Source organism: Ruegeria alba, assembly GCF_022321465.1.
Classification (GTDB): domain Bacteria; phylum Pseudomonadota; class Alphaproteobacteria; order Rhodobacterales; family Rhodobacteraceae; genus Ruegeria_B; species Ruegeria_B alba.
This window is the reverse complement of the sequence record NZ_JAKOEM010000005.1, coordinates 112,004-167,140: the sequence shown is the minus strand read 5'-3', so window position 1 is coordinate 167,140 and position 55,137 is coordinate 112,004. Positions and strand designations below refer to the sequence as shown.

59 protein-coding genes and 1 tRNA gene (2 of these 60 only partly in view) are annotated in these 55,137 nt (G+C 62.1%); 31 read left to right on the top strand and 29 right to left on the bottom strand.

All coding sequences use genetic code 11. The annotated features are described in order from the left end of the window. The 4 genes from MB818_RS08710 to MB818_RS08695 all read left to right on the top strand — a co-directional run. Positions 1-1,061: the 3' portion of a chloride channel protein gene (locus tag MB818_RS08710; protein WP_238904813.1), read on the top strand. Its footprint begins 625 nt before the window's first position; 1,061 of the gene's 1,686 nt are visible here — the last part of the coding sequence; its start codon lies beyond the left edge, outside the window; it ends in the stop codon at positions 1,059-1,061. 598 nt (positions 1,062-1,659) lie between these two features. Next, entirely contained in the window at positions 1,660-5,070 is a 3,411-nt protein-coding gene (locus tag MB818_RS08705) for a hypothetical protein (RefSeq protein WP_238904811.1), read from the top strand. Positions 5,071-5,672: 602 nt separating this feature from the next. Continuing rightward, entirely contained in the window at positions 5,673-5,846 is a 174-nt protein-coding gene (locus MB818_RS08700; protein WP_238904810.1) for a hypothetical protein, read from the top strand. After that, positions 5,833-6,843, top strand: a complete 1,011-nt coding sequence (locus tag MB818_RS08695; RefSeq protein WP_238904809.1) for a tyrosine-type recombinase/integrase — start codon at positions 5,833-5,835, stop codon at positions 6,841-6,843. Before MB818_RS08700 ends, MB818_RS08695 begins: the two co-directional genes overlap by 14 nt. A 62-nt stretch (positions 6,844-6,905) precedes the next feature. On the opposite strand, the gene MB818_RS08690 is transcribed toward MB818_RS08695, so the two are convergent. Beyond that, positions 6,906-6,979, bottom strand: a tRNA-Cys gene (locus tag MB818_RS08690). Between the two features lie 284 nt (positions 6,980-7,263). Here MB818_RS08690 and MB818_RS08685 point away from each other — a divergent pair. The 3 genes from MB818_RS08685 to MB818_RS08675 all read left to right on the top strand — a co-directional run bounded on the left by MB818_RS08685 (position 7,264) and on the right by MB818_RS08675 (position 10,417). After that, the gene (locus MB818_RS08685; protein WP_234137734.1) at positions 7,264-7,917 is read left to right on the top strand and encodes a protein-L-isoaspartate O-methyltransferase family protein; all 654 of its coding nucleotides are present in this window, start codon (positions 7,264-7,266) and stop codon (positions 7,915-7,917) included. A gap of 97 nt (positions 7,918-8,014) precedes the next feature. After that, complete coding sequence (locus tag MB818_RS08680; RefSeq protein WP_234137735.1) at positions 8,015-9,433, top strand: TolC family outer membrane protein; 1,419 nt, start codon at positions 8,015-8,017, stop codon at positions 9,431-9,433. A 75-nt stretch (positions 9,434-9,508) separates the two neighbouring features. Further along, entirely contained in the window at positions 9,509-10,417 is a 909-nt protein-coding gene (locus MB818_RS08675; protein ID WP_234166988.1) for a hypothetical protein, read from the top strand. On the opposite strand, the gene MB818_RS08670 is transcribed toward MB818_RS08675, so the two are convergent. Both MB818_RS08670 and MB818_RS08665 read right to left on the bottom strand, forming a co-directional pair. Next, entirely contained in the window at positions 10,418-11,875 is a 1,458-nt protein-coding gene (locus MB818_RS08670) for a cobyric acid synthase (protein ID WP_238904807.1), read from the bottom strand. A 177-nt stretch (positions 11,876-12,052) separates the two neighbouring features. Continuing rightward, positions 12,053-12,370: a DUF6280 family protein gene (locus tag MB818_RS08665; protein ID WP_044028028.1), complete on the bottom strand. Its 318-nt coding sequence runs from the start codon at positions 12,368-12,370 to the stop codon at positions 12,053-12,055. A gap of 220 nt (positions 12,371-12,590) precedes the next feature. Here MB818_RS08665 and efp point away from each other — a divergent pair, with 220 nt between their 5' ends. After that, a complete protein-coding gene (gene efp / locus MB818_RS08660) occupies positions 12,591-13,154 on the top strand; it encodes an elongation factor P (RefSeq protein WP_234137738.1) in 564 nt (187 codons plus the stop codon). 60 nt (positions 13,155-13,214) lie between these two features. Here efp and MB818_RS08655 read toward each other — a convergent pair whose 3' ends face one another. Both MB818_RS08655 and ygfZ read right to left on the bottom strand, forming a co-directional pair. Further along, entirely contained in the window at positions 13,215-14,120 is a 906-nt protein-coding gene (locus MB818_RS08655) for an ABC transporter transmembrane domain-containing protein (RefSeq protein ID WP_234137739.1), read from the bottom strand. 55 nt (positions 14,121-14,175) lie between these two features. Next, the gene (gene ygfZ, locus MB818_RS08650; protein ID WP_234219276.1) at positions 14,176-14,910 is read right to left on the bottom strand and encodes a CAF17-like 4Fe-4S cluster assembly/insertion protein YgfZ; all 735 of its coding nucleotides are present in this window, start codon (positions 14,908-14,910) and stop codon (positions 14,176-14,178) included. Positions 14,911-14,989: 79 nt separating this feature from the next. Between ygfZ and MB818_RS08645 the strand changes: the two genes are divergently transcribed. The 5 genes from MB818_RS08645 to MB818_RS08625 are packed head-to-tail and all read left to right on the top strand — an operon-like array spanning position 14,990 to position 19,964. Continuing rightward, entirely contained in the window at positions 14,990-15,670 is a 681-nt protein-coding gene (locus MB818_RS08645) for a TIGR04283 family arsenosugar biosynthesis glycosyltransferase (protein WP_234137741.1), read from the top strand. A gap of 58 nt (positions 15,671-15,728) precedes the next feature. Further along, complete coding sequence (locus tag MB818_RS08640) at positions 15,729-16,397, top strand: paraquat-inducible protein A (RefSeq protein ID WP_234177170.1); 669 nt, start codon at positions 15,729-15,731, stop codon at positions 16,395-16,397. Continuing rightward, positions 16,394-16,996 carry a paraquat-inducible protein A gene (locus MB818_RS08635; RefSeq protein WP_234143384.1) on the top strand — a complete coding sequence of 201 codons (603 nt, stop codon included), beginning with the start codon at positions 16,394-16,396 and terminating at the stop codon, positions 16,994-16,996. Before MB818_RS08640 ends, MB818_RS08635 begins: the two co-directional genes overlap by 4 nt. After that, the gene (locus MB818_RS08630) at positions 16,989-19,403 is read left to right on the top strand and encodes an MlaD family protein (protein ID WP_238904806.1); all 2,415 of its coding nucleotides are present in this window, start codon (positions 16,989-16,991) and stop codon (positions 19,401-19,403) included. Before MB818_RS08635 ends, MB818_RS08630 begins: the two co-directional genes overlap by 8 nt. Positions 19,404-19,406: 3 nt before the next feature. Next, on the top strand, positions 19,407-19,964 hold the full coding sequence (locus tag MB818_RS08625) for a PqiC family protein (RefSeq protein ID WP_238904805.1): 558 nt from the start codon (positions 19,407-19,409) through the stop codon (positions 19,962-19,964). On the opposite strand, the gene MB818_RS08620 is transcribed toward MB818_RS08625, so the two are convergent. Beyond that, positions 19,961-20,704 carry a hypothetical protein gene (locus MB818_RS08620; protein WP_234216281.1) on the bottom strand — a complete coding sequence of 248 codons (744 nt, stop codon included), beginning with the start codon at positions 20,702-20,704 and terminating at the stop codon, positions 19,961-19,963. The genes MB818_RS08625 and MB818_RS08620 overlap by 4 nt on opposite strands. Positions 20,705-20,893: 189 nt before the next feature. Between MB818_RS08620 and MB818_RS08615 the strand changes: the two genes are divergently transcribed. Then, on the top strand, positions 20,894-21,622 hold the full coding sequence (locus MB818_RS08615; RefSeq protein WP_234137747.1) for an FkbM family methyltransferase: 729 nt from the start codon (positions 20,894-20,896) through the stop codon (positions 21,620-21,622). A gap of 106 nt (positions 21,623-21,728) precedes the next feature. On the opposite strand, the gene MB818_RS21975 is transcribed toward MB818_RS08615, so the two are convergent. From MB818_RS21975 to parE, 3 genes are all read right to left on the bottom strand, one after another. Then, complete coding sequence (locus MB818_RS21975; protein WP_255700019.1) at positions 21,729-21,854, bottom strand: hypothetical protein; 126 nt, start codon at positions 21,852-21,854, stop codon at positions 21,729-21,731. 325 nt (positions 21,855-22,179) lie between these two features. Then, complete coding sequence (locus MB818_RS08610) at positions 22,180-22,920, bottom strand: heme biosynthesis HemY N-terminal domain-containing protein (RefSeq protein WP_238904804.1); 741 nt, start codon at positions 22,918-22,920, stop codon at positions 22,180-22,182. Continuing rightward, on the bottom strand, positions 22,913-24,871 hold the full coding sequence (gene parE, locus MB818_RS08605; RefSeq protein ID WP_238904856.1) for a DNA topoisomerase IV subunit B: 1,959 nt from the start codon (positions 24,869-24,871) through the stop codon (positions 22,913-22,915). Before parE ends, MB818_RS08610 begins: the two co-directional genes overlap by 8 nt. Before the next feature lie 151 nt (positions 24,872-25,022). Here parE and MB818_RS08600 point away from each other — a divergent pair, with 151 nt between their 5' ends. Together MB818_RS08600 and ppk2 are read left to right on the top strand one after the other, a co-directional pair. Further along, entirely contained in the window at positions 25,023-25,631 is a 609-nt protein-coding gene (locus tag MB818_RS08600; protein WP_238904803.1) for a peroxidase-related enzyme, read from the top strand. A gap of 345 nt (positions 25,632-25,976) precedes the next feature. After that, entirely contained in the window at positions 25,977-26,873 is an 897-nt protein-coding gene (gene ppk2, locus MB818_RS08595; protein WP_238904854.1) for a polyphosphate kinase 2, read from the top strand. A 27-nt stretch (positions 26,874-26,900) separates the two neighbouring features. On the opposite strand, the gene MB818_RS08590 is transcribed toward ppk2, so the two are convergent. From MB818_RS08590 to MB818_RS08580, 3 genes are read right to left on the bottom strand one after another with little or no spacing between them, the layout of a single operon-like run. After that, positions 26,901-27,512 (bottom strand): glutathione S-transferase family protein, encoded by a 612-nt coding sequence (locus MB818_RS08590; RefSeq protein ID WP_238904802.1) that lies wholly within the window; start codon positions 27,510-27,512, stop codon positions 26,901-26,903. Beyond that, complete coding sequence (locus MB818_RS08585) at positions 27,509-28,408, bottom strand: alpha/beta fold hydrolase (protein ID WP_238904801.1); 900 nt, start codon at positions 28,406-28,408, stop codon at positions 27,509-27,511. Before MB818_RS08585 ends, MB818_RS08590 begins: the two co-directional genes overlap by 4 nt. Beyond that, complete coding sequence (locus MB818_RS08580; protein ID WP_238904799.1) at positions 28,405-29,040, bottom strand: TIGR02453 family protein; 636 nt, start codon at positions 29,038-29,040, stop codon at positions 28,405-28,407. The genes MB818_RS08585 and MB818_RS08580 overlap by 4 nt, the downstream gene beginning before the upstream one ends. A 110-nt stretch (positions 29,041-29,150) precedes the next feature. On the opposite strand from MB818_RS08580, the gene MB818_RS08575 reads away from it, so the two are divergent. After that, positions 29,151-30,503 (top strand): MATE family efflux transporter, encoded by a 1,353-nt coding sequence (locus MB818_RS08575; RefSeq protein ID WP_234137753.1) that lies wholly within the window; start codon positions 29,151-29,153, stop codon positions 30,501-30,503. A 109-nt stretch (positions 30,504-30,612) separates the two neighbouring features. On the opposite strand, the gene MB818_RS08570 is transcribed toward MB818_RS08575, so the two are convergent. Both MB818_RS08570 and MB818_RS08565 read right to left on the bottom strand, forming a co-directional pair. Next, positions 30,613-31,014: a hypothetical protein gene (locus MB818_RS08570; RefSeq protein WP_234166971.1), complete on the bottom strand. Its 402-nt coding sequence runs from the start codon at positions 31,012-31,014 to the stop codon at positions 30,613-30,615. 16 nt (positions 31,015-31,030) lie between these two features. Then, complete coding sequence (locus MB818_RS08565; protein WP_234177181.1) at positions 31,031-32,233, bottom strand: pyridoxal phosphate-dependent aminotransferase; 1,203 nt, start codon at positions 32,231-32,233, stop codon at positions 31,031-31,033. 92 nt (positions 32,234-32,325) lie between these two features. On the opposite strand from MB818_RS08565, the gene MB818_RS08560 reads away from it, so the two are divergent. The 3 genes from MB818_RS08560 (at position 32,326) to MB818_RS08550 (ending at position 33,547) form a co-directional block, all read left to right on the top strand. Next, complete coding sequence (locus MB818_RS08560; protein ID WP_234137756.1) at positions 32,326-32,718, top strand: helix-turn-helix domain-containing protein; 393 nt, start codon at positions 32,326-32,328, stop codon at positions 32,716-32,718. Then, the gene (locus tag MB818_RS08555; RefSeq protein ID WP_234144791.1) at positions 32,715-32,972 is read left to right on the top strand and encodes a succinate dehydrogenase assembly factor 2; all 258 of its coding nucleotides are present in this window, start codon (positions 32,715-32,717) and stop codon (positions 32,970-32,972) included. Before MB818_RS08560 ends, MB818_RS08555 begins: the two co-directional genes overlap by 4 nt. A gap of 83 nt (positions 32,973-33,055) precedes the next feature. Continuing rightward, entirely contained in the window at positions 33,056-33,547 is a 492-nt protein-coding gene (locus MB818_RS08550; protein ID WP_430539070.1) for a MarR family winged helix-turn-helix transcriptional regulator, read from the top strand. Here MB818_RS08550 and MB818_RS08545 read toward each other — a convergent pair. The 5 genes from MB818_RS08545 to MB818_RS08525 form a co-directional block, all read right to left on the bottom strand. Next, complete coding sequence (locus MB818_RS08545) at positions 33,541-34,305, bottom strand: DUF1194 domain-containing protein (RefSeq protein WP_238904796.1); 765 nt, start codon at positions 34,303-34,305, stop codon at positions 33,541-33,543. The two genes, MB818_RS08550 and MB818_RS08545, sit on opposite strands and share 7 nt — an antisense overlap. Further along, on the bottom strand, positions 34,302-34,991 hold the full coding sequence (locus MB818_RS08540; RefSeq protein ID WP_238904793.1) for a DUF1194 domain-containing protein: 690 nt from the start codon (positions 34,989-34,991) through the stop codon (positions 34,302-34,304). The genes MB818_RS08545 and MB818_RS08540 overlap by 4 nt, the downstream gene beginning before the upstream one ends. Beyond that, positions 34,991-35,419 carry a VOC family protein gene (locus tag MB818_RS08535; protein WP_011047011.1) on the bottom strand — a complete coding sequence of 143 codons (429 nt, stop codon included), beginning with the start codon at positions 35,417-35,419 and terminating at the stop codon, positions 34,991-34,993. Before MB818_RS08535 ends, MB818_RS08540 begins: the two co-directional genes overlap by 1 nt. 65 nt (positions 35,420-35,484) lie before the next feature. Continuing rightward, a complete protein-coding gene (locus MB818_RS08530) occupies positions 35,485-36,552 on the bottom strand; it encodes a surface lipoprotein assembly modifier (RefSeq protein ID WP_234137761.1) in 1,068 nt (355 codons plus the stop codon). 341 nt (positions 36,553-36,893) lie between these two features. Then, complete coding sequence (locus tag MB818_RS08525; RefSeq protein WP_234137762.1) at positions 36,894-37,952, bottom strand: hypothetical protein; 1,059 nt, start codon at positions 37,950-37,952, stop codon at positions 36,894-36,896. Positions 37,953-38,148: 196 nt separating this feature from the next. On the opposite strand from MB818_RS08525, the gene thyX reads away from it, so the two are divergent. Beyond that, positions 38,149-39,072: an FAD-dependent thymidylate synthase gene (gene thyX / locus MB818_RS08520; protein WP_234137763.1), complete on the top strand. Its 924-nt coding sequence runs from the start codon at positions 38,149-38,151 to the stop codon at positions 39,070-39,072. Between the two features lie 99 nt (positions 39,073-39,171). On the opposite strand, the gene MB818_RS08515 is transcribed toward thyX, so the two are convergent. After that, on the bottom strand, positions 39,172-39,378 hold the full coding sequence (locus tag MB818_RS08515) for a cold-shock protein (RefSeq protein ID WP_011047016.1): 207 nt from the start codon (positions 39,376-39,378) through the stop codon (positions 39,172-39,174). A gap of 218 nt (positions 39,379-39,596) precedes the next feature. On the opposite strand from MB818_RS08515, the gene MB818_RS08510 reads away from it, so the two are divergent. Next, on the top strand, positions 39,597-39,914 hold the full coding sequence (locus MB818_RS08510) for an ArsC/Spx/MgsR family protein (protein ID WP_238904792.1): 318 nt from the start codon (positions 39,597-39,599) through the stop codon (positions 39,912-39,914). A 48-nt stretch (positions 39,915-39,962) separates the two neighbouring features. Beyond that, entirely contained in the window at positions 39,963-40,331 is a 369-nt protein-coding gene (locus MB818_RS08505) for a hypothetical protein (RefSeq protein WP_234137765.1), read from the top strand. Between the two features lie 40 nt (positions 40,332-40,371). On the opposite strand, the gene MB818_RS08500 is transcribed toward MB818_RS08505, so the two are convergent. From MB818_RS08500 to MB818_RS08470, 7 genes are all read right to left on the bottom strand, one after another. Then, complete coding sequence (locus MB818_RS08500; RefSeq protein WP_234137766.1) at positions 40,372-40,935, bottom strand: DoxX family protein; 564 nt, start codon at positions 40,933-40,935, stop codon at positions 40,372-40,374. Next, a complete protein-coding gene (locus MB818_RS08495; protein WP_234137767.1) occupies positions 40,910-41,692 on the bottom strand; it encodes an HvfC/BufC N-terminal domain-containing protein in 783 nt (260 codons plus the stop codon). The genes MB818_RS08500 and MB818_RS08495 overlap by 26 nt, the downstream gene beginning before the upstream one ends. Continuing rightward, positions 41,689-42,546: an MNIO family bufferin maturase gene (bufB, locus tag MB818_RS08490; protein ID WP_238904791.1), complete on the bottom strand. Its 858-nt coding sequence runs from the start codon at positions 42,544-42,546 to the stop codon at positions 41,689-41,691. Before bufB ends, MB818_RS08495 begins: the two co-directional genes overlap by 4 nt. Positions 42,547-42,641: 95 nt before the next feature. After that, positions 42,642-42,944, bottom strand: coding sequence for a BufA1 family periplasmic bufferin-type metallophore (locus tag MB818_RS08485; protein ID WP_234138090.1), 303 nt, complete (start codon positions 42,942-42,944; stop codon positions 42,642-42,644). A gap of 221 nt (positions 42,945-43,165) precedes the next feature. Further along, a complete protein-coding gene (thrS, locus tag MB818_RS08480) occupies positions 43,166-45,112 on the bottom strand; it encodes a threonine--tRNA ligase (RefSeq protein WP_234184139.1) in 1,947 nt (648 codons plus the stop codon). Positions 45,113-45,270: 158 nt separating this feature from the next. Further along, a complete protein-coding gene (locus tag MB818_RS08475; RefSeq protein ID WP_238904790.1) occupies positions 45,271-45,681 on the bottom strand; it encodes an MAPEG family protein in 411 nt (136 codons plus the stop codon). Continuing rightward, a complete protein-coding gene (locus MB818_RS08470) occupies positions 45,681-46,418 on the bottom strand; it encodes an ArsR/SmtB family transcription factor (protein WP_238904789.1) in 738 nt (245 codons plus the stop codon). Before MB818_RS08470 ends, MB818_RS08475 begins: the two co-directional genes overlap by 1 nt. Positions 46,419-46,538: 120 nt before the next feature. Between MB818_RS08470 and MB818_RS08465 the strand changes: the two genes are divergently transcribed. From MB818_RS08465 to MB818_RS08445, 5 genes are all read left to right on the top strand, one after another. Continuing rightward, positions 46,539-47,282: an alpha/beta hydrolase gene (locus MB818_RS08465; protein WP_234144806.1), complete on the top strand. Its 744-nt coding sequence runs from the start codon at positions 46,539-46,541 to the stop codon at positions 47,280-47,282. Beyond that, positions 47,282-48,274 (top strand): alpha/beta hydrolase, encoded by a 993-nt coding sequence (locus MB818_RS08460; protein WP_238904787.1) that lies wholly within the window; start codon positions 47,282-47,284, stop codon positions 48,272-48,274. The genes MB818_RS08465 and MB818_RS08460 overlap by 1 nt, the downstream gene beginning before the upstream one ends. Next, positions 48,274-48,702, top strand: coding sequence for a VOC family protein (locus MB818_RS08455; protein WP_238904851.1), 429 nt, complete (start codon positions 48,274-48,276; stop codon positions 48,700-48,702). Before MB818_RS08460 ends, MB818_RS08455 begins: the two co-directional genes overlap by 1 nt. 17 nt (positions 48,703-48,719) lie before the next feature. Continuing rightward, the gene (locus MB818_RS08450) at positions 48,720-49,334 is read left to right on the top strand and encodes a hypothetical protein (RefSeq protein WP_238904785.1); all 615 of its coding nucleotides are present in this window, start codon (positions 48,720-48,722) and stop codon (positions 49,332-49,334) included. Between the two features lie 73 nt (positions 49,335-49,407). Continuing rightward, complete coding sequence (locus MB818_RS08445) at positions 49,408-50,112, top strand: alpha/beta fold hydrolase (protein ID WP_234162985.1); 705 nt, start codon at positions 49,408-49,410, stop codon at positions 50,110-50,112. Here MB818_RS08445 and MB818_RS08440 read toward each other — a convergent pair. Together MB818_RS08440 and phaZ are read right to left on the bottom strand one after the other, a co-directional pair. Continuing rightward, positions 50,109-50,687 (bottom strand): DUF6151 family protein, encoded by a 579-nt coding sequence (locus MB818_RS08440; RefSeq protein ID WP_238904783.1) that lies wholly within the window; start codon positions 50,685-50,687, stop codon positions 50,109-50,111. The genes MB818_RS08445 and MB818_RS08440 overlap by 4 nt on opposite strands. Before the next feature lie 2 nt (positions 50,688-50,689). Next, positions 50,690-51,964: a polyhydroxyalkanoate depolymerase gene (gene phaZ, locus MB818_RS08435; RefSeq protein ID WP_234172214.1), complete on the bottom strand. Its 1,275-nt coding sequence runs from the start codon at positions 51,962-51,964 to the stop codon at positions 50,690-50,692. A gap of 111 nt (positions 51,965-52,075) precedes the next feature. On the opposite strand from phaZ, the gene MB818_RS08430 reads away from it, so the two are divergent. The 3 genes from MB818_RS08430 to phaR form a co-directional block, all read left to right on the top strand. Continuing rightward, positions 52,076-53,878, top strand: a complete 1,803-nt coding sequence (locus MB818_RS08430) for a PHA/PHB synthase family protein (RefSeq protein ID WP_238904780.1) — start codon at positions 52,076-52,078, stop codon at positions 53,876-53,878. A 131-nt stretch (positions 53,879-54,009) separates the two neighbouring features. Then, complete coding sequence (locus MB818_RS08425; RefSeq protein WP_234138096.1) at positions 54,010-54,456, top strand: phasin family protein; 447 nt, start codon at positions 54,010-54,012, stop codon at positions 54,454-54,456. Positions 54,457-54,717: 261 nt separating this feature from the next. Then, positions 54,718-55,137: the 5' portion of a polyhydroxyalkanoate synthesis repressor PhaR gene (phaR, locus tag MB818_RS08420; protein ID WP_234138099.1), read on the top strand. Its footprint extends 138 nt past the window's final position; the window shows 420 of its 558 coding nt (coding positions 1-420); the start codon lies at positions 54,718-54,720; its stop codon lies off the right edge, out of view.

Below are 55,137 nucleotides of genomic sequence, written 5' to 3'. Positions count from 1 at the left end.
TGCGCCATTTCGCGGTGCATGCCTTTGCGCCCATCGTCATCGCCTCGGTCGCGGGCACCGTGATCAACCGGCTCGACCGGGGCGATGTAACCGAATTTGCGCTCAACACCCCCGGCGCGCTGCAATTCTACGTGGAATTGCCCGCCTTTCTGTTGCTGGGCCTGGTCTGCGGTCTGGTTTCGCTGTTGCTGATGCGCTCGATCTTTCTGGCCGAGGACCTGGGCACCCATGTGCAGAACAGCCTGCGCATGCCACGCTGGCTGCGCCCGGCGGTATCGGGCGCGCTACTGGGACTGCTTGCGATCTGGTTCCCGCATATTATCGGGGTCGGTTACGAGACCACGATCTTGGCGCTGAGCGGTGAGATGGCGCTTGGCACCGCGATCCTGTTTGCGGTGATTAAGACGGTGGCGCTGGCGCTGACCATGGGCGGGCGCATGGGGGGCGGGGTGTTCTCGCCCTCGCTGATGATCGGAGCGCTGACCGGGCTGGCCTTTGGCCTGATCGCCACGCGGGTGCTGCCGGATGTGTCGGGGACCCATGCGCTTTATGCCTTTGCCGGGATGGGGGCGGTGGCGGCGGCGGTGCTTGGGGCGCCGATCTCGACCACGCTGATCGTGTTCGAACTGACCGGCGACTGGCAGATCGGCCTGGCGGTGATGGTTTCGGTCAGCATGTCGACGGCGCTGGCGTCGCGGCTGGTGGACCGGTCCTTTTTCCTGACCCAACTGGAGCGGCGCGACGTTCACCTGGCGGCGGGTCCGCAGGCCTATCTGCTGGCGATGCTGCGCACAGGCGCGGTGATGCGGCCACTGGGCGATCCGCGCTGTCTGGATCGCCCCGGCTGCGAGGCGCTGATCGCCGACGGAGTCTGCGTGCCCGCCAGCGCCACGCTCGAAGCGGCAATGCCCTGGTTCGATCGCGACGAACATCCCTGTATCCCGGTTGTGGTCCGAGAAGAGGACGGCAGCGAATCCCCGGTCGGTGCGCTCTATCATATAGACGCGCTCAAGGCCTATACCCGCGCGCTCGCCGCCACCGCCGCCGAGGAGCATTCCTGACAAGCGGGCATTCGCCGAGAACCTCTTTGAGGACAGTGTCAGCGCTTTTCGGGGAACTGCTTTCGGAGAAATGGAGGCGAGTACCGGAATCGAACCGGTGTACACGGATTTGCAAGACTAGGTATCCTACTGATAAGAAATGATAATCTGCTTAGACGGGTGAAAAAATTCAGCAGAACAGATGGGGAATGTTTAGATCGCCTCTTCGGACTATTCAGCCTCGCAGTAAGACGATAACTGGAACTGTTCGAAAGGCTGCAGCTTGAAAAAAGCAAGTGAAACGATCGGCCCAAAGCCGACCTCCGTCGGCCCGTCACGACGCTGCGTTGCAGCCCGTCGAAGGAGACATTCGCTGCGGCTGCAAGCAGCCGGTTTTTCCTGGCACTTTGGCAAAGCGTTGCGCTTGCAGGCTCCGTTGGTTTCCGTAGGAGACTCATTTGACCGTCTTATGATTGACTGGTCACTTTCCCTTGCGTACTGCGGTTGCAATCTGCCATGCCTAAGATGCTACATCTAGGGCAGCTTGCGCGACAGCACACATCGTATGCGAAGTAAGGTCGAGCAATTGGCGGCTGCGCCTTCGGCAAGGAATTACAGTGTGACCGATACGGAAGAACCTAACAGTGAAATAATGCCAAAGGCCATATTGCCCTCCGACTACATGCGCGCAAGACGGCCAGAGCAGTTTTCCGACACCCAAGATGCGGATGAGCAAATCTTGGAGCGCGGCTTTTTTGAATATCACCTTGATACACTCACCAGCCGAAACGAAGAAAAGCTCTTTGAGCACTTTGCCAAAAAACTCTGCCAGAAACTGATTTGCCCCAACCTGATACCACAGACAGGGCCTACGGGCGGCGGCGATAGCAAGGTTGACTCAGAGACCTACCCTGTAAGCTCTGAGATTGCAGATCGCTGGTTTCTTGGGGTGGATGCCGCATCTGAGCGTTGGGGGTTTGCTTTTAGTGCCAAGCAAGACTGGCGGCCAAAATGCAAATCAGACATCAAGAAAATCGCAGAAACTAATCGCGATTATAGAGCGGCCTACTTTGTCACCAACCAGTTTGTCCCAGATCGCAAGCGCGCCGAACTTGAAGATGAGCTGACCAAAGAACACGGCTTTTCGGTTCGGATTCTTGACCGTAGCTGGCTGGTTGAAGTGGTAATCGATAAAGGCAATGAGGATATTGCCATTGATACGCTTGGGCTCAGCGTACCAACATACAGCAGAAAAAAGATCGGGCGCGGCGATCAAGAAAAGATCGAAGCCCTAGAACATCTAGAAAATCGTATATCTGATCTCACGCAGCGACCAAGCGTTGATCTTGATTTAGTTGATGATTGCCTTGAAGCAGCCATCTATAGCCGTGAGCTTGAAGAAACGCGTGAGATTACAGAAGGCCGATTTGAGAGAGCAGAGCGCCATGCCCGCGAAGTTGGCGTTCAGCGCCTCATCCTATCGGTCATCTATCAGCGCGCCTGGACAGCTTGCTACTGGTTCAATGACTTTTCAGCTGTCTCATCGCTCTATGATGAAATCGAAGAAATTGCCCTTGCCAGCGACCGCAGCGAGGATGTGGAGTGCGCCGTCAATATCTGGCAATCGCTTAATTCCCTAAATGAAAACGGTCTCTTAACAGAGCCCGATAAGCACAAGGAACGAACAGATCGTCTGCTTTGTCACTTGGAAAACGTGGCCGCAGAGATAGACCGGCCTAATAACGCTGCGAATGCGAGAGGCTTTCTGATCCTTGTTCGGATCATACTTGAGCGCGAAGATGCAGAGCGCGTTGGCGAGCACCTTCAAGACATCGACCGCCTATTTGAGGACGCACAGAATCTTGGCGGATTCCAGTTTCAGAGGTTTCGGGAGATATTCGAGTTCTTTGGGCAGGTGTTCGGCGAGCATCCTGCCTATGATGAGGTTTTTGAATCGGTTCTAACCATTGTCGAGAAGAGAAACAGCGAGAGCGCGGCAGGGCAGCAGCTCTATGAGCGCGGAATACAGAAAATACATGCTGATCATCCATATGATGCCATTCGCTTTCTTGGCAGGGCGATGGCGAGGTTCATCAAGTATGAAGAGCGTCGCCATCTTGAATCTTGCCTAGGGGGCCTTGCGCAAGCCTACGGCGCATGCGGATTATTTTGGGCGGAATACTGCGCTCTTATGTCCTTGTTATCTATGCTTCTTAAGCGCTTTGAGGATGATCACAGCATCCACGTGCGCAATGGCATGAGAGTTATCAGCGCGCAGCTCACATGGAATTGCCTGCGAACCGGTAACGTCCCAGGCTTCCTTTACTTCTATAAGCTGGAAAAAATCTTGGAGGCCCGCCAGCAGGAAGAAGCAGGGGAGGCCGAGGATAAGTCCGGCGGCGATGAGATAAACACAAGGGATATCATCCTTTCCATTGCACTCCTTCAGGTATCAAATAACCAAATCAATACTTTAGCCTATTTGCCCGATCATCTTGAGCAGCTTGGTTTGCTCATGTCGTGCTTGGCGATCAACTTTTTGCTGGGCGGTACCAAACGGCTAAGACAAGAGAATTTTTTTCCCGTTTCAGCATCCGATGAAGAAATCTGGGAGATGATTTCCCAGGCGCTCTCGCAGCCCGCAAGGAAGCAAGTCCCTGATACGATTGAACTAAGGGATGGCGAGAGCGCAGTCCTTCACTCAATGCTCTTAGGGGCCGAATGGAAGGTTGTTGTAGAAAACGATTTCCAAACAGTAAGGGTTGCCCAGAGCTTTTTGGGCTTCCTAGAGGCGCTACTTGCAACAAGCCTGAATGAAGAAATCATCCCGACGGCAGCCACCATCGAACTGAGGTTCTGTGCACTTGCACATGATGACCCGAGCGCTCATCCGCTCCTGTCTTTCCAAGAGGATGAAAATCACAATTACTGCGAGATTTTGGTAAACACCAAGCGATTTGAGCGGGCTAGCGAGTATATGCCTGCCATGCGCGATGCTTTCATGGAGATGTTTGCGCGGGTACTCACAACCTTCACAATGATCCGCGATGTTGAAGGGTTCCTTGACCGCATCGCAGGTCAGGAAGAAGGGTTTAACCGCGCTTTGATCTTCTCTGACATGGTGACGACCGCCACAAACGTCTTTTCTAATCCGAGCGAGGAGACGCTAGAAGAGTTCGTAGCCAAGGCGCAGCCCATCGAAGATACCGTCAGCGCAAGTTTTAAGGCTAAACTTCAAAGCGTTGTGGAGGCCAGCAAGCCGTCCGAAGAAAGTGATGAGGATGGTTTCAATCCTGGCAAGGGGGAACCCCCACCCGATCTAGTGGATTTTGATAGGCTCTCGCACAGGCAGCGCCGGGTATTATCACCCATTAATCTGAAAAAGTGGGACAAAGCTGGCTGGATAGGTGTTGCCATGGGCACGTACCCAGGCGTAACGCCGATCCTTGGGCTCATCTTTGAAAACGAAGGTGCGGCAACGAGCATCTTCCAAGATTGGCGTAACCAGTGCGGTGAAGAAGATGTCGATGATGCCATTCGCGTTGCCATCGTCAGAGGTCTTACGGTCAGTGATCCGCACGGCTACGGCCTAATAATTGGCGCCAACTGGCAGAAGGCTAAATCGCAGCCAGGCGAGATGATGGTCACAATCTCACGCATTAAGCACATGGAACACCCAAACCCTCAGAATCTTGAGAGGTTTATTCGGGAGTATCAGAACTTTGGCGGGTTCTTGTTGGCGCCCGCGATATCTGTAGACGGTTTCAAGGACGTGCATTTTGTCAGTGGGGTGGCATTAGCTAAGCGCGATCTTCACATAAGACAGGCTTGGGAAATCGGTGAGAACGATCCAGATAGCACAATCCTACTGCCTGAGCATGAGCCGATCATACCCGATGGAGTTGATGATCCGCCGGTCAACGCTCTGATGGCACGTAAGCGTACCCGTGCAGCAGAAGAAGCCTCAAAGCGCACTGGCAAGGGAAAACCTCGCAAAAAAAGTAAGCATAAAAGGATGTGGAGGCCGTGAAAGCCTAGGTGACTATCCGACGAATAGAGAGATTATCGACTCCGAGTGACCGCTTCTCTGGTTTGTGCACGGCACAGTTGCACTTGCATCTAAAATCCGCTTCCCGCCCAACGCGAATTCGTGCGGAGAGCCGTTTAGAAGGCGCCCCAGAGGCGCGGAAGTGTTATTCCGTGACTCCCTGCGTGCAAAATGAACCAAGGGCGCTCCAGCAAGCTATTTGGCGCGTCTGTTCCATTGATTGACGCTGGCTCGGTTCTGCGACCTAGCAGCAACACAGCCCCGTTCCTCCGGAGACCTCAAGTATCGGAGGAGGAGCGGGGCGGGCCACCTCATGCATACATTACTTGTTGGGATATGCAGTTAGTGACACCACTTCTGTTCGACGCGTCAGCGCGGCGTCAGAAGTCGTGGAACGTTACAAAAAGTGCCATTTTCGATCACGAATTGTTTCAAGCGGTATATGCAGTTAGTGACACCAACTGAAAAGCTCGGTTGCTTGCCCGGAATCGCGTTTCTAGACTCAACCCTACAAGTAGTTTGCATGAGGACGAGGCCTCATTCAGCCACCCGGCTGCGCGAACTTAAGGGTTAAGGAGCTGGCGATGTCGTTGGGAACAATTGAGAAAAAGGCACTCAGTTTGCTCAGTGCGTTGGAGAGGGCGGGCAAGTCGGTCAGCTCTGTCGCGGTCGAAGGCCGCAGGATCGAGATACTGCTTGCCACCGGAGAGGCCATCGACGAGTTCGATAAGCTGGAGATGCGTCATGGCAAAGCGTGAGCTACCCAAGCACGTCTACCGTCAAAGGAACGGGATCTACTTTCAACGTCGTGGCTGGCCGTCCCGCAAGTTCCAGAACGAATTCGGGACACCAGAGTTTTGGAAAGAATACGCGGACATTCTGTCGGGCGAGAGGCAGGCCCCGCGCGTTGTATCGCGCAATTTCTCCGCCTTAGTTGACCATTATCGCAGATCGCCCAAGTACAAGCGCCTGAAGCCGCGTACCGCGCTCGACTACGACAAGTATCTCGATTTTTTCAAGTCCATCATGGGCGACGCCAACCCGGCGGCGATGAAGCGCAAGGATGTGATCCGGTTGCGCGATGCGAATGCTGAGAAGGCGTATTTCGCAAACTACTCTCTGCGGGTTCTCCGTGTGCTGATGGAGTACTGCGTCGATCTCGGTTGGCGGGAGACAAACCCCGCTAAGGGCGTTCCCGAGTTAAAGACCGAGAAATCAGAGCGAGAGCCATGGCCGCTGGAACTGCTGGACGCCTATCGGGCGGATTGCCCACTCGGCACCAGAGAACGGCTGGTGATGGAGCTGTGCGTCGGTACAGGGCAGAGGATCGGGGACGTGCTGGAAATGCGCTGGTCCGATATTCAGGACGGTGCGTTTGTCATTCGGCAGAATAAGACCGGCAAGGAACTCTGGGTGCCAATCCTGCCAGAGCTGCACGCAGCCCTTGGCGCTGCAAGTCGGCATTCGGTGTTCATACTTACCAATGAGCGCGGAACTAACCGCTGGTCCTATCGTGGCGCATCGCAGGCGGTAAGGAACGTCAGAGAGCGCATCGGCGCTGTCGATTACGACATCCACAGTTGGCGCTACAACGCGGCCTGTGAACTGGTCGAAGCTGGATGCAGTGACGACCTTGTCGCCGCTGTGACGGGCCAGAGTCCAGCCATGGTTCTGCACTACACCAAGAAGGTCCGACAGAAGATCAGAGCCATTCAGGCACAGCAAAAGAGAACGGAACAAAAACGGAATGTTTAGAAGTTTGTTTAGACCACGATAAGCGGTCAAAGACTGCAAGCGTCTAAGTCATTGATTTTGTGTGGAGGCGAGTACCGGAATCGAACCGGTGTACACGGATTTGCAATCCGCTGCGTCACCACTCCGCCAACTCGCCTCGGCAGGGCATAAGCCCTTGCGGTGTAGCGGCGATCTAGCATTGGCAAGCGTGAAGCGCAAGACCGCTGCCGTATTGATTTTGCGCCCGCTTCACTTTCATTCGCGCCCTGGTCGCCTGCATACGCTGCGGGTGCGCAGACCTCGCCGGTCCGCATGCGCGGTCTCTGCGTCAATTCTCGCCGGGCATTCGGGCCACCCAAGCCGGTTTTGCCGCGATGGGACGTTGCCGGGGCGGTATGGTTGTGGCAAAAGCCGGTAAGCGATCTACAAGTGAGCCAGACCATGACCGATTTCGCCACCCGCCGCCGCATGATGGTGGACAACCAGGTCCGCCCTTCGGACGTTACCAAGTTTCCCATCATCCAGGCGATGCTAAGCGTCCCGCGCGAGGTCTTCGTTCCCGATGCGCAGCGTGATGTGGCCTATGCCGATACGATGGTCGACCTGGGCGAAGGGCGTACGATGTTGGAGCCGCGAACGCTGGCAAAGATGCTCGATGCCGCTGCGATCGGCAGCGATGAGGTGGTTATGGATGTGGGTTCGGGGCTGGGCTATTCGGCGGCGCTTGCCGCGCGGATGGCAGAACTGGTTGTCGCCGTCGAAGAGGTCACGGAACTAGCCGAAGAGGCGCAGACACTGCTGATGGATAGCGGTGCGGACAACGCCGTGCTGCATCAGGGTGTATTGGCTCAAGGCGCAGCCGAACATGGCCCTTATGACGTGATCCTGATCCAGGGTGGGGTTGAGCAGGTACCGGACGTGCTGACGGATCAACTGAAAGAAGGCGGGCGAATTGTCGCGGTTTTCATGGAAGGTGCCTTGGGTACGGTTCGGATCGGGCGCAAATCCGCCTCCGGACTGTCTTGGCGGCAGGCTTTCAACGCAACGGCCCCGGTCCTGCCGGGATTCGAGCGAGAACGCGCGTTCAGCCTTTGAGCAGGCGCGACGCAATGAGCACGCTTGCGTTTGCGGGTCTAAGAGCGTCTTCTGCGAGAGGGCAAAAACTGATTTGAGCATTTGGAGGCAGGAAAATATGTTGCGGACATTTACGGGACGACTGTCGAAGATGGCAGCGTTAGCTGCGAGTGTGGCAGTCCTCGCCACTGCTCCTCGGCCGGCGGTTGCAGACAATCTCGCCGATGCGTTGATCGGGGCCTATAATTCCAGTGGCCTTCTGGAACAGAACCGCGCATTGCTCAGGGCAGCAGACGAAGACGTTGCCATTGCCCTATCCGCTTTGCGGCCGATCGTTAACTGGACTGCCCGGATCCAAAGCGACTACACCAAATCCGGCAACGGACTGACTTCGACCAGCAGTTCGCCCGACACATTCTTTACCGGGTTGGAGTTGAACCAGCTGATCTATGACGGCGGTGCGGCGCGGCTGGGAAAGCAGGCGGCGCAGGAAACGGTACTGTCCACACGTCAATCGCTGGTACAGGTCGAACAACAAATTCTGCTGCGCGCTGTCACTGCCTATCTGAGCGTATTGCTGCAGGAGGAAGCAGTTGGTATCCGCCAGAACAACGTGCGTCTTCTCGGTGAGGAACTGCGTGCTTCGGAGGATCGGTTCGAAGTTGGTGAAGTCACCCGCACGGACGTCGCTTTGTCGCAGTCGCGTTTGGCCAACGCCCGGGCCAATCTGGCCGATGCCAATGGCGCACTGACAACCGCACATGCCGAATATATCAATGCGGTGGGGCGCCATCCAGGTCGCACCGCTGGACAGCCGTCGATGCCGGGGCTGCCTCGGAGCGAGGAGGATGCGGTGGCGCTGGCCTTGCGCAATCACCCCGCGTTGCTTTCGGCGCAGCATCAGGTGCGGGCGCTAGAACTGGGCATCGAACAACAGCGGGCGAATCTTGGCCCCAACGTCCGCTTCCAGGCGGATCTCGGCCTGACCGACGATTTCGGAGGCAGCAATTTCAACGAATCCGCAACCGCGCGGATGATCTACTCGCAGCCGCTTTATGCTGGTGGGCGTTTAGCCGCCACTGTGCGTCGTATTATGGCGCAGCGCGATGCTTCGCGTGCCAACCTCCTGAATGTGCAGCGCGACGTTACCCAAGATGTGAGCGACGCCTATGTGCGCTATCAGACCGCCGATGCAAGCCTTACCGCTTCGGACGAGCGGGTGCGCGCCGCACAGGTCGCCTTCGACGGTATCCGCGAAGAAGCAACCTTGGGTGCTCGTACCACGCTGGACGTCCTGACCGCCGAGCAGGACCTGCTTGATGCGCAATTGGCCCGTGTTTCGGCCCGGACTGAACGCTCGCTGGCGGCCTATCAACTGCTGGCCTCGCAGGGCCTGCTGACCGCCGAACGGCTGGGCCTGGCCGTGCAAATCTATGACCCGACTCTCTATTACAACATGGTCAAGGACGCGCCTGCAGCGATCTCGAAACGTAGCCGCGATCTGGATCGTGTGCTCGAGGCACTGGGCAAGAAGTGACAATTCGCACCGTCTGTTGTCGGAGCAGCGGAATTTCGCTACACTCCTGGTCGAGGCCAAGAGTGGTAATACCAAATGTCTGATCCTGCAAAGAACGTAGAGATCGAAGATGTCCTGTCTTCGATCCGGCGGTTGGTAAGCGAAGAGGGGCGTGCAGCGGCGCGGCCCGAGGTGCCGTCGAGTGCTCCGAAACCGGGCAAGCTGGTGCTGACCCCGGCATTGAGGGTTGCGGAAACAGTCGAGCCGACCGAAAACGCAACTCTATCCGAGCCAGAAACGACTGTTGACCGGGCTGATCACGCACCTTGGACCGATCCAGAGGCGACCCTGTATTCAGCTGCCACCGCCGCGGGCCAAATGCCTGCCGAGGCAGGCACGGCTGAAGAGCCGGAGACAGACGAAGAAGCGGCGCCGGACGCACTCGCGCCCGAGACACTGGCCGAGAATGCAGACCCAGAGATGGAGGCCCGCGGTTCCGAGGGTGGAAGCGTCTTCGAACTACCCGACGCCGAAGTGGCTGACCACCACCTGGAGACTGTGTTCCAGGAGACCGATGCGTTTTCCGTTGCAGAACAGGATAGCGGCGAAGATGTTCTGACCGAAGAGAGCCTGACTGCGCGGATCGAGGTCCTAGAAACCATGATCAGCCAGGCCGAGGAAGATTGGGAGCCAGATGGCCTGAGCGCGGATGCCTATTCGGGCACGAGTGTCGAGGCGATGACTTGGCAGGATCACGCCCCACAGGACGAGGATTTCGCTCCTGGTGTCCACGCCACTGCGGATCCTGAGGGGGATGTGGTAGAGGACTCGTCGATCCTGTCGCCAGACGAAGCGTTTCTGGATGAAGACAGCCTGCGCGAACTGGTGGCCGATATTGTGCGCGAGGAATTGCAGGGAGCCTTGGGGGAGCGAATCACTCGCAACGTGCGCAAGCTGGTCCGACGCGAGATCCACCGGGCGCTGACTGCACAGGAACTTGACTGATCAGCGCCGCTGAGGCGGTTCTGCCAGGGACAAGAGCATATCGAGGTCCATATGGGCCTCGATATGCTCAGCCAGCGCATCCAGCACCTGTTCGACCCCGTCCTCATAGCCCACAAGAGCCTCGTGTCCCAACTCGCCCAAATAGCGGGCGCGGAATGCGTCCGAGGCGAACAGCCCGTGCAGATAGCTGCCGCGAATGCGCCCGTTGGGCGAGGCGGCCCCTTCGGGCCTGCCGTCGATCTCAAGCCAGGCACGAGCGCAATCCGCACCATCGGTGCGACCGATATGGATTTCGTACCCGGTGACCGGTTCGCGGCCGGGCAGGGCGGTGGCATGGCGCAGGGTGACCTGCTTGTCGCCGGTCATCATCGTATGCACGTCGAGCAGGCCCAGCCCCTCGGTCCGGCCCGGACGCCCCTCGATCCCGTCGGGGTCGTCAATGCTGTGCCCCAGCATCTGATAGCCGCCGCACAGGCCCAGAACATGGCCGCCACGCCGAACATGGGCGTAGAGGTCGATATCCCAGCCCTGGGCGCGGAAATAGGCCAGGTCGCCCACGGTGGACTTGCTGCCGGGTAACAGGACCAGATCGGCATCGCCGGGTATGGGGCGGCCCGCTGGCACGATCTCCACATTGACCCCCGGCTCGGCCGCCAGCGGGTCGAGATCGTCGAAATTCGCCATCCGCTCCAGTTGCGGCACCACCACCTTGCAGGCGCCACCCGGGGCCGAGCGAATGTCCATCATGTCCTCGGCAGGCAGGCGCCAGGCGTCGTTGAACCAGGGCACCACGCCAAGGCAGGGCCAGCCGGTGCGCCGGGCGATGTCGTCGCGGCCCTCGTCAAACAGCGCGATGTCGCCCTTGAAGCGATTCACCGCAAAGCCTCGGATTTGCGCCAGGTCGCCCGGCTCCAGCACCGCCCGGGTGCCGACGATCTGGGCAATCACACCGCCGCGATGGATGTCGCCCACCAGCACCACGGGCACCCCCGCTGCGCAGGCAAAGCCCATGTTGGCGATGTCGCCCGCGCGCAGGTTGGTCTCGGCCGGGCTGCCGGCACCCTCGATCAGCACCAGATCGGCGTCGCCGCAAAGCCGGTCGAAGCTTTCCAGCGCCTTTTCAAGCAGATGCGCCTTGTTCTTGCGGTAATCGCCCGCGCGCATGGTGCCCGCGCGCTTGCCCTGAACCACGATCTGGGCGCCGGTATCGGTCTCGGGTTTCAGCAGGATCGGGTTCATGTCGGTATGGGGCACCCGTCGTGCGGCGCGGGCCTGAAGCGCCTGCGCGCGCCCGATCTCGCCACCGTTTTCGGTGGCGGCGGCGTTGTTGGACATGTTCTGTGGCTTGAACGGGGCCACCCGCAGCCCGCGCCGCGTTAACGCGCGGGCCAGTCCCGCCACCAGCATCGACTTGCCGACATTGCTGCCGGTGCCCTGGATCATGATCGCCCGAACCATGCGCGGCCCTTTCCGTTTGGCTCAGATGACCCGATTCCGGGTCGGCTGGATAGTCCCCGCGCGGCAGGTCGCGGGCGGGTTGCGGCGCGGATGAAAGCAACGATCACCTGCCCGACGTCGGGCAACAAAAAACGCGCCCGACAACAGGGCGCGTCTTTGCATGTGGCAAGGCCGGTCTCAGGCGGCTTCGGCCTGGGCGGCGTTGCGACGCTCGCTTTCCTCGCGCGACAGCGCGACCGAGGTGCGCACACCGCGCCCCACGAATTCCATCAGGCCGCGCACAACCCGCTCGTTCGGGTCGATGCCGGCACAGCTCAGCACTTCGCGCCCATCGCGCGACCGGGCCCAGCGGGCGATCTGCTCGGGACCGTTGCCATATTTCTTGTCGTCGGCGATGGCATCGTCGAGCGCGGCCAACACAACGGCCGCGAAGAGTTTACGTGCACGGTTGCCTTGCTCGTTGTTAAAGGCGGTGCCGTCAACGAAATCTTTCATCTCGTCTTCCTTGTTGTTCTTGCTCTTGCAATTTTCGGCGTGGCGTTCCTTATGACGGATCGGGCACGATTCGGGTACCTTTAATTTGCATGGGTGTACTGCAAATTTTGCATGGCTCGCTGCGGATGCAGCACTAGGTTTCGTTGTCTTGCCTGGGGCCGTCCCGCCAGATATAGGGGCGCAAATGGGTGCATCAACCGTCGTGTGAAGGAATTATGTCATGCCCAAGATCAACGGAAACGAAATTCGCCCCGGCAATGTGCTGGAGCATAATGGTGGGCTTTGGGCGGCTGTGAAAGTCGATCACGTCAAGCCCGGCAAGGGCGGTGCCTTTGCCCAGGTCGAGCTGCGCAACCTGCGCAACGGTTCGAAACTGAACGAACGCTTTCGCAGCGCCGACAAGGTCGAGCGCGTGCGTCTGGAGCAGAAGGATCAGCAATTTCTCTATGAATCCGATGGGATGCTGGTCTTTATGGATGCAGAGACTTACGAGCAGATCGAACTGCCCGCCGACCTGCTGGGCGAGCGTCGCCCCTTCCTTCAGGACGGCATGACCATCCTGGTCGAGTTCTACGAGAGCGAGGCACTGAATGCCACGCTGCCGCAAAAGGTGACCTGCAAGATCGTCGAGACCGAGCCGGTGGTAAAGGGTCAGACCGCCGCCAACTCGTTCAAGCCCGCGCTGCTGGACAATGGGGTCAAGGTGATGGTGCCGCCCTTTATCGGGCAGGATGAAATGATCGTGGTGAACACCGAAACCATGGAATATTCCGAACGCGCGTGACGTCACGTCGTTTGCGCGATACGGGCCGTCCCAAGAGGGCGGCCCGCTGCTTTTTGGGGCTCATGCGCGCTCCGCGAACAACTCGCGCAGCAGTTCGAACTTGATCCGGTTGGCGCTGACCTGCCGGTAAAAGGCGATCAGAAAGGCGGTGGGGGCCTGAATGCGGCCCAGCCCGCTGACCGCCGCGACCACGGTACCCACATCCGTGCGTCCATGCAGCACCAGCCAGCCGCCCAGCATCAGCACCGCCACCGTACCGGCGCCGTTGATGGCGCTGATCACGAATTTGGTCGAGAGCTTCCACAGGAACATGTTGCGGCGAGTGGCATAGATCTCGTCAAAGGTCTGTTCGACCTCTGTGACCGCCGCGGCGATGTCCTCCTCGCTCAGCCGGTTGCCGGCGGCGCGCAACAGCTTCACCCGTCGCGCCACATAACGGTTCACCTGGCGTTGAGACAGCAGCACGATGGCGATCTGCGGCAGGATCATCAACAGGGCGATCAGGCCCAGGCCCGGTTGCGTTGACGAGATATAGCCGATGACGCTGACCAGCGTTCCAATCTGCACCACCGGATCGGCAAAGGCGCCACCGGCGAATTTGCCCAGTTCCTCGGCCTCGGCGCTGACAGCGGTGGTCAACGTGCCCTGATGCAGGTTGTGCCCCCCTTCGGCGGCGCGGGTGACCAGACGCATGCGGATCAGGCGGATGACATGCTCGCCCAGGGTGCCGGACAGGAAACCGGTCAGAAATTTCAGCACCAGGCTGGCCAGGATGGCGACGCCCATACCGGCGCCCAGCAGGAACAAGTTTCCAGCGTCGATCGCCTCGTCGGTCAGCAGGTTGACGATGTTGCGCTGAAACTCCAGCGGCACCGCCGCCAGAGTGGCAATCGCCAGCGACAGCACGATCAGCATCACCTGCCGACGCCCGCTGACCCGCCAGATCGCGGCATAGAGTTGCAGCATGTCCCGTCCCTCGTGGTTTTGCGCCAACACTGCCTCGGCGCCGGGACAAGATCAATCAGAGCATGCGCAAGTGTGCCTCTCCCGCCTGCATCTCGCCGCTTGCCCGGTCAAAGCGCAGGTAAGCGATGGCGCGGTCGCCCGCGCGGGTATGCAGCGTGCCGACCGGCTTGCCATCGGCAGTGATCTCGGTGCCCGGTTCAGCGGGGCCGTCGATGGCGACGCGGGCCAATCCCTTGCGCAGCTCGGTCTTGTGTTTCATGCGCGCGGTCACTTCCTGACCGACATAACACCCCTTGCGGAAATCGACGCCGTTCAGCGCCTCGAACCCGGATTCCAGAAGATAGCTGTCGGGGGTCAGTTCGATCCCGGTCTCGGGGATGCAATGGGCGACCCGGATCGCGTCCCAGTCACTGCCGTCATCGCTCTCGGGCGCTGCTGTATAGGCCCGCCAGCCCAGCGCCGGATGGCGCGGGTCGGGCAGGGCGCCCGCCGGGGCGGGACCGGTGCCGCGTTGCAGGTGCAGCCCGCTGTCGCCGATCTCGACCGCGGCGCGCAGCTTGTACATGCTCAGGCGCTTGAGGGTTGCGTCGGCGAGGCTCTCGGCGATGTCGAGCAGGACGCTGTCGCCATCGCGGCACAGAAAGAAATCGGCCAGATACTTGCCCTGCGGCGTCAGCAGCGCGGCATAGACCAGCCCCTGATCCAGCTTGCGGATGTCATTGCTGACCAGCCCCTGAAGGAAACTGTCGGTGTCGGCACCACTCAGGCGCAGGATGCGGCGGCTGGGCATCTGGGGTCCTCGTCATCATGTTCGACCCCGTGATATAGGAGAAGCGCACCGCCTGACCAGAGGCCGCAGGAGACCGCCCGTGCCCGCACCGCTCAGCATCGTGATCCCGACCCTTCAGGCCGAAAGCGGCCTGCCGCGCCTGCTGGAGGCGCTGATCGAGGGGCTGCCAAGCGGCCTGATCCGCGAGGTGATCGTCAGCGATGGCGGCTCGCAGGACGCGACTTGTGCAATTGCCGAGGCGGCGGGGGCGCAGGTACTGATCGGCCCGCCCTCGCGCGGGGGGCAGTTGCGGCGCGGCTGCGACGCGGCGCGGGGCGACTGGCTGTTGGTGCTGCATGCCGACACGCTGCCCGATCCCGGCTGGGCCGAGGTGGTGGCGGATCACATCGCGGCCAGCGATGATCCGGCCTGTTTCCGGCTTGCCTTTCGCGCCAGCGGCCCGGGGGCGGCCTGGGTGGCGGGCTGGGCCAATCTGCGCACGCGGCTGTTTGGTCTGCCCTATGGCGATCAGGGTCTGCTGATACGGCGGCGCGATTACGAGGCGGCGGGCGGCTATCCCGACCAGCCGCTGATGGAGGACGTGCATCTGGTGCGCGCGCTGGCCCGCGCGCCCGTGCTCTTGCCGCACCGGGCAGTGACCGGGGCCGAACGCTATCTGCACGGCGGCTGGCTGCGCCGGGGTGCGCGCAACCTCTGGACGCTGATGCGCTATTTTGCCGGCACCGATCCCGAGGTTCTGGCGCGGGCTTACCGGAGATAGCACTTGCCCTCGCCGTGGTATGGGCAAGAATGCGGCTACAACGCCGGGACCGGACGGGATGACTGAAACGGACAGGAAATCAGAGGAACAGGCCGCCTGGGCGGCGCTGTTCGCGCGCGACCCGGACGGGGTGATCGCCTGTCCCGCCTGCGACCGGCTGCATGTGGCCGCGCCGGTGGCGCCGGGCCAGATCGCCCGCTGCACCCGCTGCCATTTCACACTGATCGCGCCGCGCCGCGACACGCTGAACCGCACGCTGGCGCTGGCGCTCACTTCTGCGGTGCTGATGGTGGCGATGCTGAGCTTTCCCTTTCTGACCTTGTCCCGGCAGGGGCTGAGCCACGAGGTCTCTATCCTGGGCATGGTCACCGGGCTGGCCCATGGCTGGTACCTGCTGCTGGCGCTGGTGGTGGGGCTGTTCGTGATCGCCCTGCCGATGCTGCGGGCGGCGGCGCTGGTCTATGTGGTCTGGTCGCTGCGGCGTCCCCGGCTGGCGCCTGCCTCGCGCCGTATCTTCCGCCTGGCCGAGGCGGTGGCGCCCTGGGCGATGACCGAGGTGTTCATCATCGGGACCGGGGTGGCGCTGGTCAAGGTCGCCGGCCTGGCACGGGTCGATTTCGGCACCGCCTTCTGGCTCTTCTGCGTCATGGTTCTGGTGCTGGCGCTGAAGAACGCCTCGGTCTGCCGCTGGACCATCTGGGCGCTGATGCGTGAGAAAAGCCGATGACCCGTGCCGCCGACATGGGCTGGATCGGTTGCCACAACTGCGGCGCGGTGCACGCGCCCGGGCCGTCCCGCTGCCGGACCTGCGGTGCGGTGCTGCATGCACGCCTGCCCAACAGCCTGCAAAAGGTCTGGGCCTGGCTGCTGACCGGGGTGCTGTTCCTGATTCCCGCCAATCTCTATCCGCTGCTCAGCAACGAGATTTTCGGCCATGAAGAGGGGCATACCATCCTCGAAGGCATCGTTCTGTTTGCCCGCTCGGGCGATCTGTTGGTGGCGGGGGTGATCTTTCTGGCCAGTTTCGTGATCCCGGTGGTCAAGGTGGTGGTGATTGCGCTGTTGGCCTGGTCGGTGCATTTCGACTGGCAGATGGACCGGCGCAGGCGGCTGTTGCTTTATGAATTCGTCGAATTCATCGGTCGCTGGTCGATGATCGACGTGTTTGTGGTGGCGCTCTTGACCGGGTTGGTTCATCTGGGGGCGATCCTGTCGTTCCTGCCGGGATTGGGAGCGGTGTGTTTCGCCTTCTCCGTGATATGTACCATGCTGTCGGCGCAGGCCATGGACGCCAAATTGATTTGGGATGACGATCGGGATGAGTGACGCTCCGCCGCTGCGGCAACCGGATATCGAAACGCGCGTGGCGCGCGGCTGGCGCGGCCTGTCGCTGGTCTGGCTGGTGCCGGTCGCCGCCGTGGCCGGCGCGCTTGCGCTGGTCTGGCAGAACTATTCCAACCGCGACATTCCCATCCGGATCGAATTTGCCGACGCCACCGGGATCGAGGTCGACAAGACCGAGATCCGCTTTCGCGAGGTCTCGGTGGGCCGGGTCAGCGGCATGCGCTTCAGCGAGGATCTGAGCCGCGTCATCGTCGAGGCCGAGATCCACCGCGAACTGGAACGCTATCTGGACAGCGATGCACGGTTCTGGCGGGTCACGGCCCGGGTGGGGCCGGGCGGTATCAGCGGGCTGAACACGCTGCTCTCGGGTGCCTATATCGCCGCCGACTGGGACGCGGTCGAGGGCGAGGCGGAACGTGATTTCGTCGCCGAGGCCGAGGCGCCCGCCGTGCCGCCGGGCACCAAGGGGCTGGCGGTGGTGCTGATCGCGCCCGACAGCGGCTCGGTCTCGGTGGGGGCGCCGATCCTGCACAAGGGCGTGCAGATGGGCAAGATCGCCGCCGTGCGCTATGACGCGCTCAGCGGCTCGGTCCTGTTGACCGGCTTCATCGAGGCGCCGCATGACAAGCTGATCAACTCGGCCACCCGATTCTGGAACGTGTCGGGCGCGGGGCTGGAACTGGGCGAGGGTGGCATCCAGCTCAAGGTCGACAGCCTTGCCTCGCTGTTGCAGGGAGGCATTGCCTTCGACACCGCCATCTCGGGTGGCAAGGCGTTGGGCAAGCGGCCGATCTTTGACCTTTATGCCACCGAAGAGTCTGCCCGGGACAGCCTGCTGGGTGACAGCCTGCAAGCCACCGTCGAGGTGATGTCGAGTTTCGAAGGGTCGGTGCGTGGGCTCAAGATCGGGTCCGAAGTGATGTTCCGGGGCGTAAAGGTCGGGCAGGTGCGTCATCTCTCGGCCGAGATCGACGAGAGTGCGGGGGGCAGGCCCGATATCCGCATGCAGGTCATCTATACGATCGAGCCGGGGCGACTGGGTCTGCACGATGTCTCGACCCCCGACGATACCCTGTCGCTGCTGGCCACGATGGTCGAGCGCGGTGGCGTGCGGGCGCAGCTGATGCCGGCCTCGTTCTTTTCGGGCGGGCTGGTGGTGCAGTTGCAGGAAAACCCCGATGCGCCCGCCGCCACGCTGGATCGCGAGTCGACGCCGTTTCCCGCGATGCCGTCGCTACCGACGCCACCGGATACGCTGGCGGTGGCCTCGCAGAACGTACTGGACCGGGTGGCGGCGCTGCCGGTCGAGGAACTGATGCAGCGTGCCATCGAGACACTGGAAAACGTCAACGTCATCTTGGCCGACGGCGATACCCGGCGCATCCCCGCCGATCTGCGCGACATGCTGGGCAATGTTAATGCGGTGGCGGGGTCGGAAAGCCTGCAGAAGCTGCCCGACGACCTGCGCCAGGCGCTGGCCTCGGTCAATGCGGTCCTGGCGCGGTTCGAGGCGGAGGAGGGCGCGCAGAAACTGGTTTCCGCGCTTGAGGAGTTGCGGACCGCCGCGACCGGTATTTCGGCGGCCAGCGCCGAACTGCCCGCGCTGGTCCGGGATATCGACGCGCTGGTGGCCAAGGCGGATGCCTTGCCGCTGGAGGAGGTCGTGGCCTCGGCCGACCGGGTCCTGCAATCCGCCGATACGCTGTTGCGCAGTGAAGACGTGGAACGGGTGCCCGCCGCGCTGAACGCGGCGCTGGAGCAGGCCGAACAGACGCTGGTGTCGATCCGCGATGCCGCCGGGTCGGTCAACGACACGCTCACGACATTTGAAGAGAAACAGGTCGCCCAGACCCTGGTCGATGCGCTGGGCGATATGCGCAATGCCGCAGCAAATGTCGAAACCGCCAGCGCCGAGCTGCCGCAGCTGGTCGCCGATATCGACCGGCTGATCGAGACCGCCAATGCGCTGCCGCTGGCCGATGTGACTGCCTCGGCCGACCGGGTTCTGCAATCTGCCGACGCCTTCCTGCGCAACGAGGATATGGACAAGGTACCCGGCGCGCTGGCCGGTGCGCTGGGAGAGGCGCAGCGCGCGCTGGAAGAATTGCGGCAGGGCGGCGCGGTCGAGAACCTCAACCGAACGCTGGAAACCGCCAGCACGGCGGCGGACTCGGTTGCCCTGGCGGTGCAGACCCTGCCGGATCTTGCGGCGCGGCTCGACGCATTGGCCGACAGCGCCGAGGCGACCATCGGCGCCTATGGCCCCGGTTCGCCCGTCAATCGCGAGGTGCAGGCTGCCATCGGCGATCTGCGCGCCACCGTGCGCTCGCTCAACGCGCTGGTTCAGGCGATCCGGCGCAAACCCAATTCCCTGCTCGTAGGACGCTGACCCATGAGACGACTGTTTGCCCTTGCTCTTCTGGCGCTGGCCGCTTGCGCCGGCCCCGAGGAACGCTATCTGCTGCCCGAGATCACCGGGGTCGAGACCTATCGCAACAGCGCCCGTACCATCCAGGTGACGCGCATGGACCTGCCCGCCTATGTCAGCGACAGCGAAATCACGCTATTGGGCGAGGACGGGGTGTTGCGGCCCACCAAGACCGGATTCTGGGCGGATGAGCCCGAACGCGCCCTGACCGAGATGCTGGCAGCGGGGCTGGATCAGGCGCTGACCGCCTCGGTCGCCGCCGATCCCTGGCCGTTCGAGGGGCTGGCCGATATCCAGGTTGCGGTCAAGGTGCACCGCCTGTCGGGCGTGCCGGGGCAGGCGCTGGCCTTTTCCGGGCAGTATTTCCTGACCTCACCCGCGCATGGCAATCTGGAGCGCGCCCGGCGGTTTTCCTATTCGGTGCCGATGAACGAGGCCACGATCCCCGCCTTTGCCGCCGCCCAGACCGAGGCACTGCGCCTGTTGGTCAATGAGATCGCGAAAACCATTGCACGGGGCTAGCGCAGCTCGACGATGGATTTGCCCAGCCGGAAAGGCGCGGCAAAGCTGACAAGGCACAATGCCAGCACCTGGATCAGCAGGATATGGGCATTGGCCTGCAGATACTCCCATTCCGATTTCAGCTTGCCGATCTGCGCGATCAGATCCTCATAGGCGCGGGCAAGGATCTGAAAGTCGCTGGCAATCAGCGGAACCTTGCGGCGCATCGCCTCGAGCGCCGTCTCGGTCGGGGTATCGAGCGTGGCAAAGACCAGGAACTCGTCGACGGCAAAGGACTCGACCTGATCGGACATGTCGCGCATGCTGGGACTGCCGAACAGCAGGTGCAGACCGGCCAGCGGCGCCACCTCGCCGGTGACAGCGATGAAAAGCGGCAGATCGGCATTGCTGGCGGTCGAGGCAGACAGAAACTCGACCTTCTCGCACAGGACGGCGATGTCGTCGTCATAGGCCGGGTCGCAGAATCGCAGCCGGAAGCGCGCCGCGTCGCGGTCGAATGCGGCGGTGGCGGCATAGGCGATGTCGATCTGGCGGTCGAGGCGCGAGTGATCGGCCTTGTACAGCCCCGCCAGCACCGCCACCAGCGCGCCAACACCGCCCAGTACGACCCAGACCAGATCGGCGATTTTCCACGCCCGATGCCCTGCGGGCTTGTACAACAGCAACCAGCCCGTGCCCAAACAGCCGGCAAGAAAACAGAACAGGATCAGTGGCAGTTGGTTATCTGTGAGGACGTTCATGCACCGAAGTTAGGGTAAGCACCTGCGATCCTGCAATGGCAGCGCAGTATTCTTGTGATTAGCTGTGAGACGGGCGGCGATACCTCTCGCCAGGCGGAACCCTTGTAGCGGCAGGACGGGCTTTTGCCGGTTGTGTAGAGTCTAGGCGCGGTTACAGTCATGGACGACAGATCTGACGTCAGGAGAGCCATGACCTTGTTTAACGATCTCGCGCGCCGGTTCTTTCCGGCCATTCCCAGTGTCGACTCCGCATATGGGATCAAGCTGGCAGAGAACACCGGGGACTGGACATACAAGTTTTATGTCAGAGGATCGTACGGGTTCTATTTCTCGGATTATCTGAAATCGGTGGACGAGCCTTTTGTCTTTCTCGATATCGGTGCGAACCAGGGTCTTTATGCGGTGATTGCCGCGCTCAACCCCAATTGCAGGAAAGTGCATGCCTTCGAACCGGTTGCGGATACGGCGGTCTTTCTCAAGCGCAATCTGCGCCTGAACCGGTGCCGATCCGTTCGGGTGCATCGTGCGGCGGTATCCGATCACGTGGGAACGGCGCAGATCACGCTGAGACAGGATCATTCCGGCGCGGCCTCTCTCGAAGGTATGAATGGCCGCAAGCTCGACGAACCCGGCCGGGTGATCGAGATAAAGACCCTGTCAGCGGCAGAGCTGCAAAGAAAGATCGGTACGCCCAGGGCCCGCGTGATCGTCAAGATCGACGTCGAGGGGCACGAAGAGGTGGTGCTGGCGCAACTGATGCAATGCGCCTTTTTCGACCGGGTTACCGACCTGTTCTATGAGTGCAACGAAAGCTGGATTTCGCCACAACGGATCGAGACGTCGTTGCGCGCGCGTGGCTTTACGCGCTTCGACCGGCAGGGTGAGGGCACGCATTACGACATTCACGTCCGGCGCTGATAGACCGGCGCAATGGCCCCGGCTGTCGGGAGATTGTCCAGATCAGCCGAGGGGGCGGGTTGGACCCCGCCCCCCTGTTGCTAAAGACCGAGGGGGAAACGGGAGGTTACTTGCCCTTGGCGCGGGGGGCGACCGGGGCGGGTTTCGCCAGTCCGGCGGTGGCCAGGACCTTGGGCTTTTCCTTCTTCGGTTTCTTGGCCTCGCGATTGCCGCGATTCTTTTCCTTGGACATGGGGTTGGTCTCCTGACGGGTCCGGCGGGCACCATGCCTGCCGAGAGGGGTAGCTTGGCCGTTGCTCTGGGTGTCAGGGTTGCCTGACCCAAAGGGGGCAGGGCGATGAGACTTTCGACGCAGCAGGGGCGCGGGGCCTCGCGGTCAACCGCCGCCTGCATGGGGGAATCTATGCGGGGGGTTGGGGTGCCGCAAGGGGGGTGACGGGTGGCGGAGGAGGTATTTTTGTGGGGTTGTGCGGGCGGTGGGCAGGGGGCGGTGGGCAGGACTGCCCACCCTACGCTGGCTCCCTAACCTAAGTTTGTTGTACACGCCAGATTTGCTGTCACATAATTTTCAATATATAGTCACGATGAGTTTTGGCAATTTCAGACAACCTCATGGTTTTGTTGCCTTTTAGAAGGACTTCTAACTTGCTGTGCTTTTCAAACCAGTCTTTGTCTATTGGCAAAAATGTTTTGACGTACTCCGTACCTTTTTCAATTACCGCAATTGCTTTTCTGTTTCGAAAATCACTTAGTTCGACGATGTATTGATCCTCCTTGCCAATCACCTTCTCCAGCTTGCGTAACTTTATTGTCCTGCCGTCGACAGTTCTTTTCGTATCTCGATCCGGATTTCGTATCTTTGCTCCGCCCTTAGCGTAATAGAAGTAAGGAGTAACTTCTACGACGGTGTTGGCAATACCGTATCGCATGGCCAGTGTCTCATTAGCATGTCGGCCTATTTCGTAGGTGTAAGGCTCAGGTTGAATATCTGAATCTCTAAGTTTTGCCTTGGCAATTTCTTTTTCTTTTTGGGCTGCGAGCCATTCTTCTTTGGCAGCCGCCATTCGTGCTTCTTGGCGTGCCTTTTTAGCAGCTTCTTCTACTTGGTTCCTGTGCCAAGCATAAACAAACAATACGAATAACAGAATTGGAACAGCGATGCGCCAGAATAGAATCATTAGGAAAAAAGCGGCTAAGTAAATAATTATCTTAAAGATAACAGTGCCTTTTCCAGATTCATCTGATTTGTTTCTCCTCCATCCTCTCAATGTATTTTGTATTTTGAAGCCCTCAAACATCCAACTCCTCCACGAACCGTGCGTTCTCCTGGATGTACTGGAACCGCAATTCGGGTTTCTTGCCCATCAGACGTTCCACCAGGTCGCCGGTCTCGCCGGGTTCGTCCTCGTCAATGGTGACCCGGATCAGCTTGCGGGTTTCGGGGTTCATGGTGGTGTCTTTCAGGTCCTTGGCGTCCATTTCGCCCAGACCCTTGAAGCGGCTCACGTCGATCTTGCCCTTGCCGCCCAGCCCCTTGGCCAGCCATTCATCGCGCTCGGCCTCGTCCAGGCAATAGACCCGTTTCGCCCCCTGCGTCAGCCGGTAGAGCGGCGGGCAGGCCAGATAGAGGTGGCCGGTGTCGATCATCGGGCGCATCTGGGTAAAGAAGAAAGTCATCAGCAGCGAGGCGATATGGGCGCCGTCGACATCGGCGTCGGTCATGATGATGATCTTGTCATAGCGCAGGTCATCGACGTTGAACCGCGTCCCCAACCCGACGCCCAGCGCCTGGGTCAGGTCGCTGATCTCCTGGTTGGAGCCGAGTTTCGACGACGCCGCGCCCAGCACGTTCAGGATCTTGCCCCTGAGCGGCAGCAGCGCCTGGGTCTTGCGGTCGCGCGCCATCTTGGCGGAACCACCGGCGCTGTCGCCTTCGACGATGAACAGTTCCGTGCCCTCACGCGATGTGGCGGAACAATCGACCAGCTTGCCGGGCAGGCGCAGTTTCTTGGTGGCGGATTTGCGCTGGGTTTCCTTTTCCTGACGGCGGCGGATGCGTTCTTCGGCGCGCAGCACGAGGAAGTCGAGGATGGCGCCCGCGGATTTGGTATCGGCGGCAAGCCAGTTGTCGAAATGGTCGCGCACGGCGCCTTCGACCAGGCGCTGCGCCTCGACGGTGGCGAGGCGGTCCTTGGTCTGGCCCACGAATTCGGGCTCGCGAATGAAGCAGGAGACCAGCGCGCAGCCGCCCGTCAGCAGATCCTCGCGGGTGATCTGGGCGGCCTTCTTGTTGTTGATCAGCTCGCCATAGGCGCGGATGCCCTTGAGGACGGCAGACCAGAACCCGGCCTCGTGCGTGCCGCCCTCGGGCGTGGGGACGGTGTTACAATAGGACTGGATGAAACCGTCGCGGGACGGGGTCCAGTTGATCGCCCATTCGACCTTGCCGGGGGTGTTGAATTTCTCGGTGAAATCGACGGTACCGGCAAAGGGCTGCTCGGCATAGGTGGAGGCGGCGCCCAGCGTTTCCTTGAGGTAGTCGGCCAGCCCGCCGGGGAAGTGAAAGGTGGCCTCGGTGGGCGTTTCGCCATCGTCGATGGCCGATTTCCAGCGAATCTCGACGCCCGAGAACAGATAGGCCTTGGAACGGATCGATTTGAACAGGCGCGCGGGCTTGAACCGGTGGTGGCCGAAGATTTCCTCGTCGGCGTGGAAGGTGACGGTGGTGCCGCGCCGGTTGGGGGCAGCGCCGATCTGTTCCACGGGTCCGAGGGGGAGGCCGCGCGAAAAGCGCTGTTCAAAAAGCTGCTTGTCGCGGGCCACCTGCACGACCATGGAATCGGAGAGCGCGTTGACAACAGAGGCGCCGACGCCGTGCAGGCCGCCCGAGGTCTGATAGGCCTTGCCAGAGAACTTGCCGCCCGCGTGCAGGGTGCAGAGAATGACCTCGAGCGCTGATTTTCCTGGGAATTTCGGGTGCGGGTCGACCGGGATGCCGCGCCCGTTGTCGCGCACGGTGAGCGCGTAATCGGCGTGCAGTTCCACCTCGATCCGGTTGGCGAACCCGGCCACCGCCTCGTCCATCGAGTTGTCGAGGATTTCGGCCACCATGTGATGCAGCGCCCGCTCGTCGGTGCCGCCGATATACATGCCGGGACGTTTGCGAACGGGTTCCAGCCCTTCGAGCACCTCGATCGAGGAGGCGTCGTAGGTGGCGGTGTTGGCTCCGCTGAGAAGATCTTCGGGCATGGGGCTGCTCATGTTCTTGGGTTGGCCTGCATTATGGCAGGTGATGTGGTCGGGGGAAAGAGGGACGCTAAGGGTTGTGGACAACTCCGCGCTTGTCTTTGTGTCGGGGCTGCGCTCCTCTGTTGGGAAGCGATACGAAGGGAATGCGCGCATGAGCTGGATAAGAACCATCCCCTTTACAGAGGCGACGGGCAAGCTGCGCCGACTCTATGACCGCGTGACCGGGCCGGGGGGCAATGTGGACAATATCATGATGGTGCATTCGCTCAGGCCTCACTCGATGGAAGGGCATATGGCGCTGTATAAGAATGTGCTGCACCACACGGGCAACAGCATTCCCAAATGGTTTCTCGAAGTGCTAGGCGTCTGGGTCAGTTCACTGAATGGCTGCGTTTACTGTGTCGAGCATCATTTCGCAGGGTTGGTACGGCTTTTGAGCGACCCGGCTAGCAGCGATGCGATCCGGGCGGCGATCGAGGCGGGGGCGCCCGAACAAGCGCCGCTTGAGGCGCGCGAGAGGGCCGCGATGGTCTACGTGCGCAAGCTGACCGAGGCACCGGCGGACATGTTCGAGGCTGATGTCGCGGCTCTGCGCGCGGCAGGCTGGGACGATGGCGAGATCCTCGAAATCAACCAGGTCTGCGCCTATTTCGCTTATGCCAACCGGACGGTGCTGGGGCTGGGCTGTTCGACCGCGGGCGATGTTCTGGGGCTGTCGCCGGGCAATTCCGAAGATCCCGACGACTGGGGGCACCGCTAGGGGGCGCTGCCCCCCGGTGCAAAATTCGCAGAATTTTGTCACCTCCCCCGGAGTATTTGCAGCAAAGTGAAGGGTGGAGGCGGGACCTGCCATGGAAAGATCTGCCAATTTGTAACGTTTTCTTGACACGGATCAACGCGGCGACACTGCGGGGCGGCTAAAGTCGCGCCCAGATCGGAAAGAACGGAAAACGAGGAGACAGAACTCTTGGAGAAAGCAAAGCCCATCGCCCCGCAAAAAGACAGCAAGGCCAACGGCGCGGGTGCCGCCGATCCCGTCGTCAAGGTGGTCGGCGCGCAAGACCCGGCTGCCGATGCCAAGGTTGAAACCGTGGCCGTGCCCTTGATGGAGGCGGGGCCGCGATCGGCGCGGAACCGGCGGATGCCGACCCCGGAGAGCGTGCGTCATGCCTTTGAAAGCGGCAAGTATCCCTATAGCCGCAAGATGTCCCGCCGCCCCTACGAGGCGGAAAAGGCGATGTTGCAGGCCGAACTCTTGAAGGTTCAGCTTTGGGCGCAAGAGACCGGCGAGCGGTTCGTGCTGCTGTTCGAGGGCCGCGATGCCGCGGGCAAGGGCGGCACCATCAAGCGGTTCATGGAGCACCTGAACCCGCGCCAGGCCCGTGTTGTCGCGCTGAACAAGCCGACCTGGGAGGAAAAGGGTCAGTGGTACTACCAGCGCTATGTGCAGGAGCTGCCCACGGTGGGGGAAATGGTGTTCTATGACCGCTCCTGGTACAACCGCGCCGGGGTCGAGCGTGTGATGGGCTTTTGCACGCCCAATGAGTATCTGGAGTTCATGCGCCAGACGCCGGACCTGGAGCGGATGCTGGTGCGCTCGGGCATCCGGTTGTACAAATACTGGTTCTCGGTCACGCAAGAGGAGCAGCAGCGCCGGTTCAAGAGCCGGGAGACAGACCCGCTGAAACAGTGGAAACTGTCGCCCATTGACAAGGCGAGCCTCGACAAGTGGGACGATTATACCGAGGCCAAGGAGGCGATGTTCTTTTACACCGACACCGCCGATGCGCCCTGGACCATCATCAAATCGAACGACAAGAAACGCGCGCGTCTGAATTGCATGCGGCATTTCCTGTCGACGCTTGATTATCCCGGCAAGGATATCGAGGTGGTCGGCGCACCCGACCCGCTGATCGTGGGCCACGCCCATCACGTGATCCACAAGTCCGAGCATATCCTGGGCACTGCCCTGCATCCCGACCAGCGGGCCAAGCAGGACTGATCTCAGTCGCCGCCACCTGCGGGAGCTTTAGTCGCCGCCGCCCGCGGCGAGCGCGCGCTGGAAGGCCGGGCGCGCGGCCATGGTGGCGGCGAATTCGGCGAGCCGGGGAAACTCGGCCGCACGGCCCAGCCGCGCCACCACGCCGGCGGGAAAGCTGAGCAGGATGTCGGCGGCGCTGAGCCCATCCAGTACGAAATGGCCCGAGGGGCGCAAGCTGTCCTCCATGAAGCGGAAATGGCTGGTCAGTTCCGCCTGGATGCGCGGATGCAGCGGCGCGCCTGCCTCGCCCAACAGGCCGACATAGAGATTGAGCAGGATCGGCGTCATCACCGAGCCTTCGGCGAAATGCATCAGTTCCAAGTGTTCGGCCCAGGCGGGGCTGTCCTGCGGCGGCATCATCTGCGGCGCGTGGCGGGTGCAGAGGTAATCGACGATGGCGCCGGATTCGGCCAGCCGGATACCGTCGGTCTCGATCACCGGCGATTTGCCCAGCGGGTGGATGGCGCGCAGTTCGGACGGGGCGAGGCGGGTCTTGGGGTCGCGCTCGTACCGGATGACGTCGTAGGGCAGGCCCAGCTCCTCGAGCAGCCAGAGGATGCGCAGCGAGCGCGATTGCGCCAGGTGGTGGACGGTGATCATGGGGCGGTCTCCGGTTGGGGCATCCAGTCCAGGATGGCGGCGGCGACCCGGTCGGGCGCCTGATGGCACAGCCAGTGGTCGGTGCCGGGGATGGTGATGCGGGTGAGGTCGGAGGCGAACGCCTCGAGCCCCTCGGTCGCCTCGGGCAACAGCGCGCGGTCGTCCGGCCCCCAGAGCAGCAGATGCGGGCAGCGCACCCGTAACCGGTCGAGCGGCAGGTCGGGCAGATCGGTGCGCGGTTGCCCGGGGGCGGCGATCACCAGAGGCGAGGCGCGGTACCAGTTGAGCATGGCGTCGAGCCTGCCGGGGCGTGCCCATTCGGCCTTGTAGTCCGCCAGCCGCTCGGGGCTAAGCCAGCCCTGCCCGCCCATGTAGCGGGTGAAGAAACCGGTCAGTGCCTTGTAGCCATCGGCAGCGAAATGCTGGGTCGCCTCGGGCGCGCGCAGGGCGTTCATGTATTGCGAGGCCGCCGATTGCGCGCCGCCCGCCGCCAGCGCGCGCTGGAACGGCACCGGGTGAACGCCATTGGCGATGATCAGGCGGTCGACCAGTTCGGGGCGGAACATGGCCAGCCCATAGGCCACCGCCGCGCCCCAGTCATGCCCCAGCACGGTGAGCGGCGCACCGAGGGTTTCGGCCAGCGCAGCCATGTCCGCAACCAGATGTGAGGTGGCGTAATGCGCGACGCCCTCGGGCGCCCAGCTCTGGCCATAACCGCGCTGATCGGGGGCGATGCAGTGAAACCGGTGGGCCAGATGCGGCGCGAGGTCGGCCCAGGCGCCGCCAAATTCTGGAAAGCCGTGCAGCATCAGCAGCGGCGGCAGCGCCGGATCGCCCCAGCGGCGCAAAAAGAACGGGTTGTCGTTCAGATCAATCGTCTCTGTCTGCATTGTCATTTGCTCGTCTCCAGCAACTGGGACATTGCCGCCTGCATCGGGCGCAGGCGGTCAAATGCCACCACGATGCGCCCGAGCAGGTCGCTCCCTTCGGGCGGCAGGTCGATCCAGGCGGTCAGCGACTTGCGCCGGGCCAGATCGGCTAGCGCATCCCCGGGCGCGATTGGGGGCGCGGGCCGTTTCAGTTCCGGTTCGGACAGGCGCAGCCCCTGATCCATCAGCGCCGCGAGTGCCGCGCGCAGCACCTCGCCCCGCTCGGGCAGGCTGGCGCGATAGCGGGCCAGCGTGGCCGTGTCGAACCCCATCCGCCCGCCGCCTGCGGTGACATAGTCGGGCGAGACGCCAAAGAACCATTGCGCCCCCTCCGGCGTGGTCCAGAGCAGGTGTAGATGGGTGGTATAGGGCGTCTTGTCCTTGGAAAACCGCACATCGCGCTGCGTTCGGAACAGTTTGGTCGCGGTGCCCGGCCCCAATCGCGCCGCCACCTGATCCAGCAACAACTCTGCAGGGCGTTTCAGCTCTGCGTCGTAACGTGCTTTCCGCGCCGTGAACCAGTCGCGGCTGTTGTTGGCCGCCAACTCAGCCAAAAAGGCGCGGGCTTCGGGGATCAATCGGTCGAACGGGTCTGGCATCGCACCCTCTTTAGTTGAGGAGACTCTGTCAGGCTATCAGGACAGGACGGTGGCGCAAACGGCGAAGATGGTACTTGCCCTCACGTCGGGCCGCACCTAAGCGTGGGCGAATGACCAAGGTGATGACATATCGCGGCCATGCAAGGGCAATCGCGGTGCTGGGCCTGCCGCTGATCGGCGGGCATCTGGCGCAATTCGCCATCGGGCTGACCGATACGGTCATGCTGGGCTGGTACGGGGTCGAGGCGCTGGCGGCGGTGACGCTGGGCAGCAGCTATTTCTTCGTGCTGTTCCTGATGGGCGCGGGCTTTGGCTGGGCGGTGATGCCGATGGTGGCCGCCGCTGCCGCCGAGCGGGACGAGACCAGCATCCGGCGGGCGACTCGGATGGGGCTCTGGGCCTCGCTGATCTTTACGGTGCTGGCCTTGCCCCTGTTGATCTGGTCGCAGCCGATCCTGCTGGCGTTGGGGCAGGAGCCCGAGATTGCCACCATGGCGGCAGAGTATCTGCGAGTCGCGGGCTGGGGTATGATGCCGGCGCTGACGGTGATGGTTCTGAAATCCTATCTCGCGGCGCTGGAGCGGACGCAGGTCGTGTTTTGGATCACGGTCCTGTCGGTCTTTGCCAACGCAGCTGCCAACTATGCTCTGATCTTCGGCAATTGGGGGGCGCCGGAATTGGGAATAACCGGGGCGGCGATTGCCTCGATCTGCACCCAGATGGTGTCGCTGGTGGCGGTGGTGGCCTATGCGCTGTGGGTCCTTCCGCAGCACACGCTGTTCCGCCGCTTCTGGCGACCGGATGGCGAGATGTTCCGGCGCGTGGTGCGGCTGGGGGTCCCAATTGCCCTGACCAATTTGGCCGAGGTGAGCCTGTTTTCCGCCTCTGCCGTGATGATGGGCTGGCTGGGGGCGGTGCCGCTGGCCGCCCATGGGATCGCGATCCAGTTGGCTGCGGCCACGTTCATGGTGCATCTGGGCTTGTCGAATGCCGCGACTATCCGGGCGGGCAATGCCTATGGCCGGCGCGACCGCGAAGGGATGGCGCGCGGCGGCAAGGTGGTGATCGCGATGTCGCTGATGATGTCCCTGGTGACGATCGCGCTGTTCTTGACCTGCGCCGAGCCGCTGATCTCGCTCTTCATGGAGCCGGACGACCCGAACCGGCCCGAGATCCTGGCCATCGGAGTCGGGCTGCTGGCGATGGCGGCGCTATTCCAGCTGGTCGATGGTGCACAGGTGATGGCGCTGGGCCTGTTGCGCGGGGTGCAGGATACGACCGTGCCGATGATCATGGCCGCGGTCAGTTACTGGCTGGTCGGCATCCCGGCCTCTTACATGCTGGGATTCGTGCTGCACTGGGAAGGGATCGGCGTCTGGGCCGGCCTTTCCCTGGGGCTCGCTTGCGCGGGAAGCTTGCTGATGACCCGGTTCTGGTGCCGCTCGATCCGCTTGTTGAACTAGCCGCACGCGCGGTTCAGGCACATTTTCTTGCAAAGAAAATGTCCAAAGAAAATGAGATTTTCTTTGGCAGAATTTCTTTGAAATTCTGTTTGCCGAAAGGGGGCGACCTTCAACCCTTCATCAGCCGGTCCGCCTTCTTACGGACGAGCACCGAACGCAGGTCGTGCATGGCCAGTAACAGGGCGTCGGTGACCTCTTCCAGCTGCGCGTCGCTCGCCTTGGATTGCACCCAATGCGTGGTCAGGTTCAGGTAATCCACCGCCCGGTGGATATCGTCGATATCGCGCCGCGCCAGCAGGTTGGTGCGCTCGGCCATCCAGCGCTTGATCTCGCGCAGATCCTCGGGGCTGAGCGTGCGCCCGCCTTGGGGCTTGATATCGCCATTCTTGACGTTGACGACGGCAATGTGATCCATCTCGATCCGGCGCTGGCGGTTTTCCGTGTCGACGCGAAAGACAAAGGCGCCGTTTTCCCGGACCCGGAAGTAATAGTCTGGCAATTCGGCGCCCATTCCGGTGTCTCCCGTTTCAGGTCAGTGACGCGCAGAAGCGCTGGATGCGGGTGCAGGCCTCGGTCAGGGCCGCATCGGAGGCAGCGTAGCTGACGCGGAAATTCGGGGAAAGCCCGAAGGCCGCGCCAAACACCACCGCCACGTCGGCCTCTTCCAGCAATGCGGTGCAAAAGGTCTCGTCGCTGTCGATCACGGTACCGCTGGGCGTGGTCTTGCCGATCAGGCCGGCAATCGAGGGATAGACATAGAACGCGCCCTCGGGGGTGGGGCATTCGATGCCGTCGATGGCATTCAGCATCGAGATCACCAGGTCGCGGCGGCGTTTGAAAAGCGTCGCGTTCGGGGCCAGGAATTCTTGCGTGCCGTTCAATGCCTCGACCGCTGCCCATTGGCTGATGGTGCAGGGGTTCGAGGTGGATTGCGACTGGATCTTGCGCATGGCCGCGATCAGTTCGACCGGGCCCGCCGCATAGCCGATGCGCCAACCGGTCATCGCATAGGCCTTGGACACGCCATTGCAGGTCAGCGTGCGCTCATAAAGGCCCGGCTCCACCTGTGCGGGGGTGCAGAATTCGAACCCGTCATAGGCGAGATGTTCATACATGTCGTCCGACATCACCCAGACATGCGGGTGACGCATCAGCACATCGGTCAGCCCCTTCAACTCGTCCCGGCTGTAGCCCGCGCCGGTCGGGTTCGAGGGCGAGTTGAAGATGAACCATTTCGTGCGCGGCGTGATTGCGGCCTCAAGTTGCGCCGGTGTCAGCTTGAATGCGGTCTCCAGCGCGGTTTCCGCCACCACCGGCGTGCCGCCGCCCAGCAGCACCATGTCGGGATAGCTGACCCAATAGGGGGCGGGGATGATCACCTCGTCACCCGGGTTCAGTGTCGCCATCAGCGCATTATAGAGGGTCTGCTTGCCGCCGCTGCCGACCGAGACCTGGGCGGGGGTATAGGTCAGCCCGTGGTCGCGCTGCATCTTGGCACAGATCGCCTGTTTCAGCTCGATAATGCCGTCGGGCGCGGTGTACTTGGTCTTGCCCGCCGCAATGGCGGCGGTTGCGGCATCCTTGATGTTCTGCGGCGTGTCGAAATCCGGCTCGCCCGCGCTCAGCCCGATGATGTCGCGGCCTTCGGCCTTGAGTTCGGCTGCCTTGGCCGTCATGGCAACGGTGGGCGAGGGTTTGACGCGGGACAATGTCGCAGACAGGAAACTCATGGCGGCCTCGGTTTGAATGTTGCGCGTCCCTGTCATAGGGTGCGCCCAACCGACGATCAAGCAGGTTGCGGAGGCAACCGGAAAGGACCGCTATGAGCGACGAAACCGATTGGTACGGACCCGAGGCCGCGACCTTTGGCGACCGTCTGGCTGCGGCGCGCGAGGCCGCGGACATGACCCAGGCGCAACTGGCCCGCCGTCTTGGGGTAAAAAAGAGCACGATCAGCGGCTGGGAAAACGACCTCTCCGAGCCGCGCGCCAATCGTCTGTCGATGCTGGCGGGGCTGCTGAATGTCTCGATCGTCTGGCTGATCACCGGCGAGGGGCAGGGCGGCGAGGCGTTGACCGAGACCGACGAGACCGCCCGCGACATGGCGGCCTTGCTGACCGAATTGCGCAGCCTTCGCGCTGATCTTCAGGCCAGCGGCCAACGCGCCGCGCGGCTGGAGAAGCAGCTGCGCCAGATCATGGAGCAAACCGAGTGAGCGAAAGCCGCGAAACCCGGATCAAACGGATGCGCATGCGGTCGATGCGGCGCGGGATCAAGGAGATGGACCTGATCCTGTCCGCCTATGCCGACCGCAATATCGAGGCGATGGATGCGGGCGCGCTCGATCTTTACGACGCGCTGCTGCACGAGAATGACCAGGATCTCTATCAATGGGTCACGGGGCAGGTCTCTGCCCCGGACCGTTATCGGGATTTGATCGCGGATATCGCGCAAACGTTTCAAAAATAACACAGTTTTCAACTTAACTGATTCTTTGGGTTTTCGTCTCAGAGTGTTCGGCAAGCAGCAGCGAGTCGGAGAGACGGATGAGTATGGAGAGGCAGATCGCCCAGGCCGGCGCCAAAGGCTTCATGGCAAACTATCTGGAGGCGCTGTCTCTGGTCGAGCGGTTGCACCGGCTGCTGCTCGACGTCATCAAGGACGAGTTCGAGCGGGTCGGCGTGCTGGAAATCAACGCGGTACAGGCGCTTTTGCTGTTCAATATCGGCGATAACGAGGTGACGGCGGGCGAATTGAAAAGCCGCGGCTATTACCAGGGCAGCAATGTCAGCTACAACCTCAAGAAGCTGGTCGAGATGGGCTATATGCATCACCAGCGCTGCGAGATCGACCGCCGGTCGGTTCGGGTCAGGTTGACCCAGCGTGGTCGCGAGATCCGAGATGTGGTGGCCGAGCTGTTCATGCGCCATGCCGAGGGGTTGCAAAGCCGTGGCGTGCTGGGGCCCGACGGAATCGAGGAGATCACCTCGGCTCTGAAGCGGGTGGAGCGGTACTGGACCGATCAGATCCGGTACATTTATTGAGGCAGGACAGGCCCAGGCAGGACAGGCGCGTGTAGCTGCGTCGCGGTGCGGGCGGGAAGGGCAGAGAGAACCAGCCCCTCCAGCTCGCGCCGCAGTTTCCGCTCCATTGCGGCCTGATAATCGTCATATCCCAGCGCCACCTCGACAAAGGCGCCGGGCCCCAGGATCACCCAGGCGCCGTAATAGGCCGACAGCTCTCCAATCTGGGTCTGGCGGAGGTCCGTGGAGGTCATGCTGTCCGCGCCAATGACCAGCGCGTTGACGGTCAGGTCGGTGCCCTCCAGCGCGGCCTTTACGGCGCGGGGATGCGGACCCATGTTGTGCTTGCCATCGCCGGACAGGTCGAGTGTGCGTTTCCAGCAATCGGGCTGTTGGGCCAGCAGGGTGGCCCCGTGACGCATCGCGGGGCCGACGGCCGTTCCCGGCGGCGCCGCAGCCCTGCGGGTGGCGCGCAGGGTGGCCGCGACTGCCTCCAGATCGGCTGTGGTGCCGATCTGCCGCCAGGGCAGGATCAGGCGCTGAAACCCCGGTTCGCTCCATTCATAGACGGCCAGCCGGATCGGGTGGCCGGGCATCGCCAGCAGGCGCGACTGAACCGCGGGCGACAGCAGCGCGGCGGCCAGCCCCTCGAGTTGCAACCGGTATTCGCGCGCATCGACCGAGCCGGATACGTCGAGCCCCAGTGCCAACGCCTGCCGACACCCGGCCCAGCCGGGCGCGGGCAGCAGCAGGACCAGAAGCGTCAACACGCGGATCATCGCAGCCCCCCGATCACCAGCCCGGACAGTTCCCGCTCCAGCTTGCGCCGCATGGCGCGTTCGAAATCGGCAAAGCCCTGCGCCACCTCGAGAAAGGCACCGGGGCCATGCAGCACCTCGGTCTCGAAATAGGGGATCAGCTGAATCTCGGTCTCGTATTCGGCCCCGTTGATCGCCAGCCCGTTCACGGTAATCCCGTCAAACGCCGGTGTGGCATAGGCCGCGCGTGGGCCGAAGCCCTCGTTATTCTCGCCATCGCCCGACAGGTCGATCGTGTGGAACAGGCAGTTGGGGCCGCGCGCCAGCAGCGCCGCGCCATAGGCCAGCGCGTGTCCCATTGCGGTGGGCGCCTCGGTCGTGGCGCGCTGAGACGCCGCAATCCGGGCGGCGGCGCTCTCCAGATCGGCGCGCGAGCGGATCAGCACCCAGTCTACCAGCAGGTGCTGGTTGGTCGGTCCGCTCCACTCATAGGCGGCAAGCGCCACCGGTTGCGGTGTCGACAAGGCTGCGCGCACCACTTCGGGGGCCAGCAACGCCGTCGCCAGCCCCTGCCGCTGCAACCGATCCTCGCGGGCATCGACCGAGCGCGAGACATCGAGCGCCAGGGCAAGGGCCAGGCGGCATTCCACAGCCGACGCCTGCGTTGCCAGCAGTGCAAGCAGACAGGCAGCGGCGTCCCGGCGCATCACCAGTGGCCGGTGCTGTCCATGCTGACCCAGGGTTCGGCCGGGTCCAGCGCGGCACCGTTCTGCAACAGCTCGATCGAGATATTGTCGGGCGAGCGGATAAAGGCCATGCGCCCGTCGCGCGGTGGCCGGTTGATGGTGATACCGTTCTCTTGCAGCATCGCGCAGGTGGCATAGATGTCGTCGACCCCATAGGCGAGATGCCCGAAATGGCGGCTGTCGCTGGGCAGCCCGTCGTCACCATCCCAGTTATAGGTCAGCTCCAGCGGCGTCTCGTCCTGACCGGGTGCGGCCAGATAGACGAGGGTAAACCGCCCCTCTTCGCTGTCGTAGCGGCGGATTTCGCGCAGACCGAGCAATTCGTAGAAGGCCATGGATTTTTCCAGGTCCTTCACGCGGACCATGACATGCAGATATTTGAGCGGCATCGCTTGATTTCCTGTTCTGGGTGTCGGGCGAAGCCTAGCGCAGTGGCCGGCAATGTCGAGACCACCTAGAACGCCGATTGGATGCCGAAATTCACTCCGAACCGGCGCGCGTCATAAAGCGCGATGTTGCTTTCGGTGCGCGAGGCGCTGATGCGCATGGTCGGGTTGAAGCCGTAATAGTCTATCTTGTTGAAGATCAGCGTGAAATCCGCCTCGTACTTGTCTTCCTGCCGGCCGTTGCGATCATGCGGAGAGACATCGTAGTCGCGGCTGCGGGCCCACAGCCCCAGCTGCGCGGTGGCGCCAAGGATCGGTTTGGCAAAGGTGATCTGGGCGCGCAGCGCGATTTCGTCGAACTCGTCTGCGGCCACGTCAGAGGTCGCCACCGCCCCGGTCAGATTGGTCCACAGCGTCGTCCCCCCTGCGAGCGGCAGAGTATAGGACAGATCCGCGCGTATCGTGTCCTGATCACTGCGGGTGACACCCCATTGCCGTTCGGTGGCGATGCGGGCGTTGATCTGGCGCCCCCTGTCCAGCTTGTAGCTTTGCCCCAGGCTGAGCCGCGCAAAGCGGGCATATTCGTTGCCGCCATACCAGCTCTGCCCGACATCGACAAAGAAACGGTACTCGCCGCGCCGGTCGAAATTGATGCCGCGCTGGCCATAGCCCAGCGTGTAGGAGGCAAAGGAGAAATCGCTGGCGCGGGCGGTGGGGGCGAGGGCCTTGGCCTCGGAAGACAGAGAATAGGCGCGCAGATCGACCGACAGGATCAGGTCATGCGCGCGGGTCGGCAACTCGCGAAATCGGTATCGCGTTGTCAGCCCGAGCGCGTATTCGACCCCCGACAACGCCCGGGCCGAACCACCCAGCTGATACTCCACCGGCTGACCATAGAGCACTTCGGACAGTTTGTAGTTCAGAAACGAGGATCGTTGTGACGAGCCGTTGTTGATGTTGCTGTCCGGGGTGATCGCAAAGGACAGCCGCGTCAGCCACGGATTCCGAGCGCGCACATAGCGGAAATCGCGCACGGCAATCCGGCTCAACTCCTCGGAGGGGGCATGTTCGACGGCGCGGCGCAGCCACCATTGCGCCAGGGTGCGCCGATCATCCGATGCCAGTGCCTGAGCCATGACCATCGAGCTTGCGTATTTTTGCTCGTCAGTCTCGGATAGTCGCCAAGCCTGCCGGGCAGATTCTCGGGCTTCGTCAAAGCGGCCGAGAGACCGCGCGGCACGGGAATGTACCAGCAGCGCTTGACGGTCCGCTGGATCCCGTTGAACCAAGGCTCTAGCATAGCTGTAGGCCTGCTCAGGTGCTCCGATGCGGAGCGCCTGAACGGCGGTGGCGCGCAATTCGTCGGGGCTCAACCGGGCGGGCCCCTGCGCAAGGGCAGGCGCCTGGATAAAACCAGCCATTAAGGCCAGAACAGCAACCGGGCGGCGTATCTTTGGCGGTAGCCGCATCACCGGCCTCAGTTGTAGACGATGAAGCCGCCGGTTTCACGGACCGATGGAGCAACCGGGTCACGCTTCGTTTCCAGAACGACCACCCCGACGATTTCGTCAGCGTTGTCGCCCGAGATGATGGCGTAATAGTTGCCTTCCTCGAACAGCTGCGCTCTACCTTCGTTGTCCACGTAATAGCTGGTCATCTTACCCAGCAACTCGCCATTGTCGTCCATCACACCGGGGCCCACGGTAAAGGTGGCAGTGGGAATTTCGGTCAAGGAAACATTGTTCTGCGTATTGATCCTGCTCAGCGTGCTGGTAGTGACGTCTTCGCCGTCCATATTCAGAATGCGGCGGTTGTCCATCACGCCGCGAACAGCATCGCCCCGTGTTCCGGTGGCATCATTGAAATCGTCGAAATCAATTGCGATGCGAATATCGGCTGTGGTGTATTCCAGCGCACCAACCCCGTTATAGTCTCGCAGACCGGCAACCTTGCCGGTGAAGAGGGCCTGGCCCGTGGTCGGTAGATTCACGTTGTTGTTGCGCTGATAGATGAAGCCACCGAAGCCATAGTCGACATAGGCGCCGGTCCGGACAATCGCGAATTGCGTGTTGCGCGAGGTCGAAACGCCATAAATGGCACGGTGACGGAACTGGTTCACCGGTTCACCGTCGAAGCTGTCCAGGAATTGTGCGTCGGCCTCGTATACGGCGTAGGGTCCTAGGCTGCTGACAGCTGCGCCACGGGAATAGGTGTTGTCGCCGTCGAAGCCGAGGTTGTCGACCGAGAATGTGTCGTCGGCGGCGTTGTACCTTACATCTCGAGCAAAGCCGTTGCCGGTATAGGGGTCTTCGGTGCTTGTTGGCTCGCTTCTAAAAATGCCAGCGGCAGGGGTCGGCGAGGGGGTTCCAGGGGGTACGACGCGATCACCCTGAATTGGTGTCCCGGTGTCACCATCAGTTCCGCCATCGGTCCCAGAACCGGTATCAGAGCCATCGCCTGTCCCGAATACGGCATCAGAGCCGCCGCACGCTGTCAAAAAAGCGCACGTTGCGGCTGCAACGAGATAGGATTTCATAACTGCCTGCCTCTGCTCTTTGTCAGATCATTTTGAGAGATAGTCCCGGCTGAAACGGTGAAAGTCAATCGCAACCTGAACGGGTCTGGGGAAAGCCAAATAGGGTGTCTAAAAAGCCATACCTGATATGGCGGTTTTTGTGTGGAGCAATGCAATATATAGTGGCGCTGCGACTCATCTAGTGAAAGGGACCCTGATGCCGCTATCTCCAGAGCAACTGGCCGAGATCGACGCCCAGCGGGCGCAGACCGCGCCGACCCGCCGTGTAGTGTCGCCGGGGATGGAGGCGCAACTCTATTCCGCGCATCCGGTGCTGGATCACGGTTTTGTCCGGGTGATCGACTATATGGGCGATGATGCGGCCATCTGCCAGGCGGCGCGGGTGTCTTATGGCACGGGCACCAAGTCAGTGCAGAACGATGAGGGGCTGATCCGCTATCTGATGCGGCACTGGCATTCGACCCCGTTCGAGATGTGCGAAATCAAGCTGCACGTGAAACTACCGGTCTTTGTCGCGCGGCAGTGGATCCGGCACCGGACCGCGAATGTGAACGAATATTCGGCGCGCTACTCAATCCTGGACCGCGAATTCTATATCCCGGCACCGGAACATGTGGCGGCGCAATCGGCGGTCAACAACCAGGGCCGGGGTGAGGCTCTGCAAGGGAAAGAGGCGGCGCGCGTGCTGGAGATTCTCAAGGCCGACAGCGCCCGCTGCTATGACAACTACGAAGCGATGATCGGGCAGGAGGGCCAGCAGGGTCTGGCGCGCGAACTGGCGCGAATGAACCTGCCGGCGAATATCTATACCCAATGGTACTGGAAGGTCGATCTGCACAACCTGTTTCATTTCCTGCGCCTGCGCGCCGACCCTCATGCGCAATACGAGATCCGGGTCTATGCAGAAACCATGTGCCGCCTGGTCGCCGACTGGGTCCCCTTTGCCTATAAGGCGTTCGAGGATTACCGGCTGGGTGCGGTGAACCTGTCTGCACAGATGGTCGACAGCCTGCGCCGGATGCTGGCGGGCGAGGCGGTGACACAAGAGGCCTCGGGCCTCTCAGCGCGAGAATGGCGAGAATTTCAAGAGGTTATCAGTTATAGCGAAGGCGGAGCCTGAATTCTGCCGCCCTGCAATGCGGGGTCATAACAAGGGATCGGCGGCCGCGCAGGCCGGCCGCCGTCGGTTGCATGACCCGGAACGTTCCGGGTGGTCCCGTTACAGTGGCTTGATGTCTCCGGCCATCTTGCGGCCGTCACGTCCGTCCAGCATCTCAAAGGACACTTTCTGATTGTCGGCAAGTCCGGTAAGGCCGGACCGTTCGACAGCCGAGATATGAACAAAAACGTCCTTGCCCCCGTCATCGGGGGCAATGAACCCGTAACCTTTTGTTGCGTTAAACCATTTCACGGTGCCGGTAGGCATGTCCCGTGTCTCCTTCTACCTTCCAGGTCACCCCTTTAATTGGCGGGGTCGCGAACGGGCGACCGGTCAGGCGGCGCGCGGTCCAGCATGACCATGCCGGACGCCGAGAGGCCGGAAGCTCCGGCCACAAGATTGCACGGTGCGTGCAAAAATCAAGAAAAAGGGGGTGTCGAGGCGCAAAATGCGCGATATTTCCGCAGTAACAAGAAGGGGGCGCCATGCTGATCTATGGTCTGAAGAATTGCGATACCTGCCGCAAGGCGTTGAAATCCCTGCCGGATGCGCGGCTTGTCGATGTGCGCGCCGACGGGATCGATCCGGCCGTCCTGGGCCGGGCCTGGGCGCGATTTGGCGGCGATCTTCTCAACACTCGCTCGACCACATGGCGTGGGCTGGACGAGGCCGATCGCGCGCGCGCGCCGCTGGATCTCATTGCCGAGCATCCCGCGTTGATGAAACGGCCGCTGATCGAAGCCGGAGGGGAATTTTACCTCGGTTGGACCCCCGGCACCCGTCAGGCCCTTGGTCTGGACTAGGACCGGCCTTATGTCGGGCCTGTAGGGAAACGCAGGAGAGAACCCAAGATGCGCAATGCCGCCCTTGTTCTGGGGATCATCGCCGGTCTGATCGGCATGCTGGTCGGCTTCTTCAGCTTTGGCTATGTCGAGGCGATCGAGCGTTTTGGCGAAATCGACGGGCTGGCCGAGCAGGTCGAGAATGCCGATCTGGTGCAGATGACCTCGATCATCGCGCCGATGCTGGCGATTGCGGGCGGTGCCATGGCGCGGTCGCGGGCGCTGTGGGGCGGGGTGCTGCTGCTGGTGTCGGCGGCGGGGATGTATCACGCCTTTGGCTTCAACGTGTTCACCATGTTCCCCATCGCCTTTGCCGCGGTGGGCGGGGTTCTGGGCGTGGCCGCGGGCAAGCCGGACGAGCCCAAGGCGCATTTCTGAAGGTTCTGGCCCACGCCGGGAGCGCGGGCCAGCAAGGCGTTCAGGCCATGGCCGCCTGGGTGCGACCGCGCATCAGCGCATCGACCGACAGCGCCCCGGCGCCCTTGATCACCAGCAGGCTGAGGGTGAACACCCAGAACAGGCGCTGGTCCATGATCACGCTGCTGGCCTGATTGTCGAACCAGGCACCCAGCGTGGCCAGATCGGTGGCGCCGTGGCCATAAACGTCGGTCAGCGACTGCACCACCACGAAACCGATCATGCCGAGCGCGGCCAGACGGGTGAACAGGCCGATGACGATCAGCAGCGGCAGGATGAATTCGGCATAGGTGCCCGCCATGACCACGGCCCAGTGAAACAGGCCCAGTTGCGATACGTCATAGCCGACCGCTTCGAGCTGTTTGGGGAAAATCTGGCTATAGGCGCCGATCGAGGGGCTGAAGAGGCCGAAAATCCCGTCCCCCAGCTTGGTCAGGCCGGAATTCCAGTAATAGACCAGCAGCACGGCGGCAAAGGTGAAACGGGCAAACAGTGGCAACAGCCAATCTCCGGCGGTTTCCACCAGGCCGAAGACACGGTTATGGATCGAGACGAGTGGGTTCATTGTCTTGTCCTTGCTCTGTGAGTGAGGTGATGGCGCCGCCCTGGAGCAGCAGGGCGAGCGTGGCGCCAAGGTCGAAATCGGGGGTCTGTTCGGCGGCGGCCTCATAGGCCGCGCCGATGGTGGCGCTGCCTTGCAGCGCGATGATCCAGTCGGCGCCGCCGGGGGGCAGCAGCTGCGGGATCGGGTCATATTCGGGCCGGGTGATCAGCACGTCCTGCGCCTCGGGTGCGGGTTTGGGCGCGTCGTCTTCGGTGTTAAACCGCCAGATCGCGTGGATCGGCCAGGGCGAGCGCAACAGGCGCATCGCGGGGGCGAATTCCAGTCGCGAAGCCATCAGCGCCTCGGGGTCGATGGCCAGCGCCTGCGGGTCGATGGGCGTGCTGTCGGCGGCGTGATAGGCATGGCGCAACGCCAGTTCCAGCCGCGCCACATCCGGCAGATAGCCCAGATGCGACAGCTGCTGCATCCCGGCCAGAAACTCGGGGAATGTCTCGCCATAGAACATCATCAGCGGAGATGTGGGGGGATGCTGGCGCAGGTAGATGCCTGCAAGCCCGTCCATGTTCTGCGTACCCAGCAGTTTGGCGATCACGGGAAAGGCCTGGTGCATCGCCTCGGTCAGCGAGACCGCGACATTGTTGCGATAGACGTCAAACCGCCGGCCCGCCGGCTGCGCGCCCGCGTCGCACAGGCCCTGCGGCACCGCGCTGGCCGGATCCAGCAGCGCGGTGTGAAACTGGGTTTGCGAGACGCTCATGCCGGGATGCGCTCCAGCGCCCTTTGCGCGCGCGCGGCCTCGGCCCGCAACACGGGCCAGTCCGGCACATCGGTATCCCATTCGATCAGGATCGGTTTCGGCCCGGACCGGTCGAGCACGTAGTCGAGCAACGCCCAGACCGGATCCACCACCTCGCGCCCGTGGCTGTCGATCAACAGCGGGTGTCCGTGGTCGTCGGTATCCTCATCATGGCCGCCCAGATGAATCTCGCCCACATGCTCCAGCGGATAGGCGTCGATATAACCCTGCGGTGAAAAGTCGAGATTTGTGGCCGAAACAAAGACGTTGTTGACGTCCAGAAGCAATCCGCAGCCGGTGCGCCGGGCGATTTCGCGCAGGAAATCGGGCTCGGACCAGCTGCTTTCGGCAAAGGCCAGGTAGGAAGATGGGTTTTCCAGCAGCATCCGGCGCCCGACCATATCCTGCACCTGGTCGATGTGATCGCAGACGCGCGTCAGCGTGGCGTCGGTATAGGGCAGCGGCAGCAGGTCGTTCAGGAAATGGCTGTCATGGGTGGACCAGGCCAGATGTTCCGAGAAACTGGCCGGGTTCAGCCAGCCCACCAGATGTTTCAGCCGGGCCAGATGGTCGGCATCCAGCGCACCTTCGCCACCAATCGACAGGCCGACCCCATGCACCGAGATCGGGAACCGCTCGGACAGGTGGCGCAGTTGCGCCAGCGGACGGCCGCCATCGCTCATGTAGTTCTCGGCATGGATTTCCAACCAGCCCACCGGGCCGGGCGCCTCGAGGATTTCGGCGAAATGCTGCGGCTTGTACCCGACGCCCGGCAAGGCAGGCAGTTGGTTGTTAGTCCGGGAAGTGTCCAGCATCTGTCCAATCCTTTGCGGCAATGGGGGATGGGCAAGGGGATAGAAAGAATAGGGGCGGGCCGATGCTCCGGCCCGCCCCGCGATCTGGTGCCGGCTTATGCGGGCAGGTCGCGTTCCAGCGCTTCCAGCGAACCCTTGCGGGCCGAGCCATCGGCCTGGGCCGGCAGTTCCATGCTTTCGCAGGTGCCGGCATCGACCAGAGTCCATGCATTGCCCTGATAGTCGACGGTCGAGGTGCCGGCACAGGTGGTGCCGGGTCCGGCGGCGCAGTCGTTCTTGCCGGCCAGCGAAACGCCATAGCATTTCTCCTTGGCCTGGGCGCTGGCAGTGGTGGTGGTACCGGCCAGTGCTGCTGCGACGGCGCCTGCGATGGCCAGGGTCTTTGCGGTGTTCGACATGTCGGTCATCCCTTCGTGATCGTGTGATATGTCTGCTTTGGACAAGTCAAAGGTAGTGTGCGGTGGGCGTCGTTTGAATTCACGACCCCGTGTCTCACATTCCCGTCAGAATTCTTGGGCAAGTGTTGCGATAAACAAAGGGATTCTTGCGGCGTGGGCCGGAAATGTTACAGGCCAGCCCTCGGTCCGGGGGCTGGCCTGCGCTGCTTTCGTGAGAATTGTTACAGAAGATCGGGGGGCGTCGCGGCCTGTCCCAGCTCTTTTGTAACATCCGCCAGGCTCTGCACGCTGGTCTGTTTCTCGCCCAGCCGCCGGACCGATACTGTCCGCTCCTCGACCTCGCGTTGACCGACGGCCAGGATCACCGGAACCTTGCCCACCGAATGCTCGCGGACCTTGTAGTTGATCTTCTCGTTGCGGGTGTCGGCCTCGGCCCGAACGCCTGCGGCACGCAATTCGGCCACCACCTGATGCACATAGTCGTCCGCCTCCGAGGTGATCGAGGCGACCACCACCTGACGCGGCGCCAGCCAGAAGGGCAGCTTGCCCGCGTGTTCCTCGATCAGGATGCCGATGAAACGCTCGAAAGAGCCCAGCGTTGCGCGGTGCAGCATCACGGGGCGATGCTTGGCCCCGTCGGCGCCGATATAGGTGGCGTCCAGCCGCTCAGGCAGCACGAAATCGACCTGGAAAGTGCCGCATTGCCAGTCGCGCCCGATGGCGTCGGTCAGCACGAATTCCAGTTTCGGGCCATAGAAGGCACCCTCGCCCGGATTGAGCTCTGGCTCGATCCCGGCGGCGCGGGTGGCGGACAAGAGGGCGCTTTCGGCCTTGTCCCAGACCGCGTCCGATCCGGCGCGGGTTTCGGGCCGGTCCGAGAACTTGACCTTGAAGCTTTCGAAACCGAGGTCCTTGTAGATGGCGCTGAGGAAGCGGATGAATTCGGCGGTTTCCGCCTCGATCTGTTCCTCGGTCGAGAAGATATGCGCGTCATCCTGGGTAAATCCGCGCACCCGCATGATGCCATGCAGCGCGCCCGAGGGCTCATAGCGGTTGCACGAGCCGAACTCGGCCATCCTGAGCGGCAGGTCACGGTAGGATTTCAGTCCGACCTTGAAGATCTCCACATGGCAGGGGCAGTTCATCGGCTTGAGCGCATTGACCGCCTTTTCGCGGGCATGTTCCTCGTCCACCTCGACGATGAACATGTTCTCCTGGTATTTCTCCCAATGACCCGAACGCTCCCACAGCTTGCGGTCGACGACCTGGGGCGTGTTCACCTCGACATAGCCGCCACGCCGCTGTTGGCGACGCATATAGTCCTGCAACTCGGTATAGATCGTCCAGCCGTTGGGGTGCCAGAACACCTGGCCCGGCGCCTCTTCCTGCATGTGAAACAGGTCCATCTCGCGGCCCAGCTTGCGGTGGTCGCGCTTGGCGGCCTCTTCCAGCATGTGCAGATGCGCTTTCAGCTTTTCCTTGCCGGTGAAGGCGACGCCATAGATGCGTTGCAGCATCGGGCGTTTGCTGTCCCCGCGCCAATAGGCGCCGGCGATGGACATCAGCTTGAACGCGTCGCCGGGGACCTGGCCGGTGTGTTGCAGGTGTGGGCCGCGACACAGATCCTGCCAATGGCCGTGCCAGTACATGCGGATCGGCTCGGTGCCGGGAATGGCCTCGATCAGCTCGACCTTGTAGGGTTCGTTGTTGGCCTTGTAGAATTCGATCGCGCGCGTGCGTTCCCAGACCTCGGTGGTCACGGGCTCGCGCTTGTTGATGATTTCTTTCATCTTTTTCTCGATCAGGCCGAGATCTTCGGGAGTGAAGGGCTCCGCACGGTCGAAATCGTAATACCAGCCGTTCTCGATGACCGGGCCGATGGTCACCTTGGTTGCGGGCCAGATCTCCTGTACGGCGCGGGCCATGATATGCGCGAGGTCGTGGCGCACCAGCTCGTTGGCCTGTGCCTCGTCGGCCATGGTGTGAATGGCGATCTGCGCATCGGCCGAGATGGGCCATTGCAGGTCCCAGTGCTTGCCGTCGACGGTGGCCGAGATGGCCTTTTTCGCCAGCGAGGTGGAAATGTCTGCGGCGACCTGCGCGGGCGTTACGCCTGCGTCATAGGATCGTGCATTGCCATCGGGAAAGGTGAGAGAGATCTGGGCCATGACTGGCGGCTCCTCGTCGGTTTGGCGCCCACTGAACGCCCGGTTGCGGGTTATGGTGTGTGCCCGATTTGGCAGGGGCCGCAGACGAAGTCAAGGCAACAGACTTTCGCAGAAAGTCTGTGCCCAAAGTTTCGCGAAACTTTGGGCCGGCCGCGCGGTCAGCGCGCGGCAAAGATGGCATAGGCCATCAACAGGGTGCAGACCCAGCCTGCGCTGAACAGGATGGGGCGCAGCGGCATCCGGGCATAGCCCGAGATCATGCCCGCCGCGTGCAGCACCCGGATCCAGAAAAAGGCGATGGCGCTCCAATAGGTCAGCGTCGAGAACCCGTTCATCAGCGCCAGGATCAGCACCAGCACCGCAAAGGGCATCGCCTGTTCCAAGAGGTTCAGATGCGCCCGGTGGGCGCGCTGCACCCAGGGGCGCAGATTGGAGATCTGCGCTGGCCGGGCGAAGGCCTCTTCATGCGAGGGATCGGTGGAGATCCCGATCACGTAGGGAATCCAGAGCGAGGCAGCGAGGATCATCAGGCAGGTGAGAATGCCCAGTTCAGTGGGAAAACTTTCCATCACGCGGCCCCTTTCAGCGCGGTTCCGGTTTCCAGATAGCTCTTGAGCGAGGCGGCGAGGCGCGCCCAGCCTTCGCCGACGCCCTCTTGCCCGGCGGCGAGATTATAGTGTTCGATGGTCAGCTTGCAGATCTCGCCCTGCGTTTCGATCAGATAGACCATTTCCGAGGCCACGGCGCCCGGCCCCATGAATAGCGGCTCGAAACTCATCTCGATGCGGGACTTCGGGTCTAGCTTTCGGGTCACCTGCCGCAACATCGCGCCCCCGGCGGGGGTGATGAACTCGACCGTCTCGCCGGGCGAGACCTTGCCCTGCACCTCGTTGCAGAGGAAGTGATAGGCTGCCATCTGGTCGGTTTCGGTCAGCGCCGCCCACAGCGCGTCCTGCGTGCAGCGGATGAATGTCTGCATCATGAAATCGGGCTTTCCCATTCTGTTCTCCGTTTCCAATTTGTCTTTCAGCGCGGCCAGCCCCTGTGCCTGCGGTTGCAGGAAGGGCGCCACCCAGCGGTTGATCATGTCCTGCAAGGGCAGGGGATTGAGGTAATGGTATTTGAACCGCCCCTCGCGACGGGTGAGGACCAGATGCGCCTCCTCCAGCAGCTTGAGGTGTTTCATGACCCCGAACCGGGTCATGTCGAACTTGCTTTCCAACTCGCTCAGGCTTTGCCCGTCCTTCTGGCGCAATTGATCCAGAATGGCGCGGCGGGCGGGGTCGTTGAGAGCTTTGAAAAGCATGTCCATGTTGCGACTATATGTGATTCTATAGTCACGTGACAATATGGTAACTTAATGAGCCTTGCACCCGCCTGCAAAGCGATGGAGGCTTGGGAAAACGACCAGCAAAGGAAAAGCCCGGTGAGCGATACTCTGACAACCGACCAGGGGCGCAGCCTCGCCTATCATCTCACCCCGGGCGACGGCCCCTGCATCGTGTTCCTGGGCGGGCTGAAGTCGGACATGGAGGGTACCAAGGCGGTGCATCTGGAGGCCTGGGCACGTGGGCGGGGACATGCGTTTCTGCGGTTCGACTATTCCGGGCATGGTGAAAGCTCAGGCATATTCGACGAGGGCGCGATCGGAGACTGGCATCAGGACACGCTGGCCGCGGTCGATCGCCTGACCGAGGGGCCGTTGATCGTGGTGGGCTCGTCGATGGGCGGCTGGCAGGCGCTCTTGCTGGCGCGGGCGCGGCCAGGGCGGATCGCGGGCATGGTGACCATCGCCGCAGCGCCGGATTTCACAGAGGATGGCTGGTGGGCCGGGTTTGACGCGGGCCAAAAGGCGCAGCTGGCGGCCGAGGGCCGGGTGGAACTGCCCTCGGACTATATGGAACCCTATATCGTCACCCGCCGGATGATCGAGGATGGGCGCAACCATCTGGTGCTGCGCGCGCCGCTGCATCTGCCGTTCCCGGTGCGCTTCCTGCAAGGCACCGCCGATACGGCGGTGTCGGTCGATACGGCGGTGCGCCTCTTGAACCATGCTACCGGGCCCGACATGCGCCTCTTGCTGGTCAAGGATGCCGATCACCGCTTTTCGGACGAGACCTGCCTGAAGATTATCGAGGACGCGGTGATCGACGTGCGGGGAGTTGGCTGATGCGACGGTTTGGGAAGTTTCTGGGGCGTGTCCTGGCTGTTCTTGCGCTGGCGGGGGGGCTGGCCTGGTGGTTTGGTCCCTATGAAACCGTCGATCTGAAGGCCCGGTTCGATCCGCGCAAGTTCGGCGAGGGTGTGCAGGTCTATTTCGAGAGTATCGAGTCGCGTTTTGCCGATATCACGCCGGGTGTCGAAAAACGTGTGGTCTGGGCGCCGGACGGATATGAGCGCCGGACGCCCTATGCGCTGGTCTATCTGCACGGGTTCTCGGCCACCTCCGAGGAAATCCGCCCGGTGCCCGATCGCATTGCCCAGGCGCTGGGCGCCAATCTGGTCTATACCCGGTTGCAAGGTCATGGACGCGGCAGCGATGCGATGGAACAGGGCAGCGCATCGGGCTGGATGCGGGATGCGGCCGAGGCGCTGGCAGCGGGCCGTGCGGTTGGCGAGCGGGTGATCGTCATGGCCACCTCGACCGGTGGCACGCTGGCGGCGGCGGCGGCGCTGGACCCCGGCATGTCGGCCGATGTGGCCGCGATTATCCTTGTCTCGCCCAATTTCGGGGTGAACGACCCAATGGCCTTTGTTCCGACCCTGCCGGGCGCGCGCTATTGGTTGCCCGCGGTCATGGGTGGCGAGCGGGATGCCAGCAGCCCCGATCCGGACAAGAACACCTATTGGACCACCCGTTACAGCTGGTCGGCGCTGGTGCCGATGGCGGCCTTGGTCAAGACGGTGGTGGCGCTCGATTTCGGGCAGGCCCGGATGCCGGCCCTGTTCTGGCTTTCGCCCGACGACAAGGTGGTGCGCCCCGATCTGACGGGCGAGGTCGCCCGGCGCTGGGGCGGACCGGCCGAGATGCGCACTGTCACCATGGGGCCGGGCGACGACCCGTCCTCGCATGTGATCGCGGGCGATATCATGTCGCCGGGGCAAACAGATATCGCGGTTGCGGGCATGCTCGCCTGGCTGCGGGAACAGGGAATAGAATGATGGACCAGCGGGTGAGCCTGATCACTATCGGCGCCGAGGATGTCGAGGCGGCGGCGGCGTTTTACGAGGCGCTGGGCTGGCGCCGGGTCGAGACGCCGGACGGGGTGATCGCCTTTGACCTGATCGGGCAGGTTCTGGGCCTTTATCCCTTGGCGGCGCTGGCCGAGGATATCGGCTTGCCGGTGGGCGCGCTGGGGCAGGGGGCGATGACGCTGAGCCATAATTGCCGCGACCGGGAAACGGTTGATGCGTTACTGGAGCGTGCGCAGACGGCGGGGGCCGAGATCCTCAAACCCGCCTCAGATGTGTTCTGGGGCGGTTATCACGGCTATTTCCGCGCCCCGGATGGCAGCATCTGGGAGATCGCCCATAACCCGTTTTCGGCACTGGGACCCAATGGCGAGTTTCGCTGGAACGGGTACGGCTGATGCGCCGCCCGGGCAGCATGTGGAGCCTGGAGACCCTGGGCCGTGTGCGCCTGTCACGGCATTTCTTCATGCGCGATTTCCTTTACTCCGAGATCGGCAATTTCCATGCGCAGCAGAACATTCCCGACGATCCCGATCTGGCGATCGAGACCGGGCGTGCCTTTTGCGAGACGCTGATGGACCCGCTGGAGGAGACGTTCGGGCGCATCGCAGTGCGCTCGGGCTATCGCTCGGCATCGCTCAACCGGTTCGGCAATGAGAACCGCCTGAACTGTGCTCGCAACGATCATCCGCTGGAATGCCACATATGGGACCGGGGCCGGGGAGAGGCGCGGATTGCCGGGGCGTCAGTGGTGATCCCCTGGTTTGCCGACCGCTATGTGCAGGGGCGCGACTGGCGCGATCTGGCCTGGTGGCTGCACGATCACCTGGACTATTCCGAGATCTGGTTCTTTCCCAAGCTCTGCGCCTTTAACCTGGTGTGGCGGCCCGTGCCCTTGCGCCGGATCGACAGCTATATCGCGCCGCGCGGACGGCTGGTGGTGGCCGGGCAGGAGCCGCCGATGCCGCTGGACGAACGGCGCCGGGCCTATGCCGATTTTCCGCCCTTTCGCGGCATCGCCTATCCCTAGGCAGGGCTTGTCCTGTCGCCGATAACTGCCCATTCTGCCGGTGAGTGACGGTTCTGGGGCGAAAGGGAGACATATGGGCGAGCCACTGGTTTTCCTGCCGGGCATGTGCTGCGATGCGCGGCTGTTTGCACCGCAACTGGCGGTTCTCTCGCGTTCGCGCGCCGTGACCGTCTGCCCCGTAGGACAGGCTGATCAGATCAGCCGGATCGTCGAGGACCTGCTGCCGCATCTGCCCGCGCGCTTTGCGCTGGCAGGGCTCAGCATGGGTGGTATCGTGGCGATGGAGATGATCAGGCGCGCGCCCAAACGGGTCAGTCGGCTATGCCTGATGTCCACCGATGCCCAGACCGACACGCCCCAAATCGCCGCAGCGCGGGAGCCGCTGATAATCAGCGCCCGGGTCGGCAAACTGGAACAGGCGCTGGGCCAGGTGCTGCGCCCTGAAAGCCTGGCGCCGGGGCCAGGCCGGTTGCAGGTGCTCGAGGTCGTGCGTCAAATGGGGCTCGAGGCTGGACCGGACCAGTTCGTGCGGCAGATGCGGGCGCTGCAGCGCCGTCCAGATCAGCAGAGCGCCTTACGCCAGATCCGGGTGCCGACCCTGATCCTGTGCGGTGCCCATGACAGGTTGACCCCGGTCAAGCGACACAGCTTTATCGCGGATCTGGTCGCTCATGCGCGATTGACTGTGATCGACGAGGCTGGTCACCTGCCCACCCTCGAAACGCCTGACGTGGTGACCGAAGCATTGCAGGCCTGGCTGGCCGAGCCTCAGCGTTAAAGCGCTGCGCGCGTTTCCTTGTCCAGCACCTGCGGCTTGGCCACCGGTTCACCGGTCTTGCTGTCAAAGAACGGCGTCTTGCGCCAGCGCCCCGACAGCCGCCCGGCCAGCATCCTCGTCAGCAAGCCATAGACGGCGGGGGCGATGTTGCGGTGTTTGCGACTGCCATCGGGCTGGGGCACAAATCCATAGGCGCGGGTGCGGCCCAACGCATCGGGATCGGCCAGCCGACGCACATTCACCCCGACAAAGGGCTTCTTGGCGGAATTGAGCGTCGTGGCCAGTGGGCTGTTGCAGCATTTGGAGTACCAGCGGAACAGGCCCTTGGGGGACAGGCGCATCAGGGCAAGATGTTCTGCGCCGCGGTCGATCACGAAACCGTCGGGGCTGGTCTGGAAGATATCCACCGGACCCGGCGCCGGGTCCGGCTGATCGAAGTAGAGCTCGGCCGCGCGACAATCCGGGCAGTGGCACCCGACCCTGGTGCCAGTGCGGACAGCATCGGCAGTCAGATGCCCCGCCAGTGCCCCGCAGGAACAGGCAAAGGCAAGCTCGGTCGCCTTGGCCCGTGCCATGATCAGGCGGCGCTGTTCTTGTTGGCAGGACGCAGCGATTTGCCTTTGCGGCTGTTGGTGTTCATGAAGTCGATCACCAGCGGCCGGATATTGTCGCGCCAGCTGCGCCCGGCAAAGATGCCGTAATGGCCCGCGCCCGGTTCCAGGTGGTTGGCTTTCTTGCTGTCGGCCAGCCCGGTGCACAGGTCGAGTGCGGCGATACACTGGCCGGGGGCCGAGATATCGTCATTGGCGCCTTCGACGGTCATCACGGCGACATCGGTGATCTTGCTGATATCGACCTTGTGGCCATCGACGATGAATGCGTTGCGCGCGATCTCGCGCTTCTTGAACACTCGCTCGACGGTCGAGAGGTAGAATTCGGCGGTCATGTCCATGACGGCTAGATATTCGTCGTAGAACCGGTTGTGCGCGTCATGGTCCGAGGCCTCGTCGCGCATGACCCGGTGGATCTGGTCGCTGAAGGCCTTGGAGTGGCGGTCGGCATTCATCGACATGAACGAGGCCAGCTGCAACAGGCCCGGATAGACCATGCGGCCAACGCCCTGGTATTTGAAACCGACGCGCTGGATCATCGACTGTTCCAGCTGGCCCATGGTGACGCGGCGGCCGAAATCGGTCACTTCGGTCGGGGTGGCGTCGGGGTCGACGGGACCGCCGATCAGGGTCAGCGTGCTGGGCTGCGCCTTTGGGTCAAGCTCGGCCAGATAGGCGGTGGCGGCCAGCGTCAGCGGGGCGGGCTGGCAGACCGCGATCACATGGGTGTCAGGCCCCAGTTCGCGCATGAAATCGACCAGATAGAGCGTGTAATCCTCGACATCGAACTTGCCGGCCGAGACCGGGATATCACGGGCGTTGTGCCAGTCGGTGACATAGACCTCGCAATTGACCAGCAGGCTCTTGACGGTCGAGCGCAGGAGCGTCGCGTAGTGACCCGACATCGGCGCCACCAACAGCACCTTACGCGGCTGCGTCTCGCGCCCCGTGACGTTGATATGGATGAGATCGCCAAAGTCACGCTCGACCACGGTCTTGATCTCGACCAGGTGGTCTTTGCCATCCTCGCAGGTAAAGGTGCGAATGCCCCAGTCGGGCTTGACCACCATGCGTTGGAACGTGCGCTCGGTCACCTCACCCCAGGCGGACATCCAGTTGAAGACGGGGTTCGGAACCATGGAAAACAGCGGGTAGGATGCCATCGAATTGGCAGTCGCCCCCAACCATTGATTGGTATTACGAACGGTTTCCATCCAGTCGTAGGTCATCATGTAACGCATGAAACGGGCCTCCTAAGCCACACCTGGAGATTTCGGACCATTCGTCGCTTTGCCCCCCGCAATGCACGACGTTATTCTGCATAGCAGCGAGGTTAGGGGGGATTCCTTAAAATGACAACAAGTGAAGATATGTCGACGCATTTGACAGCCGAACAATTTGAACAGCTTAAGGAAAACATGACCAAGGTCGAGGAACTCTCGAAGCGTCTGGTCGAGATCATGGCCGGTAAGAAGCCCCATACCCCGGCACTGGATGCCCCGAATCAAGAGCTTTTTGCAAAGGCAGCAACCGCCTATTGGGCCGAGGCCTGGCAGAATCCCGCCAAGTTGCTGGAACAGCAGCTGGAATTCTGGGGCAAGTCGGTCATGAATTTCGCCGAGGCGCAGCAGGCGCTGATGACCGGCGGGGTCGAGGATGATGACGCGGCCCCCAAGGATCGCCGCTTCTCGCACCCCATGTGGGAGAACAACCCCTATTTCCGCTTCATTCGCCAGCAATATCAAACCAACGCCGCCGCCTTGGCCCAGGCAGTCGCCTCGGTCGATGACCTGCCGGACAAGGATCTCAAGCGGCTCAAGTATTTCTCGCAGCAGATCATCGACATGATGGCCCCTACCAATTTCCTCGCCACCAATCCCGACGCGCTGGAACGCGCGGTCGAGACCGAGGGCCGCTCGCTGCTCAAGGGGCTGGAGAACCTGATCACCGATCTCGAGGCCAACAATGGCGAACTGGTGGTCAAGCTGGCCGATGAAAAGGCGTTTCAGGTGGGCGGCAATATCGCCACCACGCCCGGCGACGTGGTCTATCGCAACCGGATGATGGAACTGATCCAGTACAAGCCGGTCACGGATACCGTGCACGAGATCCCGATCGTGCTGTTCCCGCCCTGGATCAACAAGTTCTACATCCTCGACCTGAAGGCGCAGAACAGCTTCATCAAGTGGGTGACAGAGCAGGGGTTCACCATCTTTGTGGTCAGCTGGATCAACCCGGACGCCAGCTATGCCGACGTGGGGATGGAGGATTACATCCAGGACGGGTTCCTGGCCGCCATCGACGAGGTCAAGAAGATCTGCAAGGTCAAGCAGGTCAACGCGGTGGGCTATTGCATCGCGGGCACCACGCTGAGCCTGACGCTGTCGCTGATGAAACAGACTGGCGACAAGTCGGTGAAATCCGCGACCTTCTTTACCGCGCTCACCGATTTCTCGGATCAGGGAGAGTTCACCCCGTTCCTGCAAGACGATTTCATCGACGGAATCGAGGAAGAGGTCACCCGCGAGGGCGTGTTGCGCTCGTGGATCATGGCGCGGACCTTCTCTTATCTGCGTTCGAACGACCTGATCTACAAACCCGCGATCCAGAGCTACATGCTGGGTGAAACGCCGCCCGCCTTCGATCTGCTCTATTGGAACGGTGATGGCGCCAACTTGCCGGCCAGGATGGCCGTGCAATATCTGCGCGGGCTCTGCCAGCGGAATGAATTCGCGGGCGATGGGTTCGAACTGATGGGCCACACGCTGCATGTGCGCGATGTGGATGTGCCGTTGATGGCGATCACCTGCGAGACCGACCATATCGCCGCCTGGAAGGACTGCTATCGCGGAGTGCAGAAGATGGGGTCGCGCTCGAAAACCTTTGTGGTGTCCGAATCCGGCCATATCGCGGGCATCGTGAACCCGCCGTCCAAGAAGAAATATGGCCATTACACCAACCCCGACCTGAAGGCCGATGCCGCAACCTGGCTGGCCGAGGCCGATTTCAACGAAGGATCCTGGTGGCCGATGTGGGCGGCCTGGCTGAAACCGCGCGCGGGCAAGCAAATTCCGGCGCGCGACACCGGCGATTCGGAGCATCCCCGCCTGTGCCCGGCCCCGGGCACTTACGTGGTGGCCAAGGCAAGTACCTGATTTTTCGTCATTCCTGAAATTTTTCTGCGGCGCAGCATTTTTTTCCTTGAAATGCTGCGCCGCAGAAAGCATATTCCTCTCAAGCCGCAGGAAACGGGGTGGGCCCGGACCCGGCAATGAGGATTGAGACAATGGCAAAGACCCAAGACTTTTCCGCGATCATGAAAGACATGATGGGCGCATTCCCCGTTGACACCAAGGCAATGGAAGACGCGTTCAAGTCGACCGCAGCCCTGAACGAGAAACTGTCGGGCGTTGCTCTGGAAGCCGCCGAGAAATCGGCCGAGATCTCCAGCAAGTGGACCAAGGAAACCCTGGCCAAGCTGAGCGACATGTCGAAAGCAAAGGCAGAGCCGGCAGACTATGCCAAGGCGATGACCGATTTCGCCAGCGCATCGGCCGAAGTCGCTGCCGAGAACATGGCCGCCTTCGCCGAGATCGCCAAAAAAGTGCAGATGGACACCGTCGAGCTGCTGATGGCTGCCGGCAAGGACATCACCGAAGATGCGACCGCCGCTGTGAAAAAAGCCACCAACGACGTGACCGCCGCCGCCAAGAAGGCCGCAGCCGCGAAGTAAGACAACAGGCGGGGCGCACCGCTCTCCTCCCCCTTTGGTGCGATACCGCAGGGCAGGTCGAAAGACCTGCCCTTTCTTGTTGCGGGGCGCCGTTTTCCGACCCGGAAAACGGCCTGGAAAATTCGTAGAATTTTCTCTCCCGGAATTTGTTCAAATTCCGGGGCCGCCCCTTGGGCGGCAGCATGCCGCGCCGTTTCTCTTTTCTTTTGTTCTGCGCTCGCATAGGCTCGCTGCAATGCGACAATAATGGGGAGTAACGTCGTGGCCGAACAGGAAAAACCGCTGCTGATCAAGCGTTATGCCAGCCGGCGTTTGTACAATACCGAGACCAGCGACTATGTCACACTCGAGGATATCGCCGGCTTCATCCGGGCCGGGCGCGAGGTGCAGATCGTCGATCTCAAGACCGGTGACGACCTGACCCGGCAATATCTGCTCCAGATCATCGCCGAGCATGAAAGCCGTGGCGAGAATGTGCTGCCGGTCAACGTCCTGAACGATCTGGTGCGCAGCTATATGGTGCCGGGTGGTGGCATGATGCCCCAATTCCTGCAAAGCTCGTTCGACATGTTGCGCGAAAGCCAGTCCAAGCTGATGGAGAACATGAACGCCATTAACCCGATGGCGCAGATGCCGGGTTTTGAAGCGCTCAAGGCCCAGCAGGAGGCCTTCATCCGCGCC

Coding starts and splice junctions, on each gene's coding strand:
- MB818_RS08580 (WP_238904799.1), bottom strand. CDS start 29,040: ATGCCAGACCCGTTCGACCGATTGATCCCCGAAGCCCGCGCCTTTTTG.
- MB818_RS21975 (WP_255700019.1), bottom strand. CDS start 21,854: ATGTCCAAGGAAAAGAATCGCGGCAATCGCGAGGCCAAGAAACCGAAG.
- MB818_RS08655 (WP_234137739.1), bottom strand. CDS start 14,120: ATGCTGCAACTCTATGCCGCGATCTGGCGGGTCAGCGGGCGTCGGCAG.
- MB818_RS08535 (WP_011047011.1), bottom strand. CDS start 35,419: ATGCCGCTCAAATATCTGCATGTCATGGTCCGCGTGAAGGACCTGGAA.
- ygfZ (WP_234219276.1), bottom strand. CDS start 14,910: ATGCCCAGCCGCCGCATCCTGCGCCTGAGTGGTGCCGACACCGACAGT.
- MB818_RS08510 (WP_238904792.1), top strand. CDS start 39,597: ATGCTGATCTATGGTCTGAAGAATTGCGATACCTGCCGCAAGGCGTTG.
- MB818_RS08630 (WP_238904806.1), top strand. CDS start 16,989: ATGAGTGACGCTCCGCCGCTGCGGCAACCGGATATCGAAACGCGCGTG.
- ppk2 (WP_238904854.1), top strand. CDS start 25,977: ATGGAGGCGGGGCCGCGATCGGCGCGGAACCGGCGGATGCCGACCCCG.
- MB818_RS08440 (WP_238904783.1), bottom strand. CDS start 50,687: ATGGCACGGGCCAAGGCGACCGAGCTTGCCTTTGCCTGTTCCTGCGGG.
- MB818_RS08505 (WP_234137765.1), top strand. CDS start 39,963: ATGCGCAATGCCGCCCTTGTTCTGGGGATCATCGCCGGTCTGATCGGC.
- MB818_RS08445 (WP_234162985.1), top strand. CDS start 49,408: ATGGGCGAGCCACTGGTTTTCCTGCCGGGCATGTGCTGCGATGCGCGG.
- MB818_RS08625 (WP_238904805.1), top strand. CDS start 19,407: ATGAGACGACTGTTTGCCCTTGCTCTTCTGGCGCTGGCCGCTTGCGCC.
- MB818_RS08550 (WP_430539070.1), top strand. CDS start 33,056: ATGGAGAGGCAGATCGCCCAGGCCGGCGCCAAAGGCTTCATGGCAAAC.
- MB818_RS08610 (WP_238904804.1), bottom strand. CDS start 22,920: ATGTTTGAGGGCTTCAAAATACAAAATACATTGAGAGGATGGAGGAGA.
- MB818_RS08675 (WP_234166988.1), top strand. CDS start 9,509: ATGTCTGATCCTGCAAAGAACGTAGAGATCGAAGATGTCCTGTCTTCG.
- MB818_RS08700 (WP_238904810.1), top strand. CDS start 5,673: ATGTCGTTGGGAACAATTGAGAAAAAGGCACTCAGTTTGCTCAGTGCG.
- MB818_RS08540 (WP_238904793.1), bottom strand. CDS start 34,991: ATGCGCCGGGACGCCGCTGCCTGTCTGCTTGCACTGCTGGCAACGCAG.
- MB818_RS08685 (WP_234137734.1), top strand. CDS start 7,264: ATGACCGATTTCGCCACCCGCCGCCGCATGATGGTGGACAACCAGGTC.
- MB818_RS08640 (WP_234177170.1), top strand. CDS start 15,729: ATGACTGAAACGGACAGGAAATCAGAGGAACAGGCCGCCTGGGCGGCG.
- MB818_RS08485 (WP_234138090.1), bottom strand. CDS start 42,944: ATGTCGAACACCGCAAAGACCCTGGCCATCGCAGGCGCCGTCGCAGCA.
- MB818_RS08590 (WP_238904802.1), bottom strand. CDS start 27,512: ATGATCACCGTCCACCACCTGGCGCAATCGCGCTCGCTGCGCATCCTC.
- parE (WP_238904856.1), bottom strand. CDS start 24,871: ATGCCCGAAGATCTTCTCAGCGGAGCCAACACCGCCACCTACGACGCC.
- MB818_RS08635 (WP_234143384.1), top strand. CDS start 16,394: ATGACCCGTGCCGCCGACATGGGCTGGATCGGTTGCCACAACTGCGGC.
- bufB (WP_238904791.1), bottom strand. CDS start 42,546: ATGCTGGACACTTCCCGGACTAACAACCAACTGCCTGCCTTGCCGGGC.
- MB818_RS08615 (WP_234137747.1), top strand. CDS start 20,894: ATGACCTTGTTTAACGATCTCGCGCGCCGGTTCTTTCCGGCCATTCCC.
- thyX (WP_234137763.1), top strand. CDS start 38,149: ATGCCGCTATCTCCAGAGCAACTGGCCGAGATCGACGCCCAGCGGGCG.
- MB818_RS08530 (WP_234137761.1), bottom strand. CDS start 36,552: ATGGCTCAGGCACTGGCATCGGATGATCGGCGCACCCTGGCGCAATGG.
- MB818_RS08665 (WP_044028028.1), bottom strand. CDS start 12,370: ATGAAAGATTTCGTTGACGGCACCGCCTTTAACAACGAGCAAGGCAAC.
- MB818_RS08430 (WP_238904780.1), top strand. CDS start 52,076: ATGACAACAAGTGAAGATATGTCGACGCATTTGACAGCCGAACAATTT.
- phaZ (WP_234172214.1), bottom strand. CDS start 51,964: ATGCGTTACATGATGACCTACGACTGGATGGAAACCGTTCGTAATACC.
- MB818_RS08500 (WP_234137766.1), bottom strand. CDS start 40,935: ATGAACCCACTCGTCTCGATCCATAACCGTGTCTTCGGCCTGGTGGAA.
- MB818_RS08475 (WP_238904790.1), bottom strand. CDS start 45,681: ATGGAAAGTTTTCCCACTGAACTGGGCATTCTCACCTGCCTGATGATC.
- efp (WP_234137738.1), top strand. CDS start 12,591: ATGCCCAAGATCAACGGAAACGAAATTCGCCCCGGCAATGTGCTGGAG.
- MB818_RS08695 (WP_238904809.1), top strand. CDS start 5,833: ATGGCAAAGCGTGAGCTACCCAAGCACGTCTACCGTCAAAGGAACGGG.
- MB818_RS08670 (WP_238904807.1), bottom strand. CDS start 11,875: ATGGTTCGGGCGATCATGATCCAGGGCACCGGCAGCAATGTCGGCAAG.
- MB818_RS08460 (WP_238904787.1), top strand. CDS start 47,282: ATGCGACGGTTTGGGAAGTTTCTGGGGCGTGTCCTGGCTGTTCTTGCG.
- MB818_RS08575 (WP_234137753.1), top strand. CDS start 29,151: ATGACCAAGGTGATGACATATCGCGGCCATGCAAGGGCAATCGCGGTG.
- MB818_RS08470 (WP_238904789.1), bottom strand. CDS start 46,418: ATGCTTTTCAAAGCTCTCAACGACCCCGCCCGCCGCGCCATTCTGGAT.
- MB818_RS08600 (WP_238904803.1), top strand. CDS start 25,023: ATGAGCTGGATAAGAACCATCCCCTTTACAGAGGCGACGGGCAAGCTG.
- MB818_RS08425 (WP_234138096.1), top strand. CDS start 54,010: ATGGCAAAGACCCAAGACTTTTCCGCGATCATGAAAGACATGATGGGC.
- MB818_RS08545 (WP_238904796.1), bottom strand. CDS start 34,305: ATGATCCGCGTGTTGACGCTTCTGGTCCTGCTGCTGCCCGCGCCCGGC.
- MB818_RS08515 (WP_011047016.1), bottom strand. CDS start 39,378: ATGCCTACCGGCACCGTGAAATGGTTTAACGCAACAAAAGGTTACGGG.
- MB818_RS08680 (WP_234137735.1), top strand. CDS start 8,015: ATGTTGCGGACATTTACGGGACGACTGTCGAAGATGGCAGCGTTAGCT.
- MB818_RS08570 (WP_234166971.1), bottom strand. CDS start 31,014: ATGGGCGCCGAATTGCCAGACTATTACTTCCGGGTCCGGGAAAACGGC.
- MB818_RS08560 (WP_234137756.1), top strand. CDS start 32,326: ATGAGCGACGAAACCGATTGGTACGGACCCGAGGCCGCGACCTTTGGC.
- MB818_RS08565 (WP_234177181.1), bottom strand. CDS start 32,233: ATGAGTTTCCTGTCTGCGACATTGTCCCGCGTCAAACCCTCGCCCACC.
- MB818_RS08495 (WP_234137767.1), bottom strand. CDS start 41,692: ATGAGCGTCTCGCAAACCCAGTTTCACACCGCGCTGCTGGATCCGGCC.
- MB818_RS08450 (WP_238904785.1), top strand. CDS start 48,720: ATGTGGAGCCTGGAGACCCTGGGCCGTGTGCGCCTGTCACGGCATTTC.
- thrS (WP_234184139.1), bottom strand. CDS start 45,112: ATGGCCCAGATCTCTCTCACCTTTCCCGATGGCAATGCACGATCCTAT.
- MB818_RS08620 (WP_234216281.1), bottom strand. CDS start 20,704: ATGAACGTCCTCACAGATAACCAACTGCCACTGATCCTGTTCTGTTTT.
- MB818_RS08455 (WP_238904851.1), top strand. CDS start 48,274: ATGGACCAGCGGGTGAGCCTGATCACTATCGGCGCCGAGGATGTCGAG.
- MB818_RS08585 (WP_238904801.1), bottom strand. CDS start 28,408: ATGACAATGCAGACAGAGACGATTGATCTGAACGACAACCCGTTCTTT.
- MB818_RS08525 (WP_234137762.1), bottom strand. CDS start 37,952: ATGAAATCCTATCTCGTTGCAGCCGCAACGTGCGCTTTTTTGACAGCG.